General features: G+C 46.5%; 32 protein-coding genes, 1 tRNA gene and 2 pseudogenes. 21 read left to right on the top strand and 14 right to left on the bottom strand.

Features of this window, described 5'->3' with window-relative positions; all coding sequences use genetic code 11:
• Positions 1 to 219: 219 nt before the first annotated feature.
• Together ETF27_RS09120 and ETF27_RS09125 are read right to left on the bottom strand one after the other, a co-directional pair.
• Positions 220 to 1,181, bottom strand: a pseudogene (locus ETF27_RS09120) (phage integrase SAM-like domain-containing protein); the annotation flags it as partial.
• A gap of 313 nt (positions 1,182 to 1,494) precedes the next feature.
• Positions 1,495 to 1,568, bottom strand: a tRNA-Ile gene (locus ETF27_RS09125).
• A gap of 303 nt (positions 1,569 to 1,871) precedes the next feature.
• Here ETF27_RS09125 and ribF point away from each other — a divergent pair.
• From ribF to ETF27_RS09140, 3 genes are all read left to right on the top strand, one after another.
• The gene (gene ribF, locus ETF27_RS09130; protein ID WP_130828335.1) at positions 1,872 to 2,807 is read left to right on the top strand and encodes a riboflavin biosynthesis protein RibF; all 936 of its coding nucleotides are present in this window, start codon (positions 1,872 to 1,874) and stop codon (positions 2,805 to 2,807) included.
• Positions 2,808 to 2,845: 38 nt separating this feature from the next.
• Complete coding sequence (locus ETF27_RS09135) at positions 2,846 to 3,682, top strand: CPBP family intramembrane glutamic endopeptidase (protein WP_130828336.1); 837 nt, start codon at positions 2,846 to 2,848, stop codon at positions 3,680 to 3,682.
• A gap of 110 nt (positions 3,683 to 3,792) precedes the next feature.
• Positions 3,793 to 6,480 (top strand): calcium-translocating P-type ATPase, PMCA-type, encoded by a 2,688-nt coding sequence (locus ETF27_RS09140; protein ID WP_147785733.1) that lies wholly within the window; start codon positions 3,793 to 3,795, stop codon positions 6,478 to 6,480.
• A gap of 620 nt (positions 6,481 to 7,100) precedes the next feature.
• On the opposite strand, the gene ETF27_RS09145 is transcribed toward ETF27_RS09140, so the two are convergent.
• Both ETF27_RS09145 and ETF27_RS09150 read right to left on the bottom strand, forming a co-directional pair.
• Positions 7,101 to 8,555, bottom strand: coding sequence for an aminoacyl-histidine dipeptidase (locus ETF27_RS09145; RefSeq protein WP_130828338.1), 1,455 nt, complete (start codon positions 8,553 to 8,555; stop codon positions 7,101 to 7,103).
• 40 nt (positions 8,556 to 8,595) lie between these two features.
• Positions 8,596 to 9,621 carry a lysylphosphatidylglycerol synthase transmembrane domain-containing protein gene (locus tag ETF27_RS09150; RefSeq protein WP_130828339.1) on the bottom strand — a complete coding sequence of 342 codons (1,026 nt, stop codon included), beginning with the start codon at positions 9,619 to 9,621 and terminating at the stop codon, positions 8,596 to 8,598.
• A 77-nt stretch (positions 9,622 to 9,698) separates the two neighbouring features.
• Between ETF27_RS09150 and rsmA the strand changes: the two genes are divergently transcribed.
• The 4 genes from rsmA (at position 9,699) to rsgA (ending at position 12,651) form a co-directional block, all read left to right on the top strand.
• Positions 9,699 to 10,511, top strand: coding sequence for a 16S rRNA (adenine(1518)-N(6)/adenine(1519)-N(6))-dimethyltransferase RsmA (gene rsmA / locus ETF27_RS09155; RefSeq protein ID WP_130828340.1), 813 nt, complete (start codon positions 9,699 to 9,701; stop codon positions 10,509 to 10,511).
• Entirely contained in the window at positions 10,508 to 10,987 is a 480-nt protein-coding gene (locus ETF27_RS09160) for a GAF domain-containing protein (protein ID WP_130828341.1), read from the top strand. Before rsmA ends, ETF27_RS09160 begins: the two co-directional genes overlap by 4 nt.
• Positions 10,988 to 11,065: 78 nt before the next feature.
• Entirely contained in the window at positions 11,066 to 11,626 is a 561-nt protein-coding gene (frr, locus tag ETF27_RS09165) for a ribosome recycling factor (RefSeq protein WP_130828342.1), read from the top strand.
• An 80-nt stretch (positions 11,627 to 11,706) separates the two neighbouring features.
• Positions 11,707 to 12,651 carry a ribosome small subunit-dependent GTPase A gene (rsgA, locus tag ETF27_RS09170; RefSeq protein WP_130828343.1) on the top strand — a complete coding sequence of 315 codons (945 nt, stop codon included), beginning with the start codon at positions 11,707 to 11,709 and terminating at the stop codon, positions 12,649 to 12,651.
• Positions 12,652 to 13,208: 557 nt separating this feature from the next.
• Here the strand turns inward: rsgA and ETF27_RS09175 are convergent.
• The 3 genes from ETF27_RS09175 to ETF27_RS09185 form a co-directional block, all read right to left on the bottom strand.
• Positions 13,209 to 13,661 (bottom strand): copper resistance protein NlpE N-terminal domain-containing protein, encoded by a 453-nt coding sequence (locus ETF27_RS09175; protein ID WP_130828344.1) that lies wholly within the window; start codon positions 13,659 to 13,661, stop codon positions 13,209 to 13,211.
• Between the two features lie 224 nt (positions 13,662 to 13,885).
• Positions 13,886 to 17,218 (bottom strand): TonB-dependent receptor, encoded by a 3,333-nt coding sequence (locus ETF27_RS09180; protein ID WP_130828345.1) that lies wholly within the window; start codon positions 17,216 to 17,218, stop codon positions 13,886 to 13,888.
• A 443-nt stretch (positions 17,219 to 17,661) separates the two neighbouring features.
• Complete coding sequence (locus tag ETF27_RS09185; protein WP_130828346.1) at positions 17,662 to 18,000, bottom strand: MerR family transcriptional regulator; 339 nt, start codon at positions 17,998 to 18,000, stop codon at positions 17,662 to 17,664.
• 197 nt (positions 18,001 to 18,197) lie between these two features.
• Between ETF27_RS09185 and alaS the strand changes: the two genes are divergently transcribed.
• Both alaS and ETF27_RS09195 read left to right on the top strand, forming a co-directional pair.
• Positions 18,198 to 20,858, top strand: coding sequence for an alanine--tRNA ligase (alaS, locus tag ETF27_RS09190; protein ID WP_130828347.1), 2,661 nt, complete (start codon positions 18,198 to 18,200; stop codon positions 20,856 to 20,858).
• A gap of 12 nt (positions 20,859 to 20,870) precedes the next feature.
• Positions 20,871 to 21,059 carry a hypothetical protein gene (locus ETF27_RS09195; RefSeq protein WP_130828348.1) on the top strand — a complete coding sequence of 63 codons (189 nt, stop codon included), beginning with the start codon at positions 20,871 to 20,873 and terminating at the stop codon, positions 21,057 to 21,059.
• Between the two features lie 417 nt (positions 21,060 to 21,476).
• Here the strand turns inward: ETF27_RS09195 and ETF27_RS09200 are convergent, their stop codons facing one another.
• From ETF27_RS09200 to ETF27_RS09220, 5 genes are all read right to left on the bottom strand, one after another.
• Positions 21,477 to 22,136: a SprT-like domain-containing protein gene (locus ETF27_RS09200; RefSeq protein ID WP_317131325.1), complete on the bottom strand. Its 660-nt coding sequence runs from the start codon at positions 22,134 to 22,136 to the stop codon at positions 21,477 to 21,479.
• Complete coding sequence (locus ETF27_RS09205) at positions 22,133 to 23,566, bottom strand: ATP-dependent DNA helicase (protein ID WP_130828349.1); 1,434 nt, start codon at positions 23,564 to 23,566, stop codon at positions 22,133 to 22,135. Before ETF27_RS09205 ends, ETF27_RS09200 begins: the two co-directional genes overlap by 4 nt.
• A 157-nt stretch (positions 23,567 to 23,723) precedes the next feature.
• Complete coding sequence (locus ETF27_RS09210) at positions 23,724 to 24,695, bottom strand: S41 family peptidase (protein ID WP_376744085.1); 972 nt, start codon at positions 24,693 to 24,695, stop codon at positions 23,724 to 23,726.
• Between the two features lie 50 nt (positions 24,696 to 24,745).
• Positions 24,746 to 25,525, bottom strand: coding sequence for a DUF3316 domain-containing protein (locus tag ETF27_RS09215; protein ID WP_130828417.1), 780 nt, complete (start codon positions 25,523 to 25,525; stop codon positions 24,746 to 24,748).
• 64 nt (positions 25,526 to 25,589) lie between these two features.
• On the bottom strand, positions 25,590 to 28,343 hold the full coding sequence (locus ETF27_RS09220; protein WP_130828351.1) for a DNA gyrase/topoisomerase IV subunit A: 2,754 nt from the start codon (positions 28,341 to 28,343) through the stop codon (positions 25,590 to 25,592).
• 171 nt (positions 28,344 to 28,514) lie between these two features.
• On the opposite strand from ETF27_RS09220, the gene ETF27_RS09225 reads away from it, so the two are divergent.
• From ETF27_RS09225 to ETF27_RS09265, 9 genes are all read left to right on the top strand, one after another.
• Positions 28,515 to 30,059 (top strand): glycine--tRNA ligase, encoded by a 1,545-nt coding sequence (locus ETF27_RS09225; RefSeq protein ID WP_130828352.1) that lies wholly within the window; start codon positions 28,515 to 28,517, stop codon positions 30,057 to 30,059.
• Positions 30,060 to 30,075: 16 nt separating this feature from the next.
• The gene (locus tag ETF27_RS09230) at positions 30,076 to 30,738 is read left to right on the top strand and encodes an FKBP-type peptidyl-prolyl cis-trans isomerase (RefSeq protein WP_130828353.1); all 663 of its coding nucleotides are present in this window, start codon (positions 30,076 to 30,078) and stop codon (positions 30,736 to 30,738) included.
• Positions 30,739 to 30,843: 105 nt separating this feature from the next.
• Positions 30,844 to 32,280, top strand: coding sequence for an MATE family efflux transporter (locus tag ETF27_RS09235; RefSeq protein WP_147785734.1), 1,437 nt, complete (start codon positions 30,844 to 30,846; stop codon positions 32,278 to 32,280).
• Positions 32,281 to 33,237: 957 nt separating this feature from the next.
• A complete protein-coding gene (locus tag ETF27_RS09240; RefSeq protein WP_025875182.1) occupies positions 33,238 to 34,071 on the top strand; it encodes an ABC transporter ATP-binding protein in 834 nt (277 codons plus the stop codon).
• A 51-nt stretch (positions 34,072 to 34,122) separates the two neighbouring features.
• Entirely contained in the window at positions 34,123 to 34,857 is a 735-nt protein-coding gene (locus tag ETF27_RS09245; protein ID WP_147785735.1) for a GIN domain-containing protein, read from the top strand.
• Between the two features lie 87 nt (positions 34,858 to 34,944).
• Positions 34,945 to 35,760 carry a hypothetical protein gene (locus tag ETF27_RS09250; protein WP_147785736.1) on the top strand — a complete coding sequence of 272 codons (816 nt, stop codon included), beginning with the start codon at positions 34,945 to 34,947 and terminating at the stop codon, positions 35,758 to 35,760.
• A 66-nt stretch (positions 35,761 to 35,826) separates the two neighbouring features.
• The gene (locus ETF27_RS09255; RefSeq protein ID WP_060941245.1) at positions 35,827 to 36,198 is read left to right on the top strand and encodes a GntR family transcriptional regulator; all 372 of its coding nucleotides are present in this window, start codon (positions 35,827 to 35,829) and stop codon (positions 36,196 to 36,198) included.
• A gap of 56 nt (positions 36,199 to 36,254) precedes the next feature.
• Positions 36,255 to 38,726 (top strand): outer membrane beta-barrel family protein, encoded by a 2,472-nt coding sequence (locus ETF27_RS09260; RefSeq protein WP_147785737.1) that lies wholly within the window; start codon positions 36,255 to 36,257, stop codon positions 38,724 to 38,726.
• Between the two features lie 337 nt (positions 38,727 to 39,063).
• Entirely contained in the window at positions 39,064 to 41,088 is a 2,025-nt protein-coding gene (locus tag ETF27_RS09265) for a M13 family metallopeptidase (protein ID WP_130828362.1), read from the top strand.
• Here the strand turns inward: ETF27_RS09265 and ETF27_RS09270 are convergent.
• A complete protein-coding gene (locus tag ETF27_RS09270) occupies positions 41,054 to 41,287 on the bottom strand; it encodes a hypothetical protein (protein WP_130828363.1) in 234 nt (77 codons plus the stop codon). The two genes, ETF27_RS09265 and ETF27_RS09270, sit on opposite strands and share 35 nt — an antisense overlap.
• Before the next feature lie 949 nt (positions 41,288 to 42,236).
• Here ETF27_RS09270 and dnaK point away from each other — a divergent pair.
• From dnaK to ETF27_RS09285, 3 genes are all read left to right on the top strand, one after another.
• Complete coding sequence (gene dnaK, locus ETF27_RS09275; RefSeq protein ID WP_130828366.1) at positions 42,237 to 44,138, top strand: molecular chaperone DnaK; 1,902 nt, start codon at positions 42,237 to 42,239, stop codon at positions 44,136 to 44,138.
• 218 nt (positions 44,139 to 44,356) lie between these two features.
• Complete coding sequence (locus tag ETF27_RS09280) at positions 44,357 to 44,782, top strand: hypothetical protein (RefSeq protein WP_147785738.1); 426 nt, start codon at positions 44,357 to 44,359, stop codon at positions 44,780 to 44,782.
• 63 nt (positions 44,783 to 44,845) lie between these two features.
• Positions 44,846 to 45,361, top strand: a complete 516-nt coding sequence (locus ETF27_RS09285) for a DUF6155 family protein (protein WP_147785739.1) — start codon at positions 44,846 to 44,848, stop codon at positions 45,359 to 45,361.
• Between the two features lie 231 nt (positions 45,362 to 45,592).
• Here ETF27_RS09285 and ETF27_RS09290 read toward each other — a convergent pair.
• Positions 45,593 to 45,773: pseudogene (locus ETF27_RS09290) on the bottom strand (IS256 family transposase); the annotation flags it as partial.

The raw sequence follows: 45,773 nt of genomic DNA on the forward strand, positions 1-45,773 counted from the left end.
AGGACTGACTACTATTGTGCGCTTTGTACTGATGGAATACCTCAACATGAATAATTTATTCAACAAGCCGGATGGCGACATGAAACTCATGCTTGAAGCAGCGGCTGAATCGCCACCCGAGGTAACAGAAAATGAATAAGGGGGCTTGTCACTAACATGCTGTCATCCGAACTATTGTGTCTCAATGAGTTGGAATGAGGATTTCTATGTTTAGCGGACAGTAATAATTGGAAATACCTTTCCACCTTTTCTGTTAATGTCATAGTACTTTCTTATGATGGCAAGGGGAAAATATCCAGCAGCATGACATTTTCATCTACGCTTGTCTTATACCTCTTGGTGATAAGCCACTTTCTGTCTTCGACAGTAACAATCTTATCGTAGGTAAGATTATATACGTCAATGTAGGCTAATCCTGTGAAGCAGGAAAAAATAAAAATATTCTTTACTAACTCTAGTCTTTCTATGTCAAAGTGTTTCTTCATAATACGGAGAACCTCTTCTTCTGTGAGATAACCACGATCTACCAACTCGTAGTGTAGTTTGTGGTTTGCAAACGGATCATGCATAATAAGTCCTCTGTTCCTCGCATAGTTCACGACCGTCTTCAAGTTTCTCAATTTCTTGGTGGTAGTATTATGTACCCCGCCTACAACTGAGGTCAGATACAATTCAAAGTCTTGGACAACGGCACTTGTTAGTTCTGACAACCCAATGTCTCTGCGGTGATATTTTGCCTGTAGGAAGCTTTGAAAGTTCTGCCTCACCACCTTGTACTTATAAAACGTTCCCTTTGTCAGCGTCTTGCCAACTTGTTGCGTGATGGAGTCAATATATTTATCAAAGACAGGGAGAAAAGTTGTAAATTCCTTATCTGTTCCAAGAAACACTGACCTGATAAGATCTAAGGACAAGCTTTCAGAGGTTTCATATTTCCTATAGATCTGCATCAAAGTTGTTGTCAGTGCATCTATTGATGCATTGACGGAGAGAGCTTCTGCCGTTCTACCAATCATTCTGCTGGTTTTGTTGCTCCATTTAGATTTATCCACGAAAATTTTAGTGGATCCAAGATTAGCCATTTCGCCTCCGAGATACATTCGGAGCATTACAGGCGATTTTCCTTCTTTGTTCTCGTAGTTGGAACGTAGGTAGTAGGATACCTTGAAAGTCGTTTTCATAACGCATCATTTTTTAGTGTAGCTTTCTTGGCTACAAAGTTCAACATAAATTGTTGAAAACGAGATATTTGTATGCCGTCAATTAGGTAGTCATTTTCCATTCACTGCTACATTTTTTTGAGAGTCTGCTTTTGTGTAGCAGTTTCTGTAGCAGAAAATGACCGAATGATGACTATCAAAAGGTATGGTTTGGCAGTCAAACGGATATGGATAAAAAACAAAAAATCGCTGTAAAACCTTGATTTTACAGCGATTATCCTTGTTTTGAAGGCTAAAATGACGTGTTGTTTGACGTCCTCTTGAAACCTCTTTGTGGACCAGCCTGGGCTTGAACCAGGGACCTCCAGATTATGAGTCTGTTGCTCTAACCAACTGAGCTACAAGTCCGGGAATTTTGATAATTCGGCTGCAAAGATAATCAAAAAAGCTGAAAGAGAGAAATAAGGGATGATATTTTTAGCGTTTTAACACATTTTGGATGGGATGAGAGGGTATTTCACGCCGATTTACCGTATCTTTGCCAAAGTTTAAGGACATGTTCCGCGAAGTCTTGATAAAGATTGGGGCAGTGCATGTTCTGTTTTGATGATGATTAGGCGACGAGATAACCGCAGGTGAGGAAAAAGGATTTGCTCACGTGTATTTCGCATCTTGACGGATTTTCATCACAAAGGTTCAAGCACAGCAATCATGAGAATAATAGATTTAACAACTGCCGACGATATCGAACTCGCGCCTTCGGTTGCCACCATTGGCTTCTTCGATGGGGTGCATCGGGGACATCAGTTCCTTCTTCAAAATGTGGTGAAAGCGGCAGTGGCTTCCGGGATGGAGTCGATGGCGATTACTTTTGATGCGCATCCGCGCGCGGTGCTTCATTCGGATTATCAGCCGAAGATGCTCTCATCGCTCAATGAGAAGCTTTACCATCTGCGCCAAACGCAATTGGATAACACGGTGGTTTTGCATTTTGATGAACAATTGGCACATTTTTCCGCGAAGGAGTTCATGGATATTGTGCTGAGAAAACGACTGAATGTGCGTCGGCTCGTCATGGGTTATGACAACCGGTTTGGGCATCACCACCGCGAAACTTTCGACGATTACGTGCGTTATGGTGCGGAAGTAGGGATTGAGGTGCTGAAGAGTTCCGCTTTTATGATAGAGGGTACGGAGGTGAGTTCTTCGGTCGTGCGTCGGCTCATTGAGACCGGGGACATGCCCTTTGCCAACAAATGTTTGGGCTATCCCTATCAGATGGAAGGTGTGGTGATTCCCGGCTTTCAGAATGGGCGACGGTTGGGTTTTCCGACCGCGAATCTCAGTCCCACTGCAGATAAGTTGATACCCGCTCCGGGTGTATATGCGGTAAGGGTGTATATCGCCGGGGAGGAAAAGGCTCATGGAGGAATGATTAACATTGGCGTTCGCCCCACGTTTCATGGAAGGAAACAATCGGTTGAGGTGAACATTTTCGATTATGAAGGAAACTTATATCGTCAGCGCTTGCGCATCTTGTTTTTCCGGCATATCCGCGAAGAGCGAAAGTTCGATACCGCGGAGCAACTGACCGAACAGTTGCGCAGGGACAAGGCGATGGCAGAGGTCATTCTCGAGGCAAACTAACGCGCTGAGTTTTTCAAGAATACAAAAACATTAGGAACATGAACAAGAAGGAGATAGCAAATTCGTTGCTTTATGTGATGTTATTTGTTGCCGTCTTTTTTCTTTTGCAATTCTCTTTCCAACTGATTTCGGTGGCTATCTTCGCTTTTCTGAATGATGTCGGGTTTCAGATGGTGGAGGAAGGGTTGCGAGAGGGAAAATATAGCGCGGTGATAGTCATTGGCAGCATCTTTAGTTCTCTGACGGCAATCGTCCTGTTTGCCAAACTCGGATGGGCGCCGGTTTCGCGCTCTTATTTGAAAACGAAACCTTGTGGTGTGCTCTTTTGGGCGATGATTTTGGCGATAGGTGCTATTCTTCCATTGGAGTTTGCGTACGAGAAAGTGCAGATTGTCATGTCGAAAAGCACGCAACAGCTTTTTGAAGGTATCATGCGAGAGCCTTGGGGGTATGTGGCAATCGGCATTTTGGCACCGATAGCCGAAGAAATGATCTTTCGGGGCGGTATTCTCCGTAAGCTGCTTTCCGCCTTTGATGGTAAATGTGCGTGGTGTGCCATCGTGCTTTCAGCTCTTATCTTCGCCCTTGTGCATTTGAATCTTGCTCAAGGCGTGCATGCCTTTATCATGGGGCTGCTGTTGGGGTGGATGTATATGCGTACGCGCAGCGTCGTTCCCGGGATAGCGTTCCATTGGGTGAATAATACTGTTGCCTATCTAATGTTTCATCTTATGCCGGAACTCTCGGACGGACAGCTTCTCGATTTATTTCATGGCAATGAGCGGTTGATGCACGGAGGGCTGTTCTTCTCGCTCTGCATCCTTTTACCGGCTATCTTTCAATTGACAAGAAGGATGAAGCGAGCTGACGCGTAAGTGGGACTTATGGGTAAAGCTTCAAAGAGTGCTCGCTCTTTGACTCCACTATGGTAAAAATCATGAATATTGGTGAATAACGACTATCTTTGCACACGATAAGAATCTTTATGGAACATAAGCAACATTACGAAGGGCTTACCGATTTTGAAGTTCAAGCCAGCAGATTGAAATACGGTAGAAACGTTTTGACGCCACCTGTCCAAACATCCTTGTGGAAACGCTTTATCGTAAAATTTCGCGACCCACTGATTATCATTCTTTTGGTTGCCGGCAGTTTGTCGATAGGCATTTCCTTTTATGAATACTTCGGCTTAGGCATTGATGCCACGGTCTTCTTTGAGCCGGTAGGCATCTTCATTGCCATTTTGTTGGCAACCGGTCTGGCATTCCTTTTTGAAGAGAGAGCAAATCGCGCCTTCACCATATTAAATAAGGTGAACGATGAAGAAATGGTCGAGGTGATAAGAAACGGAAATGCCACGAAAGTGCCTAAGTGTGATGTCGTTGTTGGCGATTTGGTGCTGTTGAATACCGGTGCCGACATTCCTGCCGATGGCGAGTTGCTAAATGCCGTTCAGCTCCATATCGACGAATCTTCTCTGACCGGAGAACCCATCTGTCATAAAAGTGTCAATAGAGATGAGTTTGACGAACACGCGACTTATCCCTCAAATCATGTCCTACGCGGGACGAAAGTTATGGAGGGACACGGGCTCTTCCGGGTGGAAAAAGTGGGTGATGCCACTGAAAACGGAAAGGTGTTTGTTTCAGCGCAGATAGACAACAGTGTGAAAACTCCACTCACCGAGCAGTTAGACCGTCTTGGGAAATTGGTTACATGGGGAAGCTATAGTTTCGCCGGACTGATTTTAGCGGGACGTCTCTTCATGTTTTTCATGGAGTATAGTTTCGATTGGGTCTTTTTCTTGCAGTATTTTCTCAATAGCATCATGATTTGCGTAACGCTCATTGTTGTGGCAGTTCCGGAAGGGCTACCCATGGCGGTAACGCTTAGTTTGGCTTACTCCATGCGCCGTATGCTGAAGACTAACAACCTCGTGAGAAAGATGCACGCCTGCGAGACGATGGGAGCCACAACGGTTATATGTACGGATAAGACCGGCACACTGACTCAAAATCAAATGCGCGTCTATGCCATAAGCTTCGATGAGAAAGATACTACCTGCCGGGCACTCATGCGAGAAGGAATTGCCGTTAATTCCACGGCATCGCTCGACCTGACCGACCCGGAACATTCCTTGACATTGGGAAATCCAACGGAAGGCGCGCTCCTGTTGTGGTTACATGAACAGGGAGAAGACTATCGAGAACTGCGCTCCGACGCTGAGATTATAGACGAGTTGCCTTTCTCCACCGAGCGCAAGTTTATGGCGACTGTGGTAAAGTCATCGCTCCTCCCGGGAAAGGTCATTCTCTATATAAAAGGCGCCACCGACATCATTCGCAACTACTGTACCACCATTTCCGGTAATTCCTCGTGGGACGAGATTACGCACCGGCTCGGTATATGGCAAAATCAGGCAATGCGGACGTTGGGCTTCGCTTGTAGGATATTGCCGGAGAAAACCATCAAGGACTTGAAATCCGTATCGATAGAGAGCATCATACGTGAGGAAGCAGCTTTCACGTTCCTTGGCATTGTTGCCATTTCCGATCCGGTGAGAAAGGAAGTTCCGGCAGCGGTGAGGGAATGCATAAACGCGGGAATAGCGATAAAGATTGTAACCGGCGACACCCCGGGGACAGCGAAAGAGATTGGCAGACAAGTAGGGCTGTGGTCGGAAGCAGATGGAGAACGTGCCATTATCACCGGACCGGAGTTCGCCATGCTTACAGATGAAGCATTGCGAGCGCGTGTTGCCGACCTGAAAATCATGGCTCGGGCGCGCCCTATGGACAAAAAACGGCTGGTGGAAACATTGCAAGCGGAGAATCAGGTCGTGGCGGTCACAGGCGATGGAACCAATGATGCCCCCGCATTAAAGGCGGCGCACGTGGGACTGTCCATGGGCGATGGCACAAGTGTGGCAAAAGAGGCATCCGACATAACCATTGTCGATAACTCCTTTCGCTCCATTGGCAAGGCAGTTATGTGGGGACGCAGCCTGTATCAGAACATCCAGCGTTTCATCCTTTTCCAACTTACGGTGAATGTCGTTGCTTGTTTCATCGTTTTGGCAGGTGCTTTCATGGGAACGCAAAGTCCGCTCACCGTTACGCAGATGCTGTGGGTGAACCTCATCATGGACACCTTCGCTGCCATGGCGTTGGCCTCATTGCCACCAACCGAAAAAGTAATGCGCGATAAACCTCGAGATAGAAAGGCTTTCATTATCACGCGTTCCATGGCCATTAACATATTGGCAGTGGGTGGGTTCTTCTTCTTTTTATTGTTGGCGTTCCTTTATATTTTGGAACATGCCACCGTTACGGGAATGGCAGACTTGTTGCGTTTGCAAATCGGAGACCACAAGCACATGAGCCCTTACGAACTGAGTCTGTTCTTCACCGTTTTCGTCATGCTTCAATTTTGGAACATGTTTAACGCCAGAGCTTACGCCACGGGAAGGAGTGCTTTCCACTTCAAAGGCTGTGAGGGATTTGGAACGATTGTGTTCTTTATCTTTATCGGTCAGGTACTCATCATCGAACTCGGAGGTCAGATGTTCAATGTTACGCCACTTTCCCTGCAAGATTGGGTGGTGATAATCGTCTCCACGTCTTTCGTGCTCTGGGTAGGTGAACTTCTGCGCCTGTGGGATAAAAAACGATGAGTGGAGGCGCGAAACAAAAATATCAATAGCATTTCTAAATAATTTTGTAAAACCTCACGCAAAGCTCTATTAAATCATGAGATTTGACGTGTCTTTTCAATGTCGAACAACGCATACTTCCTTATGTCTCCAATTCATGTTCAGGCGACGGTAAACAGATTCTTGATACCGAATATACGCCCTGCCATCGTCTTTGAAATTATATGACAAAATCAAGATCTGAGGAGTGTTTTATAATTTACTGATAATCAGGATAATATAAATTGATATTTAAAAGCTAAGCTTTTGCACTGCAATACATGACCTTTTGCATTGCAAAAGGTAAGCTTTTGGAAAGTGAAAGCTAAGCTTTTTATAGACAGAATGCGAATAATTTTTAAGTATCCGATATTAATCGCCTTTGTGTGCTATAGTCATTTTACTACTTTTGCTCCAAAAACTTTATGTTTGTACTCAACGAAACAAATGTGTTGTAAGCATCCAATATTTGCCCCATTATCTCAGATTTTAACGAACTATTGATAATTAGGAGGGCGTGCCAAAGCCGGCACGCCCTCTTGTTAATTATAATAATGAATGAGATGATTAAGCTTTCTTCATCACGAAGAGAGGCTTTAGAATTACTTCTCGGGAATAGCCTCGAGAGTTTTTATCAGCAAGTCCCAGAATGGCTTGGCTGTTGCAATTTCAAAACGCTCTGTGGCGGTGTGCGGGCTGCGAATGGTCGGACCGAGACTGACAACATCAAGATGAGGATACTTGCCGAGAATGATGGAGCACTCAAGTCCGGCGTGATCTACCTGTACGATAGCTTCCTCGCCATTCAATTCCTTATAAGTCTTCTTTAGTAAATTCAAGATTTCGCTGTCAGGGTTGGGATCCCATCCGCCGTAGCTTGCGCTAAGTTCGGTTTTCATACCTGCCATGTCGAAGCAGCTCTTGAGCTGATTGACCACGTAGTCTTTCATGTCCTCGCGTGAAGAACGTGCCAGAATCTTTATATCAGCCTTGTTGGCGTTGATATTTACGATGGCGAGGTTGGATGAGGTCTCGACAACGTGTGGATAAACGGGAATCATGCGCACAATACCGTTGTGGCATGCGTAGATGGCATTGATGAGATTGTCTTGTATTTCAGCAGGTACAAGTGCGACAGGTTTCTCTACCTCCTCCGTGAAGAATTCCACGTTCTTTTCTATTGTCTTATATTCATTTTCCACGAGAGCGCGTTGTTTCTCAACCATCTCTTTCAGAGCTGCCACCTTGTCTTTTGCTAATGCGAGTACAACTTCCGCCTTGAACGGAATGGCGTTGCGCATATTGCCCCCCTGCCAGTAAGCAAGGCGTGCGCCTAATTCTACCACAGCCTTTCTTACGAGGCGAACCATCTCTTTGTTGGCGTTGGCGCGTCCCTCATTGATTTCAAGTCCGGAGTGTCCTCCCTTCAATCCTTTCAGCGTAACTTTTATGGCGGCTTCTTGGTCGTTAGGCATTTCTTTATACTCAAGAGTGGAAGTAATGTCAATACCACCTGCCGAACCAATAACGAACTTACCCCATGTTTCAGAGTCGATGTTCATAAGGATGTCGCCGTTCAATTCTCCTTTTGGAAGGTCGTTAGCACCGTACATTCCTGTTTCCTCGTCCTTTGTGATGAGACCTTCGATTGGTCCGTGCTTCAATGTCTTATCCTCCATGATACCCATGATGGCCGCAACACCAATTCCATCGTCTGCACCCAGTGTGGTGTTGTTGGCATATACCCATCCATCGGTGATGTGTGTCTCAATGGGGTCAGTCTCGAAGTTATGTTTGCTGTCGGGGCTCTTTTGCGGAACCATGTCCATGTGAGCCTGAAGAATGACTCCCTTGCGGTTCTCGTAGCCGGGACTTGCCGGTTTACGCATGAGAACATTTCCGGCTTCATCAACGCGAGCTTCCACTCCTACCTTCTTAGCAAAGTCGAGCAAGAAAGCCTGAACTTTTTCCATGTGTCCCGATGGACGCGGAACCTTTGTCAATTCGTCAAAATTACGCCAGAGAGCCTCCGGACTTAGATTTCTGATTTCACTCATAGTTTTGTTTATTTTAAGGGTTAGTATTTTGATATATTTCTTATGCTGTGCGGGAAGTGGGCTGACCACCATCGCCAACAGCTTTTTTTCTCGTGAATGCCAACGCTATCCATGCGTAGATGCCCAACAGCACCACTAACAAAGTTTGCACGGTATGAACGATGAGCACAAAATAGAGTGCCTGAACATCAGCGATGCCGTATAAGATGAGCATGGTCTTTACCGCGAAATGCCATGGACCGGCACCATTGGGCGTGGGTACGATGACTGCAATTGAACCAACCACAAAGCAAAGCAGGGCACATGTAACGCCTAAATTGCTCGTTGCTTCAAAACAGAAGAACGTCAGGTAGAAATGAAGAAAGTAACTCGCCCAAATGGCAAAGCTGTAGAACAGAAACAAGGGCACGTTCTTCAGTCCTTTCAGTGAAATGATGCCCTGCCAGATGCCCGACAGTGTTTCCTTTACTTTGTCGTGGATGGTCAATTTCCTGCGGATGACGTAGAGCAACATCATGGCTGCCACTGCACAGACGGTGGTAACAAGCCACCCCATGGCAGAAAAAGAACCTGCAAGGTGATCCATTCGCGTTCCGGTTTTCGAGAAGAAATTACCAAAAACGCTTATCTGCGATAGAAAAGCCAATGCCGTGATGATCACAACAATGATTGTATCGACGGCGCGTTCGGTCACCACGGTTCCCAACGCTTTCGGAAAAGCCACTTTATCGTAACGATGGAGCACACCACAACGAGCAAATTCGCCCACGCGAGGGATGATTAAACTAACGGCGTAGGACAGAAAGATGGAATTAACGCTGACGGAGTTACGCGGTCTCTCACCAAGAGGCTCCAAAGTCTGCCTCCACCTCCAACCTCTAAATGCCTGTGCGAGTACGCCGAAAGGCAGCGAGAGCAGCATCCACGTCCAATTCATCTGCCGAAGCAGCACGTTCTCTATTTTTGCGAAGTCGAAATCGCGATACATCCAATAAAGAATGCTGCCACCTAATATAAGTGGTAGGATAATCTTTATGCTGTCGTAGAGCAACTTCTTCAATCTCATTACAATGAGCAAAGATACTAAAATGCTTTTAATTACAAAATAAAATATCTATCTTTGTAACCGAATAAAGAAAAATTATGAAATCAGTCAGACCCAAGAAACATCTCGGTCAGCACTTCCTCACCGATTTGAATATTGCCAAACGGATAGCCGACACAGTGGACGCATGCCCTGACATTCCCGTGTTGGAGATAGGTCCGGGGATGGGAGTACTCACGCAATATCTCGTGGAAAAGCCGAGAGAAGTGAAAGCCGTGGAGATTGACAAGGAGAGTGTGTCGTTCCTTTATGAGAAGTTTCCCACGTTGAGGGAAAACATCTTGGGCAAGGACTTTCTGCGGATGGATCTCCGTGAAGCATTCGGTGGCAAACCGTTCGTGCTGACCGGCAATTATCCCTACGACATCTCCTCACAGATTTTCTTTAAAATGCTCGATAACAAGGACTTGATACCTTGCTGCACGGGCATGATACAGCGCGAGGTGGCTCAACGTTTGGCAGCCGTCCCCGGGAACAAGAGCTACGGCATTCTTTCCGTACTGATTCAGGCATGGTACGATGTGGAATACTTGTTCACGGTGGATGAAAATGTGTTCAATCCGCCGCCAAAGGTGAAGAGTGCGGTCATTCGCATGACACGCAACAGCATTAGCGATTTGGGATGCGACGAGCGATTGTTCAAGCGATTGGTAAAGGCCGTGTTCAATCAACGGCGGAAGATGTTGCGTGTGAGCCTTCGACAGATTTTCCCAACAAAGCCGAGCGAAGGCTTTTATGAGCGAGAGATTATGACCCAGCGTCCCGAACAGCTTTCCATCGCCCAGTTTGTGGAACTGACCAACGAGGTGGCTGACGAGCTGAATGGTATCGAACAGAACAATAATCAATGAACTATAATAAGAAAGAAACTTATGAATTGCTCCTGAAGCAGATTGTCGCTTTGATAGAAGGCGAGGAAAACAATGAAACCGGTGTGCTGGCAAACGTCTCATCCGCTCTGCACCATGCGTTCGACAGCTTTTTTTGGACCGGATTTTATTTGCTTCACTCCGGTAAGACATTACAATTAGGTCCTTTTCAAGGAACGGTGGCTTGTTTTAACATTCCTATTGGCAAAGGCGTTTGCGGAACGGCAATCGCGGAACGGCGCACATTGGTTGTTCCCGACGTAGAGGAGTTTCCGGGGCACATCGCTTGCAGCTCGGAGTCGCGTTCCGAAATCGTCATTCCGCTCCTTACGACAACCGGCGAGCCTGTAGGCGTGCTCGACATTGACAGCAAAGAGGTCAACGCTTTCGACGAGACAGATGCACATTATTTGGAGAAGATAGCCCGACTGCTGACCGACAAATTGTATTCTGCCTGATGGAAAAACAGAGAAAAGACTTGTAAGTTTGGGAATAAATCCCTATATTTGTGCTAAATTTTTAATACTGTAAAGAATATGATAGACGTTAAAGCAACATTAAACGAAGCTGAAGAACGCATGATAATGGCTGCCACCTATCTTGAAGAGCAGCTGGCACGCATTCGCGCGGGTCGTGCCAACGTTGCCATCCTCGATGGCGTGCGCGTAAGTTCCTACGGCTCCGTGGTGCCTCTCAATCAGGTGGCTTCCGTAACCGTTCCAGACCCTCGCACCATAGCCATCAAGCCTTGGGACAAAAAGGCGATAAAGGATATAGAGAAAGCAATCATGGATTCGGACGTAGGCATCACGCCGGACAACAATGGCGAAGTAATCCGATTGAGCCTGCCACAGCCCACCGAAGAGCGTCGCAAGGAACTCGTGAAGCAGAGCAACAAGATAGGCGAACGCACAAAAGTGGAGGTGCGCAACGCACGTTCGGACATTAAAGACAAATTGAAGAAAGCCATCAAAGACGGACTCTCGGAAGACTTGGAGAAAGATGCCGAGAACGATTTGCAGAAGATTCACGACAAGTACATCAAAAAGATTGAGTCGTTGCTCGAGGAGAAAGAAAAAGAAATCATGACGGTCTGACCGCTCATGTCCGATGTTCCACACACAGTTCCCGCCCCACGCTATCCAAAAAGGAGCGCGGAACTGTTTTTTTTCACAATATGCGTGGCTTAGTAATAAAGAACACAGGCAGCTGGTACACAGTGAAAACCGATGACGGACGAGTGATCGAAAGCAAAATAAAAGGCAATTTCCGTCTGAGAGGTATCCGTTCAACGAATCCCGTGGCAGTGGGTGATTACGTACACTTAATTATCAATAAGGAAGGAACTGCTTTCATCTCCGAGATAGAAGACAGGCGGAACTACATCGTCCGAAAATCGTCCAATCTTTCCAAACAAAGCCACATCCTCGCTGCCAATCTTGACCAAGCACTCCTTGTGATAACGGTCAATTATCCGGAGACTTCTACCATCTTTATCGATAGGTTTCTTGCCGGAGCGGAGGCGTATCGCGTGCCCGTGATACTTGTTTTCAACAAATATGACTTGCTGTCGGAGGACGAACTTCGATACCAAAAGGGACTAATTCACTTGTATGAGACCATAGGCTACAAGTGCGTGGAAGTGCAATCCACCGAGAACGCGCCTTCTGACAAAAGTCTTCACCGACTTCGGCCACTCTTGGATGGAAAGGTAACGCTCCTTGCCGGCAACAGCGGTGTGGGGAAATCGACCATCATCAACGAACTGTTGCCCGAAGCGAACCGACGTACCGCGGAGATTTCAGATGTGCATAATACCGGAATACACACCACTACGTTCAGCGAGATGCTGGAACTGCCTAAAGGTGGCTATCTCATTGACACACCGGGCATTAAAGGTTTTGGCACATTCGATATTGACAAGGAAGAACTGACGAGTTATTTCCGAGAGATATTCAAGTTTTCCGAACAATGCAAATTCTCCAATTGCACCCACACCCACGAACCGGGATGCGCTGTTCTGAAAGCCGTTGAAGATCACTATATTTCTGAAAGCCGCTACAACAGTTATCTATCCATGCTCGAAGATAAAGAAGAGGGGAAATACAGGGCTGCCTTCTGAACCTTATCCGGGCACTCGAAACGATGGAAAAACGGGCAAAAAATGACCTCACCGACAAGGTTTTTAGGGAGGGGAGAGAGTCGTTGATAATCAGCCACTTACGAATTGCTTTTTAAAAGCTTAGCTTTTGCTTTTCAATAGCTTAGCTTTTGAGTCCCAAAAGCTAAGCTTTTACATTGCAAAAGCTAAGCTTTCGCTTTTCAATAGCTTAGCTTTTGAGTCCCAAAAGCTAAGCTTTTACATTGCAAAAGCTAAGCTTTCGCAAAAATGAACCTTTACCGGTCAGAACAGATGCCTAACCGGTGAACAGGATGGAACTCGCTTCCCATCCCTTTTTCGGCGAGCTGCGAAGAAGAAAAGTTTTATGAAAAGTCCGCCATAAACATGAAAAATAGGAGATAAACACTCACAAGCAGTGCTTACCTCCTACTTTTTTTGTTGCCTGTCATCTTCTTGTTCCCGAAGACTTCCCTATTGGAAAGATACAGACAGAACGCTACCGTTCTCCATTCTCTTCGTTTCTAAAAGAAGCCTGGCAATTGCAAGTTGTCAGAATCTTATTTTACAAGTTTCAAATCATAGTTGAGAGAACTTTTTTCAGCTTCTTCCAACTCGTTGTTTACCAATCGCAACGTAGAATCGTTCACGATCTTGAAGAACATAGTCTCAGTCTTACCCAACTGCAGTTTATAAGCCGTTACCTTCTTGCCGTCCTTATCCTTTTCCATTTTTTCGGCTTTACCGGTATAGCGTTCTACCACGTCTTTTCCCTTGTCTGCCTCAAGCATTGTCTCCGTGAGTCGGAAACCGTCCGTACTGTCGGTTGCCATCATCAATTCATACTTGATTCCGGGACCATCGGCTGCCGGAACTTCCCCTTTAAAGCACAAAGAATCAGTAAGTTCTGTCTCCTGACTGGCTGTGGTCGCAGCATCCTGAACAGGTTTTGCGGGTTGTTTGCACGCTACCATCGCAACGGAAGTTAGCAGTACCATAAAAATTTTCTTCATAAATTCATGTTCTTTTTGTTTCGTTGCAAAGATACGCATTTGCATAAAAAAAGTGATAATCAATAGTCTTAAAAACATTTAAGAAACATTTACGCGAAATCCTCGTTTGTAAAGAAAGCTCAAAGCTCCGGCAGCTAAATAAACAGGTGTACCTGCTTATTCATAAAAAAAAGAGGATACGCAGTGTACCCTCTTTTTCTTATGAGTGTGTTTTTTTTCGCAATTTAGTTGAAGAAGTATTTTACACCAATCTGCAACATCCAGCACTGGTTGTAGTTCTTGTCGAACGACCATGTCTTTGTAGGAGCATTGCCCTCCTTGTCTTTTCTCATCGAGAAGTAAGGAACGTTGTTGGCATCTATCTTGTCAACTTTCAGGAACTGACCGCCGAAGCTGCCGTTCATGTTCTTCTCCACTCCCCACTTTGAGTTGAACAAGTTGCCTATGTTCATCACGTTGGCACTCAACTGAAGGTTGTGGCGTGTGTTGCCGATGTTGAAGGTGAAGTCGTGTGCCCAGCGGAAGTCGAAACGATGGACGAATGGCGCGCGTGCGCTGTAAGCCTCCGCATACTCGCCCTTGTGGTTCTTCAGGTAAGAGTCCTGATTCACGTAGTTCCAGAAGAGTTGGCGATCAGACTCGTGTGTGAAATGAATCTGGCTGTCGTCGGCCGGAATGTACATCAAGTCGTTGGCAATCTTGTCGTTGTTGATGTCGCCGTAGTAAAAATAGCTGTAGCCCCTTGGAGAATAGCCGGTGTAGAAGAGTGCGAAATGGTCGTGATGATAAGTGTAGCTCACTGAAGCTATCAGGCGATCGGGAATCACATACTGCGAGTTCTGCAGTGCGTCGCTGTTCGGACCGTTGACGGTGTAGAGTCCTTGCCATGCCGATGATGCGTTGGAGCCGGGCATTCCCGACACCTCCTTCATCACTGTGTGGGTATAGGCTGCCATGATGCTCAGGTTGTCGATTGGCTCTGCGTTTAGTGTGAGGTTGAATGTCCAACCATAGCCTTTGTGCGTGTTCTCCAGCACGCAAGCATCGCTCACCTTATTATATGTGAAGTTGGTCGGATAGAGATAGCGGTTGTCGGCTCCGTTGAGGCGCTCCCATGTGGGCATCTCCGCATCCTTGATGTCCCAGTTAACCAGACGAACGTCGTTGATTTTCTTTGTATAGGTGAACTCTGCTGTTGCGGTGAAGGGGAACGAGGTGGGTATCTGATAATCAACGGCAATCGATGATTTCCATACCTGTGGCATCTTGAAGTCGCTGGCGATGGCGGCGATGGAACTTGGCACCGTGCCTTGCTCCGGTGTGATGCTTTCCGGTGCACCGAGCATGTCTCGCATTTGGTTCACATCGGTAACGATGCCTCCTGTAAACTTGTCGAGTCGTGGGTCTCTCGATGTTACGACGCCGTTGGTGTATCGTGTCACGGCACTCACGAGGTTTTGGACCATACCAGAGTTGGAGGGCATGTTGGTGAAGAACACCAATGGCAGGCGACCGGTGAAGATACCTGAGCCACCACGCACTTTCAGCGTGCGGTCTTTAAACACATCCCATGTGAATCCGAAGCGTGGGGATATCTGAATGTTGCTCTTGGCCCACTTGCCGGTGTCGATGTGGCGACCTCCGAAGTCGAGTTCGTAGATGGCATTGTTACGCATGATGTCGTCATCGTCATAAGAAATGTTGTCGAATCGTATGCCACCTGTCAGTTTCAGGTTGTCGAGCACGTTCCACTCGTCTTGCAGATAAAGCCCATACTGATTGAAACTGACTTCTGCCGCTGGATTGAGGTTGCCTGCATAGCCATAGGTTAGTGCAACAGCCTCAGGCGCAGCGCCTGTGAGGAAATCATTGAGGCTGCGGTAGCGGTAATAGCCTGTTCCGTTTCGCATGTAGGAGTTATTGGCCATCTGATGCTCGAAGCTCAATCCTGCCGTCAGTTTGTGGCTGCCCAGATAATAAGTGAAGTTGTCGGTGATGGTCGTAATCTTATTGTTCACACCATTGTTGTAGGTGAATAGCTCGTAACCGAGGCTCATGTACGGCTCAAGGGTCTGCTTTACGTTGTATCCGCCGAAGTCAACAGCGATGTTTTGTCCCGTTTTAGAATCGATTGTGGGGTAATCGCCCGTTGAGTAGTCGTACATGATGTCGATGAATGGGAATGGCGACGAGTTGCTGCCACGCATATCCTTGATGTTTGTGTAGGTAACGAGCAGTTGGTTGGAGATATTCTTGCCGAAACGACTGTTCAAGTCGGCAGAAATGGAGTTGATTTTATTCTCCATCGAGTACATGGAGTTTGCGAAGGCCATGGAATACTGCGATAAACGGTTGAATCCTCTCAGTCGGAAGCCAGTGTTGCCCGAATTTCCGTTGGTGGGATTCCATGCCTTGTTGGTGGTTGTGTTGTAGCGAAGGGCAAGATGGTGGTTCTGATTGATGTTCCAGTCAAGACGAGCGAGAAACTTTGTGTTGCTCTCATCTGCAGGAAAGGCATCGTATGCCCCTGTATCATAGCCGTATTTGCTTCGCATGAACTCTTGAACTTTCTGCATATCGGCAATGGTGGTTCTTGAAATGTAGTCTGTTTTTCTGGCTACACCATCTGCAGAAGGATGCCAGCGGTTGGCCACTGATGGCACCTTGGAGGTCTCGAAGTTGGCAAAGAAAAAGAGTTTGTCCTTCAGAATCGGACCACCCAGTGTGAATCCGTAAGTGGTGTTGCGGTTGGTGCCGCGTTCTCCGAGGTCGGTGTGGTCAATGCGGTTACCGTGCATGTTTTCATTGTTGTGGTAAATGTAGGCTGCTCCCTTGAAAGTGTTTGTGCCTGATTTGGTCACGGCGTTGATACCTCCGCCAATGAAGTTGGTCTGCCGCACATCGTAAGGAGCGATCACCACCTGTACCTCGTCGATGGCATCCATTGAGATAGGATTGCCTCCTCCGGGGAGTGCCGACGAGAGACCGAAGTTGTTGTTGAAGTTGGCACCGTCGAGGGTGAAGTTGGTCGAACGTCCATCGCCGCCGGCGAAACTCATGCCGTTGGCATAAGGAGATATGCGCGCAATGTCGGATATGCTGCGATTGATGGTAGGCAGCGCTGTCATCTGTGCGTTGCTGATGTTGGTGGTGGCACCGGTCTTTTCGAGTGAGAACTTGCTGGCCTTGCCCGTAACGACAACCTCGCCCAGCTCATTGGCATCCTCTGAAAGCGCCGGCGACAGCTTATAGACCTCGCCGAGCTGAAGCATGATTCCCGTATAGGTCTTCGATTTGTGCCCGACATAAGATACGGTGACGGAGTAGGGACCACCGGTGCGCATACCTTGGATTTCGTAGCGTCCGTCGATGTTTGTGACAGTGGCATAGCTTGTGCCTGAAGGCTCGTGTACAACTTGTACCGAAGCCCCAATCAGAGGCTCGTTGCTGCCTGATAATGTAACCTTGCCTCCGAGGGCGGAGGTGGTGACCTGTGCTGAAAGGGTCGATGCGAACATCACCAACAGTGCAAACAGGAATAGTAATCTTTTCTGCATTGTGGAATGAATTATAAAATTATGGTTTGTTTTTTACTTTTACCTCAATAATTATGGTGCAAAAGTAGTTAAGGAATGTTTCTAACGTGTTACATAAAAATTAAAAACTCGTTGAAACTTCTCTGTTTTTGTGTTTCCCCCATCCATCGAACTGCATAGAGGTATCAAGCAAGTTTTGCTATTTCGCAGTATTACTGACAGATGATTTGGCATCTACCAAATCTCTTCTGTCATGCCTTGCAATATATTTGATATGTTCGCAGCCTCTTCTTTCATAGGCGTAAAAGCATGAAAGCATCTCACGTATGCAAGAAAATTTCCCCTCTTTTCCAAAGGTTTTTAAGGAGTGTGATTTGTTTGAGAGCAAAGATAGAAATAAAGAAAAAGTGTTTTCCTACCCGGAAAGCACTTTATGTCCCTATTCGTGCGAACCGATGAAAAGCTTATACCAACCGATCCAATTGCAGCTTCAGTTCTTTCAGTTCGTCTCTCACGGAGATAAGTGTTTCCAACACCTTGCGACTTTTATCCGCTCCCTCCCTGTTTTCCCGTAACATCTTCCTCGCGGCAGCAATCTTAAACCCACGCACCTTCACCAAATTATAGATGACCTTAATCTGGTCGATATCTTTTTCCGTATATTGGCGCACCCTGTTTCCGGTAGTCTTCGGACGAAGATGCGGAAATTCTGTTTCCCAATATCTGAGCAAACTCTCCGTAACGTTCAGTTGTTGTGCCACTTCCTTGATGGAATAATATAGTTTTCGCGAATTTTCAGCCATAGTTTTTTATATTTTTATTAAACAGAAAGATATCGGCGATAATCGATGGCTCGCATCTTGCCATGCTTATTATTACCTATGCTTTTCAACGACTTGCAAATCCCAATATCAATCAATCAGCATTTCATTTGCAAAAATAGTGAAAAGTCAGTATCTTTGCAACACTTTTGAACGAATTTTATAAAATTAAGAATAAGATGATGACAGCTAACGAAATCCGCAACTCGTTTAAGAAATTCTTTGAAGCAAAGGGACACGTCATCGTACCGTCTGCCCCCATGGTAATAAAGGACGACCCTACACTGATGTTCACCAATGCCGGCATGAACCAATGGAAAGACGTCATACTCGGAACAAAAACACCGGAACCGCGCCGTCGCGCCGATTCGCAAAAGTGCCTGCGCGTAAGTGGTAAGCACAACGACTTGGAAGAGGTGGGACACGACACCTACCACCACACGATGTTCGAAATGCTCGGCAACTGGAGCTTCGGCGATTATTTTAAGCAGGATGCCATCAACTACGCATGGGAATTTCTTGTAGATGTGTTGGGGTTAAACCCCGCCGACCTTTATGTTACCGTCTTTGAGGGAAGTCCGGAAGAAAACATACCACGCGACAACGAAGCTGCAGAATTCTGGGCAAAGCATTTGCCGGAAGACCACATCATCAACGGAAACAAACACGACAACTTTTGGGAAATGGGAGATACCGGTCCTTGCGGTCCCTGCTCGGAAATACACATTGACTCGCGCAACGCTGAAGAAAAAGCCAAGCTACCCGGACGAGAGTTGGTAAACAAAGACAATCCGCAGGTAATAGAAATTTGGAACATTGTCTTCATGCAGTTCAATCGCAAAGCCGATGGATCGCTCGAACCATTGGCTATGAACGTCATTGACACCGGAATGGGGTTCGAGCGTTTGGTGCGCACACTGCAAGGCAAGAGTTCCAACTACGACACTGACGTGTTCCAGCCCATCATCAAGCAGATAGAACTACTAAGCGGGAAAAAATATGGTTTCACCGCTCCAACAGGCAAGAATGGTAAAGCTGCCAACGAACAGGAACGAATCGACATTGCCATGCGTGTGGTGGCAGACCATATGCGCGCTGTGGCGTTTGCCATTGCCGATGGACAGTTGCCGGGAAACGCGAAAGCAGGATATGTCATTCGCCGCATACTGCGTCGCGCCGTTCGCTATGGATACACATTCCTTGCACAGAAAGACGCGTTCATCTTCAAACTGCTCAACATCTTCATTCAGGAAATGGGCGATGCCTATCCCGAGCTTGTTGCCCAACGAGAGCTTATCGCCCGAGTGATAAAAGAGGAAGAGGATTCTTTCCTTCGCACACTCGATAAAGGCATTAATCTGCTCAATACGGCAATGGAAGAGATGGATAAACAGGGCAAAACCGAACTCGATGGAAAGGAAGCTTTCCGTCTGTTCGATACATACGGTTTTCCACTCGACCTCACAGAATTGATTTGCAGAGAGCACGGCTTCACAGTGGACGAGAATCAATTCAACGAGGAGATGGCGCAACAAAAAGCACGTGCCAGAAATGCCGCGGCAGTTGAGAACGGCGACTGGGTTGTCGTCAGAGAAGGTGAACAAGAGTTTGTGGGTTACGACTATACGGAGCACGATTGTCGCATTCTTCGCTATCGCAGAGTTACTCGGAAAAAGAGCAGTTTCTATGAGGTAGTGCTTGATAAAACTCCGTTCTACGGTGAGATGGGTGGACAGGTAGGCGACCAAGGTGTGCTCGTCAGTGAAACCGAAACCATTCATATTATCGACACTAAGCGCGAAAACAACCAAAGCATCCACATCATCAAGGAACTACCCAAGAACATCGAAGCCGATTTCATGGCTTGTGTGGATACCGATAAGCGCAACGCCAGTGCTGCCAACCACACTGCCACTCACTTGCTCGACTATGTCTTAAAACAAGTTTTGGGAGAACATGTGGAACAAAAGGGTTCTTACGTAAGTCCTGACACACTCCGTTTCGACTTCTCGCATTTCCAAAAAGTAAGCGATGAGGAATTAAGACAAGTGGAACGAATGGTGAACGACATGATTCGCCAAGACTTTCCACGCAACGAACATCGCGACACGCCCATTGAGGAGGCAAAGAAAATGGGTGCAGTGGCACTCTTCGGCGAAAAATACGGCGACAAGGTGCGCGTCATCGGCTTCGGACCAAGCTGCGAGTTCTGTGGCGGTATTCACGTGCCTTCTACGGGACGCATCGGACTCTTCAAAATCGTGAGCGAGAGTAGTGTTGCCGCGGGCGTTCGTCGCATAGAAGCCATGACGGGAAAGAACTGCGAAGAGGCGGTATATGTGCTGGAGGACACCTTGCGCGACCTAAAAGCGATGTTCAACAATGCCAAGGACTTGAGGACGGTAGTGCGCAAATACATTGAAGAACACGACACAATGAAGAAAGAGATGGAAAATTTCCGTCAGCAAACTGCCGATCGTGCGGCAAAGAGCCTCGTAGAGAAGGTTCGGAACGTGAATGGTATCAATGTCGTGAAGGCAGTCCTTCCCGTTGAGCCTGCGTCGGCTAAGGATATCGTATTCAAAGTGCGTGAGGCGATTCCCGAAAAGCTCGTCTGTGTGCTCGGCTCTGTTTACGATAACCGACCTCTTCTCTCGGTGATGCTCAGTGACGACATGGTGAAAGACCATGCGATGAATGCCGGAAAAATAATCCGTGAGGCTGCCAAGCTAATCAAAGGCGGTGGTGGTGGTCAGCCACATTATGCCCAAGCAGGTGGTAAGGATGCTGCCAACATCAATGCTGCGGTTGAAAAAGTCATTGAATTGGCGGAGCTGTAATTCATCAATCTCATGGATTCAACCTTCATTTTGGTTCTGATTGCCGTGTCGGTACTTATGGCTTTCCTGTACCGACGCAAGCAAAGAAAGGAGAAACAGATGGAATTGGATTTGGAAACGCTGACTGCCAAGAGCGATTGGGTCGGTGTTTCCAATATCCTTAAACGTCAAGTCTATACATGGGGGCGTTATTTTTGCTGACGATAGGTCTGTTGGTGCCCGGCATTGTTACCCATCACAAGGTGATTGTTGCAGCAATCACAACCGCTTTTATGGCTTAGTTTCATCAAAGCTAAGCTTTTGCTTTTTAAAAGGTAAGCTTTTGCAATGCAAAAGGTCATGAATTGAAGTGCAAAAGCTTACCTTTTAAAATCCAATTAATATCATATTGATTATCAACGAGTTACAAGACGATTCACCAACGCTGTTTTTGTCATGTGATTTCGTGGCGATGACAGGGCGAGTGTTCGGTGTCAAGAACCTGTTTTCCACAACCTGAATACGAATTGCTAACCTAAGAAAGTGTGCACCATATATGGTTAGAGAGAAAGGCATAAAGTTCTATGGTTTATGCGATGTTTCGTGAGATTTCTAAAAAATATTCAAAACACTATTGGATTACATCCGGGGAAATTCCAATGGTTTCATTCTGCCCATCATTTCCTGATAGAACGCTCTCGACACCTTACGTCCCCGAAGCGAACGAACACGGGGCATATTGAGAAAGAACGCATCCTGCGTCGTGAACCATGAATGGGAAGTAACGGAAGATATGCGTGAGATTGTCAGGGCAATCTCATGGGCAGACTTAGGATTTACCGAAGAGAGGTAACACGTGCCGTTATCCATTTCGATTGCCAACACAAGGCAAGTCGTTGGCTGTTTGTCAATGGTCGGTTCCATTCCTTTTGTTTTGGCAGATATGGTCAGATGGCGTCCGTATCGCTGGTTTATCTCTGCCATCATTGAGCGAAATACCTTCCCATGCGCCGAAGTGTCCTTTATTTCGTTGTAAGCGATATAATAATGAATCATCTCATGAATAATGACATCGTCTATTTCCTGCTGCGATTGTTTATAATAGGAGGAAATAGAAATTATGAAATCGTAGGGTTTTCTTTTTAGAAAGCCACGCTTGCACGACATCTGTCCAAGGCGGGTACGTGCCTTGGAGAGCTTTAATGTGGGCAGTGGCAGCCGCCCATCGAATATCAACCTGTTGTACTTCTCAAAAGCCAGCCTGATGTAATCCTGTGTCAATTCCATTGCTTCCATCATTCTTCCATTTGTTGTTTCGGCCAATTCACCAAGTAAAGATGTTCCGTTGCCCTTGTGAAAGCCGTATAAAGCCAATGGATGTAATCGGGATTAAGCATCTCGTCGGTCATATATCCTTGGTCAAGATAAATGTGCGCCCACTGTCCGCCCTGCGCCTTATGACAGGTTACCGCATATCCAAATTTTATCTGCATGGCATTGTAGTAATCATCTTCGCGAAGCCGTTTCATGCGGTCGGTTTTAAGTGGGACATCTGCATAATCTTCCATGACCTTGTTGAACAATCGGTCATTCTGTTCGCGCGTCAATGCCGGTGCCTCTGTAGTGAGCGTGTCCAAAACGACCACCGTGTCGATTTCCACCTGATTGTAATCCGGAAACTCCAATGTTATATCGGCAAAACGAAAACCATACAATTCCCTGAAATTATGTACACGACGCACCGTTCCCCTATCTCCGTTGGCGATAAAACCGCCTTCTATGTCCGACAGTTTGGAAGCGGTTGAAGGTTGCAAATACTTATTCTTCACCACCATGACCAAATCGCCGGTAGTCAGTTCTTCCTCGCGCCCCAAGACAGTGTTTCTTATGCCTTGATTATAAATATTCGCACGCTTGTTGGAACGAGTGATTACCATAGTCTCGTCCATTCCCACTGCCGAATAGCTCGAAGCAAGACTCTCTATAAGTTCATCGCCGGGTACAACGGAAACATCGGCAAAACCCGTGAGACGTATGCGGGGAAGTTGTGTTGCCTCGTCATGGGTAATCATTTCGCGAATGACGGTGGCATTCCAAAGAATACCGGAATCTTCACTTTGCCGCAACACTTCGTCCAAATCGCATTCATGGACGCGCAAACCGTAAGCACTCAACACATCAGCACGCAAAGCCGGACTCTCGTTCTCGCCTACCGGTGGCAGCTGTGCCTTGTCGCCTATCAACATCATTCTACAATTGTTTCCACCGTAAACGTATTGTATCAAATCATCGAGTAAACGCCCACTTCCAAAGAAGTTCGCACCGGTGGATAAACTTACCATCGAAGCCTCATCCACCATAAAGAGCGTGTTGGTGTGGAGATTTTGATTGAGCTGAAACTTACCATCTGCGCCATTGAAAGCTTTTTCGCGATAAATACGACGATGAATGGTGGATGCCGGCAAGCCTGCATTGAGCGAAAACACCTTAGCAGCACGTCCGGTGGGAGCCAACAGCGATACTTTCCATTGTAAAGCGCGAAGCGCGCGAACGATGGCTGCAGCCAAAGAAGTCTTGCCCGTACCGGCACTGCCTCGCAAAATCATGACGGCACGTTCGTCCCTATGGGTCATGAATCCGGCAAACGTCTGCAACGCATTGGATTGATCGGTAGTGGGCGTAAACTTAAACTCTTTTAAAATCCTATAAATCAGTTCGTCGTGTATCATTGATGATTGGAAAACACTGTCGCGAGAAAAAGCGAGTGATTAGGTTCTTTCCATAATAAATGGCAGAATGTAAGGAGGATAACTCTCCCATTGTGCTCTTTTTTTCTTTCCAAAAGTTGAGTTTGATGAGGAAGCAATGGTGCTGAAAATTACCAACCTACCGCATGAGTTTCCGGGCAAACTCTATGATGGTGTCTTTACCTCGGTGAAAATCTTCAGTTGTAAGAGCTACCTTGTAATCCGGTTCGATGCCGAACTCGGTGAGCCGTTTGTCCTTATCAAACATCGGGCAAGCCGAGAACCGCACGCTCCAACCGTTGGGCAATTCGCTCGTGAACGGCAATCCCGCTCCACCGCCTGTGCAATCGCCCACTGTTCGCACGTTCGGACAACACCGCATATATTTCACGAACTCATTGGCTGCCGAGAAGACGCTGCGGTTGGTCAGCACCACGACAGGCTTTTGCCATCGAATGCCTTTTCCCGGCTTCAGAATCTGCTCTTTCAGACCGGAGAAGTCATCGTGTCCTCTTCCCGTCTTGTGTTGTATGTAACCCACGAGCCGACTTTCATTCGTGAATCTTGCAGCCAACTCTTCAGCATTGGTGAGCGCACCTCCACCATTGTCGCGTATATCTATGATTATGCCTTTGCATGGTTGGAAAAACAGGAAGATATAGTCGAGGTTTCCCGCTCCCATGCCGTTCTGAAAACTTGAACAGCGCAGATAACCTATGTTATCGTCCAAAATGGTATAATCCATTCCACTGGCAATAAGATAATCAGTTTTGATGTATTTGCGGATGAGCGAATCGGAATAGTTCCGTGGATAATTCTCATGCCACGACCAATAGCGCGCTGTATTAAAAGAGGTGAAAAGATTCACGTGCCCATCCTTGAGTTCCGAGAGCATATCTGCCATCACCTCGAATTGCTGACTCTCTGTCATTCCGTTGTGAAACTTCCGTGTGTAGCGTTTATGAATCTCATTCCAGTCAATACCTTTTTGACTGAAAAAGCAATAGTGCTCATCAAGAATCTTCCATAGTGCTTCGAAGTTACCTTGCGGATCATCTGGAAAATCATCGTTGGTAACACAGGAAGTAAACGAAATGGTCGTCAATAACATGCATACGACTACCACAGAATAACTCAATAAGAATTTAGGACAGATAAGTTTCATGGCAGATACTTTGTGATTGAAAATTTTCTTACGATACCAATGACAAAAAGATGGCTCCATGTATGATAACGCAATTCATTTACCTTGGCTTGTTGGATGTCGCCGAGATAGCCAAATCGCACGGTTGTGTGGCGTATCGTAAAATCGAAAGTGAGCGATTGACGTAGCGAGGGAGTGGCAAAAAAGGTGGTTGGGACCACATTGTGGTCGTAATCGCCCCTTGAGAATATTTCGTAATAACTCTGTCCGTAGTTCGGTGAAAACATCACGCCCACGAGGGGAACTTGTGCTTCATAGCGAATTTGGAACGGATGGCTTCTGATACGGAACGCATAGGCTGCCGAAAGGCGAGGCGCGAGATTAAGTCCCAAATAGGCTTGTGCCGGATTATTGCCGTTGCGAGTGTTGTAAAGGAAGCCCATACCGGCATCAATGCCACCACCGGCCTTCAGCAGTAGTCGCCCATTGCCCACGCGGATGTTTTCCAGTTCGTAGAGCACACTGTATTGAAAATTATAAAGTCCCCCCAGTTCGTTGCAGTTGTCAGCACGGTTTCGAGTATAGGCAAGACGCGCTTGATGGATAATATCGCGCGAGAGTTTTGTCTTGTTTTCGCGTATGGTATGAGAAATGTAACGCAGCTCAGTTCCGGTATATTCCTCCGGTGAAAGATAAGTATCCAATTGATTGACATATCCAACGCCTATCATTTGCGAATTGGTTATTATCTTATCGGTGTGCAGTGTATCTTGAGCCTGACAGGGTAAGAATGACATTGCCACTAACCAACCGGTAGTGATGATAACGACTCGTTTTATCCATTCTTCGGTTCTTTGATATTTATTCATCGGGGAATAAGTTTAATTGTCCGGTAATCTCGTCTATCACCTGCTGCTTGCTCTTTCGCGCATCCGGATCGAGGTTTTCCTCTTCTGCTTTGAGCGACTCTTCATCCTGTGCACGTTCTTCGCCGTCACTGTCATCGTCTTCCGGTTCCGGAAAGCGCAGTGGCTCCAGTTCTTTTATCTTCGCAATATCATAGGTCGATATGCGCTTTCCTTTCGCCTTAAAACCTTTTACGCCCACAAAGCCCTCGGCGTCTATCTCTTCCACGCCTCTGCCGGCATCCTCACCACCATAGTTTACCTCAATGCGTGGGAACACTTGATCGGACAACAACACGAGTTGGGAGTTGGGGTTATCGCCAACAAAACTTTGATGCCGCTTCGTTGCTTCCATTTGAAAACGCTTCAAATAAGGATAACCTTGATTATCTGCATCATAAACCACCGCTGTCCATACCTTATCGGCATCAAATTTCTCCAAACGCATGATGTTATCTTCGTAATGGTTGGCGGCATCGAAGTCGGTAATGTAGAAATCTCCGTTATCCAAAACAACGAGAATACGGTCGCTATCGTTAAATTCTCCGAGCAATCGCCCTTGTTCCTCATAGTTGATGCGATTCACGTCAGGATCGAACCACACCTTTCTTCCACCGAGCGTGGAATGTCCGCGACTCTTCAGCGATATTCGGTGAATGTTTTCTTTCGTCAATATGTTTCCCCTTGCCGCCTTTCCTTTTATAAGTATTTCAGAGAACTTTCGCTCAAGGAAAATACTCTTTCGCTTGTCGTTAGCCATGGGCGCAAGTGTAATTTTAATTACTTCTGCTTCACCATTGGGATTGGCTGTGAAGTAGAGCACCTTCGACCCGGGTGTTCCCATTGTGAGGTCGTATTCCCTATCTCGGCTGACGGAAGTTACGTTGAAACGCTTGATATAGTTGATTCCATCGGCACCATCGCGATAGACCACGTTGTAAATAGTTCGTTTGTCGTTCTTCTTGAACACGCGGACATGAAGCACCCCTTTGCCTACGAACACCTTGTCGGCAATGTGTATGACTTTGTATTTTCCGTCTTTGTAGAAGATGATGACATCGTCGAGATCTGAACAATTCTGCACGAACTCGGCTTTTTTCAGTCCGGTACCAATAAATCCTCCCTTGCGGTCGATATAGAGTTTTTCGTTCGCTTCCACCACTTTCGCAGCGACAATAGTCTCAAAGTTCTTTATCTCCGTTTTGCGGAGGAAGTCCTTCCCATATTTCCCTTTCAGGTGTTTGAACCACTCTATGGTAACGCGCACCATTTCGCTGAGGTCTTTCTCTATATCGGCTATCTCGGCTTTTATCTTCCGGATGAGTTCATCTGCCTTATCCTTATTGAACTTCAGGATACGTTGCATTTTTATTTCCAATAGTCGCAGGATATCATCACGAGTAATCTCTCGGATGAACGTTTCTTTGTAAGGTTCCAATTTGGAATCTACGAAAGCCACCACGTCATCTATGTTCTTTGCCGTCTCAAACTTCCGTTCCTTGTAAATGCGCTCCTCAATGAAGATGCGTTCCAACGAACTGAAGAAGAGTTGTTCTTCGAGTTCCGCCTTGCGTATTTCCAACTCGCGTTGCAAAAGTGCTTTCGTATGCTCCACCGAATATCGAAGCACGTCCGATATGGTCAGGAACTGTGGCTTGCGATCAGCTATCACGCAACAGTTGGGCGAAAGGTTCACTTCGCAGTCGGTAAAGGCATAGAGCGCGTCCATAGTTTTGTCGCTCGACGTGCCCGGCGTGAGGTGCAACTGTATTTCCACTTCCGATGCCGTCATATCCTCAACCTTACGAATTTTCAGTTTTCCCTTCTCCACCGCTTTCGTAATAGAGTCTTGCAGTGTGCCTGCCGTCTTGGTGAAAGGCACCTCTCGAATGATCAGGGTCTTGTTATCCAACTTCTCTATCTTGGCACGCACCTTGAGCGAACCGCCCCTTTGTCCGTCGTTATATTTGGAGACATCAATGCTTCCGCCAGTGGGGAAGTCTGGATAGAGGTGAAATTCTTTGCCTTTGAGATATTTTATGGCTGCATCGCATATCTCGTTGAGGTTGTGTGGGAGTATTTTCGATGATAATCCCACCGCTATTCCTTCTGCCCCTTGCGCAAGAAGGAGCGGAAATTTTACGGGCAACGTTACCGGTTCTTTGTTTCTTCCATCGTAAGACTGTTGCCATTCGGTAGTCTTGGGGTTAAACACTGTTTCCAAGGCGAATTTCGACAGTCTTGATTCAATGTAGCGAGAGGCCGCCGCACGATCGCCGGTAAAGATGTTTCCCCAGTTTCCCTGTGTATCGATGAGCAGATTTTTCTGTCCCATCTGCACGAGAGCATCGGCAATGGAAGCATCACCGTGAGGATGAAACTGCATGGTATGTCCTACGATGTTTGCCACTTTGTTATAGCGTCCGTCATCCATACGCTTCATTGAGTGAAGGATGCGTCGCTGCACGGGTTTCAGTCCATCTTCGATGTGTGGCACGGCACGTTCGAGAATAACGTAACTGGCATAGTCCAAGAACCAGTTTTTGTACATTCCCGATAGGTGTCTCACGGCGGAAGCATCAAACCTATCCACCGGCTTATAATCGGAATGTTTCTCTTCGCCTGTTTCCGGTTCTTCGGTATCAAGGTTTTCTTGTTCCGTTGTCAATTCTTCTTCCTCTTGGTTGTCTTTTATTCTATCGTCGTCCATAAACTATGGGGTGTCATTTTTAAGGTTCAAAGGTACGAAAAAAAACGCAAACAAAAGATAAGTAAGCTCAAAAGGTTGAAACTTTCACTGCTTTTCGTTCATTTATTCCGCTAAAAAGCAGTATCTTTGCGACAACTTTTCCAATAAGATACAATAAGAAATAATAGAAATATGGCACAAGAAGATGTTTTCAAAAAGATAGTAAGTCATTGCAAGGAATATGGCTTTGTCTTTCCAAGCAGTGATATTTACGATGGTCTCGCGGCGGTTTACGACTACGGACAGAATGGCGTAGAACTGAAAAACAACATTAAACGGTATTGGTGGCAATCCATGGTGTTGCTGCACAACAATGTCGTGGGTATCGACTCGTCCATCTTCATGCACCCTACCGTTTGGAAAGCCAGTGGACACGTCGATGCATTCAACGACCCGTTGATTGACAACCGTGACTCAAAGAAACGCTATCGTGCCGATGTGCTGATAGAAGACCAGCTCGGAAAATATGAGGAAAAGATCGAAAAGGAAGTTGCTAAGGCTGCCAAGAAATTCGGCGACGCCTTCGATGAAGCGAAATTCCGCGCCACCAATCCTCGCATTTTGGAGAATCAGCGCAAGCACGATGACCTTCACGCTCGCTTTGCGGCAGCGATGGAGGCCACTGACCTTGAAGGTCTGAAACAGATTATTCTCGACGAGGGCATCGTTGATCCCATTAGCGGAACAAAGAACTGGACCGACGTGCGCCAATTCAACCTCATGTTCTCCACCGAAATTGGCGCATCTTCCGATTCTGCAAGTAAGATTTATCTCCGTCCGGAGACGGCACAGGGCATATTCGTTAACTTCCTCAACGTTCAAAAGACCGGACGCATGAAGCTACCGTTTGGTATCGCACAGATAGGAAAGGCTTTCCGCAACGAGATTGTAGCCCGCCAGTTCGTGTTCCGTATGCGTGAGTTCGAGCAAATGGAGATGCAGTTCTTCTGTCAGCCAGGAACGGAGATGGAATGGTTCAATTATTGGAAACAGCACCGCCTTGCTTGGCATCAGGCACTCGGCATGGGCAACGAGAACTATCGCTACCACGACCACGAAAAGTTAGCGCACTATGCCAATGCGGCAACCGACATAGAGTTCCACATGCCGTTCGGCTTCAAGGAAGTGGAGGGAATCCACTCCCGTACCGACTTCGACTTGTCGCAACACGAGAAATTCTCCGGTCGTCAGGTGAAGTATTTCGATCCCGAACGCAACGAGAATTACACCCCTTACGTAGTGGAGACCTCCATAGGCGTAGATAGAATGTTCCTTTCGGTGATGTGCCACAGCTACGAAGAAGAGCAATTGGAAAATGGGTCTTCACGCGTTGTGCTCAAATTGCCTGAACCTCTCGCTCCAATCAAGTGTGCCGTGTTGCCGTTGGTGAACAAAGACGGGCTGCCTGAGAAGGCACAGGAAATCGTGAACGACCTGAAGTTTCATTTCAACACCACGATTGAGGCCAAGGACTCCATCGGCAAGCGTTATCGCCGTCAGGATGCCATTGGCACACCTTTCTGTGTGACCGTCGATGGCGACTCGCTGACCGACAACAGCGTAACCTTGCGCTATCGCGATTCTATGAAACAGGAACGCGTGCCTGTGGCAAAGCTCCGCGAAATCATAGAGGACAGAGTTTCGCTCACCTCCCTGTTAAAGAAACTGGATGTATAATTTCTATCTATCAAATATGTATTCACTCAATCAAATAAAAGCCAGCTTACGGCATTCGTTGCTCACAGGCTTTGTCATGCTTGGACTGATGCTTTCGGCAGGGCTGCTGACGTCATGTACCGAGGACAACAACGAAGTAGAGGAGTTTGCCGACTGGAAAGCCGTCAATGACAAGTATTGGACCAATCTTTACATCGAGACGAAGCAGAAGATAGCCAATGGCGATACGTCGTGGAAGATAATCCTCAACTATTCCTATCAGAACCAAGTTCACAATGCCGACGGAATGCAAACTTACGCTCCCGAAAAGCATATCATTGTCCATGAATTGGAAAAGGGCAAAGGTGCCGGAGTGCCATTGTTCACCGACTCTGTTCATGTCCATTATCAAGGGAGGTTGCTGCCTTCCACAACTTATACTTCAGGATTGATCTTTGATAGCTCTTGGGGATTTACAGATTTCAATGCGAAGACAGCGCGTCCGGCGCAGATGCGTGTCAGCAAGGTTGTTGATGGCTTTGCCACTGCACTTCAAAACATGCATATTGGCGACCACTGGGTGGTTTACGTTCCTTACCAACTTGGTTATGGCAATCGTGAAGTCAAAGGGATTCCGATTTATTCTAACCTGATTTTCGATTTGCGGTTGCATTCGTACTACAGAGCAAACAACAAATAATCGTTCTCACCCCTTTTTTCGTCTTTATTCTCCTTATGGCAATCTGGCTATTTGGGGAATAAAGGTGAGAAAAGGGGTGAACATTTTTAGCGCCCTACTTTCCTGATGATATTCAGCAAGACAGTTACCGATTCTCTGTTGGCTAAGATAAGGAGTGGCGAGGCTATGACAACGGGTGAGAAACTGAATCTCATCGTCCAGCTGAGCATTCCTTCCATCCTTGCTCAGGTTACGACCGTGCTGATGTTCTATATCGATGCCTCGATGGTGGGTTCGCTTGGGGCAGAGGCATCGGCATCGATCGGCCTTGTCGAACCAGCCACGTGGCTCTTCGGTTCGTTGGTGGCAGCCGGAGGTATGGGCTTTTCCGTACAGGCAGCCCACTTCATCGGTGCCAACGACTTTGAGAAGGCTCGTGCCGTGATGCGCCACGGCTACATCTTCGGTCTGGCTTTCAGTCTGATTCTGATGTCTGTAGCAGCCCTGATTTCAGGTTTCTTGCCCCGTTGGTTGGGCGGTGGCGTTGATATTCAGCACGATGCCTCGATGTATTTTCTCATTTTCTCCTTCGCAGTTCCCATTCATTTGGTGGAATACCTTTCCGCCGCCATGCTGAAGGTCTCCGGCGATATGCGTCACCCCAGTTTCATTGCTGTGTTGATGTGTGTTTTCGATGTCATTTTCAACTTTATCTTAATTTTTCCGACCCGTGTTCTCCATGTCTTTGGTGTTGAATTCGAGATGTTCGGTTTTGGTCTGGGCGTTGAGGGCGCAGCCCTTGGCACGCTGTTGGCCTTTGTTGCAGCAGCGATACCTTTGGTCTATTTCGCCATTTTCCGTAGTCCCATCCTCGCTTGGAAGTTAGATACCCATCGGTTTGTTTGGGTGTGGGATTATATTCGGAATGCCATTGCGATTGGTGCGCCCATGGCGTTGCAATATTTGCTGATGAATGGTGCGCAGGTGATATCCACTATGATTGTGGCACCTCTTGGTAACTTTGCCATTGCTGCCAATTCGTTTGCCGTCACTGCCGAAAGTCTTTGCTATATGCCGGGTTACGGTATCGGCGAGGCTGCCACGACGTTGGTCGGACAGAGTGTCGGCGCACGGCGCAGGGAGCTTTGCAAAAGCTTTGCCCACATGACGGTGTTCCTTGGCATGGGAGTCATGGCTGTTATGGGCGCGGTGATGTATGTCTTCGCACCTGAAATGATTGGCATGCTTTCGCCTGTTCAGGAAATTCGCGAGCTGGGAGTTGCAGTTCTTCGCATTGAGGCTTTCGCTGAGCCATTCTTTGCTGCTGCCATCGTCTCATACAGCGTTTGCATTGGAGCAGGCGACACGTTCAAGCCCTCGCTCATCAATCTCGGTTCGATGTGGCTGGTGCGTCTCACCTTGGCCTATGCCCTCGCCTCCTCCTACGGACTTCGTGGAGTTTGGTTCGCCATGGCGGTTGAGCTAACCTTCCGTGGCAGCATGTTCCTTGTCCGCATCTTCCGTGGCAGCTGGCTGAACAAAATCGCAGAACCGACAATGTAGGGTGGCTCACTGGTCGCCGACAATCCTTTTGCTCATTCGTTGATGGCGATGCGACGGAGGAAATTCCCATCTGAAGTTTGAAATCGTAATGACTTTTCTGTCAAAATTTTTTATCAAAAACAAGCTCCCGAGAATCCTTGTTTTAGAAAATTTCAAACCAGAAATAAGCTTGGTTTGGTTGTTTTTATCCTTAAATATCCACTTGGCTGGCAATTCAGCCTTCAATGGCTAACCTTTCGCATGCTATTGGCTTATCTTTCTTCGTGTCGTTTTTAACCTCTCGCATAGTAAAAGGTGAGCTTTCGCACGAAAAATGGCGCACCGTTTTGTGGTTTTTGCCCCGCTGTTTTCGTTTGTTTTTGCAACGGTCTGAAAATCAAATAATTGTATTGTTATCCAAAATTTGCGTATTTGCGAGCAAACTCACTGTCGTTTTCTTTTGAGCCAGTTATGCCAATGCATTTGTAAGGATATTTCCCAATTTGGGAAGCACCGACACGACTGTATGATTCAGCTGGATATTCATTTTGATGGCTCGGCGAGTATTATCTGTCGCATGCACGTTGCATCTGGTTTTCTCATCTCTTGCAGTTAAATACAATTCGGTGAAGTGTCCAATTTGGGATTAACGCTTTTCTTTCCTGCCGTCCTTCCACTGCAGCACTTGCCATGTATTTGAAGAAACGACAGACGTCTGACCGACATAGAACACCATCCGCAAAGGATCTAATCGCCGAATTGGGTTGAATGGGGAAGAGTGGAATTGCGAAACCTGTCTATATATAATAAGGTGAATGAGGTGCGACATGCGGTTATTCAGCTATGAAAGTAAAATTTTCCAAAAAAAATTGCTCAAAAGTTTGGAAGTTATGTTTTAATGATATATCTTTGCAGTGTTCTATTAAAGTAGAACACTATAACAAGTAAGCAAACAACAAAACATAAATATACAAAGCTATGATTGAGATTAAGAATTTATCGTTCAACTATCCGGGCAGCAAGCACAAGGTGTTTGACGGCTTGAATCTAACGCTGAACCAAAAGCGCATCTACGGTCTGTTGGGCAAGAACGGAACGGGAAAGAGTACATTGCTTTATCTGATTTCCGGTCTGCTCCGTCCGAAGAAGGGATCCGTTAATATCGATGGTATGGAAACCAAGAAACGCCATCCTGAGATGCTGCGCGAACTGTATGTAGTGCCAGAAGAGTATAATCTTCCGAACCTTACGCTGAAGCAGTATGTGAAAATTCATCAGAATTTTTATCCTCGCTTCAGCGTGGAGGTTCTTAACAAGTGCCTGACGGACTTCGAAATGCCATTAGATGCAAACTTCAAGGAGCTGTCGATGGGACAGAAAAAGAAGATTTACATGAGCGTTGCCATGGCTTCCTGCTGCCAGTTGCTGTTGATGGACGAGCCAACCAACGGTCTCGACATTCCGTCGAAAGCCTTGTTTCGCAAGGTGGTGGCCGGCAATTTGCCCGAAGACTCCTCGCTCATCATCTCCACGCATCAGGTACACGACGTCGAGCAGCTCCTCGACCATGTGCTCATTCTGAACAATTCGGAACTGTTGCTTAACTCAGCGACCGAGGAAATCGCCGAGAAATATGAGTTCTCTTACCGCAATGCCGACCAAATGGACGACAGCGTGCTTTATGCCGAGCCTTCATTGCAAGGCAATGCCGTCATGGCACGTCGCAAGAGCGGCAGTCCGGAGACACCCATCAACCTTGAATTGCTGTTCAATGCTGCGATATTGGGCAAGTTGGATAGGGCAGAGGTGTGAAAAACAGTGATTGAAAAATAAATTATCGGACACTTAAATAAAGTAAAAACAATGAAACAGATATATTCTTTTACAACAAAATTGTTGCTCGTGGCTGCTGTCTGCGCTACTGTTCTCACCTCGTGCAGTATCCGTAAGAAGGAGGAAAAGGGCAAGATGGTGAAGAGAGAAGTGAAGGTCGCACCGTTCAAAGACCTCCTTGTGGATGGCAACGCTACGGTAAACATCATCCCCGGCGATAGTTTCGCTGTCAGAATTGAAGGACGTGAGAAAATCATCTCACTTGCCAAGATAGAAGTTGAAGATGGTGTTCTCCACATTAGCCGAGGCAATAAGCAAAGCTCCGATGTCCATGAAATCACTTTCGGCATTCTGAATGGTACAGATTATTATCCCCGAGTGTACATTACGATGCCCTCACTTCGCAAGATAACATTGGAGGGTAATGCTGATATTACTATCGATAAGCCAATGCGTGGCGACAGTGTCAGAGTCTTGGTAGCATCAAATGCGGATATTGACGTGGCCGGCTTACAGGCAAAATTCTTCGATGTGAGGATAGAGGGCAATGCTTCTTCCTCGTTGCAAAACCTGAACGTTGAGAAAACAAATATCGTTATTGATGGTAATGCCGACCTCAATGCCGTCTTCAAGGATGCCGGCGAAGCTGAAGCAACAATCAACGGCAACGCATCGATAAACCTCTCCGGAACTATTCGCGTCGAACCGCACATCAATATCAATGGCAATGCATCGGTAAACAACAATACAACACGAGGAAAATAACAGGCAACGTGGGCAAGAGGAGCTGACACAGTGCAACTCCCTCAACCTGAACCCACTAATTTGCAAACTCATAAACTTATAAAAACAATGGAAAATTTCAATATAAAACGCTTCGGACAGGTATTTTGCCGTCTGCTGTTAGTGAGAAAAAAAACATACTTCAATCTGTTTCTTACAGCTGTTTTGTTCTTTGCCTTGGCGGTAATTGCCAGCTTCAATCCTTTCCACCGGGATAAACTGAGCGTCGAGGAAATGACAGACTTTCTCATTTGGTCATCTTCGTTCTGTTATAGTGCCATTGTGATAGTAGCTATGCTCTGCGGTTCAGCCATTATCAGCGATTTGAGAAACAAACAAGACAAAATCAGTGAACTGACTTTGCCGGCCTCCAATCTTGAGAAGTTTGTGGCACGATTCATCGGAGCGACATTCGTCGTGATGCTGGTTGTGGCAGCTGCATTCGTTGTTGGCGACCTGTTGCAACAAGGTGTCAATATGCTTATCCACAAAGGCTCTCATGCGTCGATGCTGATGCTGCTATTCAAAAATATGGATCAGGCGATACAAAGGTTCAACGAAGCTGACAATTCACTCCCATTACGGTTGCTCAGCTTTATAGCTGCCAATTCCATATTCGTGGTCGGAGGAATGTTCTTCCGCAAGGTGGCATGGTTGAAGACAGGACTGACTTTCATTGCCATCACCTTTACACTGATGGGCATCTTCGTAGGTTTCTGTTATCTGGTCTATACCTATACGGATTATGTGGTAGTGGTTCCCAACGAGTTTCCCAAATGGGCGCAAGCACTATTCTGTGTCGCAATCACTGCGTCGAGTTACTATTTCGCCTATCGCATCTATTGTCGCCTGCAGGCAATCAACAACAAATGGATTAACATCTAAGCCTTTTTCAACCTTCTCCCTCCACGTAAGCGGAGGGGAAGGAAAGGCACAATACTCCTAATGCTTATGAATTTCAATAATAATAAAGCAATCTACGAACAGATGGCAGACCGCCTCTGCGACGAGATAATAGCTGGACTATACAAGGCCGACGACCGAATACCATCGGTCAGAGAGTATGCCGTTACGCTGGAGGTGAACACTAATACCGCAGTGAAGGCTTACGAGCTGTTGGCACGCGAGGAGATAATCTACAATAAGCGTGGACTGGGCTATTTCGTTTCGCCAGATGCGCAAAAGCAGATTCTCACCCAACGCAAGAAAGAGTTTATGAACGAGATGCTTCCCGAACTGTTTCGGCAGATGGAACTTCTGGAAATCAGTGTCGAGGAAGTGGATAAACAATGGAATAAATACAGAAACGCAGCACTCTCTTAAAGATGTCATCTACTGACCGGAAAGAGAAGTTGTGGTCATAAATACAGAAACAAAAAATGAAATTAATCAAGTCATTACTGACAGTGGTGCTTTCGGCCGTCGCAATCGGTCTCAATGCACAGACAACAACCATTACAGGCGAGCTCATCGACTCGCTCACACATGAAGGAGAACCTTATGCCACAGTGAGAATCTTCAAGAAAGGAAACACCGAAAAGCCGGTGGTAATGTTCGTTACCGACGACAATGGAAAGTTCTCGCAGAAGGTTAAGGGACAAGGTCATTACCTGATCACATTCAATGCCATGGGTCGCAAGGAACTGATACGCAGGATTGAACTTGGAAAGGACGGGGAAACCCTCCACCTTGATTCACTGTTCATTCAGGACGATGTCAAACAACTGAAGGGCGTCGAGGTGGTAGCGCAGAAGCCTTTGGTAAAAATGGAGACCGACAAGATGACCTACGACGTGCAGGGCGATGTCGATTCGAAGGCCAATACCGTGCTCGATATGCTGCGGAAAGTACCGATGGTGACGGTAGATGGGCAGGACAACATCACCGTGAATGGTCAGGGATCATTCAAAGTCTATGTAGATGGAAAGCCAAACGTAATGTTCTCTGCCAATCCGTCGCAGATTTTCAAGGCCATGCCTGCCTCTTCGGTGAAATCCATTGAGGTTGTGACCAACCCCGGAGCAAAGTACGATGCCGAAGGAGTAGGAGGCGTGCTGAATATCGTGATGAACCGCGAGGCGGGACAGCAGCAAAAGAATATGAACGGTTACAATGGGAATATCAGTCTGACAGGAACGAATTACGGATGGAGAGGTTCCACGTTCCTTAGCGGACAACAGGGAAAGCTGACCTACAGCGCCAACCTGATGTACGACCGCAAACAGACGAAAGATATTGAAACAACGATAGAACGGACGTCTGCCGATGGATCGAAGATGACCAACTCTACCAAGGGCAAGACTGCCATTCCGTTCATGATGGGTAATATAAGTCTTGGTTACGAGCTTGACTCGATGAGCAACATCGGGGCATCTTTGGGCATGACCGGTTTCAGTATGGACAACAGCGGGCACACAACCAACACATTCAGCGGAGGTCTTTACGGCTCAGGCTTCTCCTACGGAAACGATATGGTGATGAACAACGGCAACAAGTCGTTCAATGGAAGTGTTGACTACCAGCGTTTCCTCAACAAGGCACGCACCAGTAACGTTACATTAAGTTATCTCTTCAACACATCGCCGGGAACAAACGAGAATCGAAGGGTTTACGACGCCTTGCCGTCGGGCATTCCTTTCCCACTGAAGGATCTCTACTCTGAGGCCAACACACGAGGAACAGAGCACACGCTCCAAGCCGACTACACCACGCCGGTGGCAAAGGACCAGACGCTCAATGCCGGTATGAAGTATATTAACCGCCGAAACACATCTGATTCAAAATTCTACGACCTTGTTGGCGACGAGCAAATCTACAACAAAAAGAACAGTGTGGAGTACAAAAACACACAAAGCATTCTTGCTGCCTACATCGAATATTCGCTCAAGTATGGCAAATTCGGAACCAAGATGGGCGCACGATACGAATATACATGGGAGAAAGTTAATTTTATCGTAGGTCCCGGCAGCGATTTCAAGAAGCAATATGGTAATCTTGTCCCATCTGCGAGCTTCACTTACAACATTACGCCGACCATCAACATAGGTATCAACTATGCCATGCGCATCTCGCGTCCGGGCATCACTTATCTGAACCCCTACATTGACCGTTCCAACGCCACGATGTTGACCTACGGTAATCCTGACTTGAGTGTGGAGACGAGTCATAACGTCAGTCTTGTGTTCAATGCCTTTACTCCGAAGTTCATGGTGAACCTCACCATCGGTGAGAACTTTGCCGACAATCAGATTGAGCAATTCTCATTTATGGACAATGGAATCCTCAACACCACTTACGGAAACATCGTCCGCAACCGCTGGACCAATGTCAGTTCCTTCATGAACTATGCGGTAACGCCTAAGACAAGGCTTATTTTCAACGGAGGCTTCGACTATGGCGACATGCGCGCCTCTATGCTTGGAGAAAAGCATTATGGGTGGCAGGCAATGGGCTTTCTCGGCTTGCAGCAGACGCTTCCTCTCGATATCAAGTGGAGTGTCTTCACGGGCGGAATGACAAAGCGCCTCAATCTGCAGGGCTATGGTAATAGTTTCAGCATGTTCACCACAACGGTTTCCAAGAGTTTCCTGAAGGATAAGCTCGACGTGTCTGTCATGTTCTTCACTCCTCTACGCGACAAGATGCGCTTCCACCATTACAGTCATTCCAAAGACTTTGAGCAATTCACGCGCATTGCTTTCCCACTCCGACAGGTTGGATTGACGGTAACATGGAAATTTGGTAACACCAAGAAACAGTTCCGTCAGCACCAGAGCAACATCACCAACGACTTCCAAGAAAAGAAGGACGACAACCAGATGGGTGGTGTAGGAGTTGGTGTAGGAATGTAACCCCACTTTAGTCTCCACGGACGAGCGATGAAAGTCGATTCGCCCGTGGGGATTCTCGTTTGAATAAGCCAAGGCACGATCAGCCGCTGTCAATTCAACTCCTACGCTGTTCGACCATGCTTTCAACAAATAATTGTCGATAAAACTTGCATAGTACAAAAAAACTTCTTAAAATTGCACTTGCTAAGAAAATCAACACGGACAACACCCGAATACGACTGACATGACAGGGCATTTTGCAAGCACCAACACTCAAATTGCTTCCTCAACATTCAGCTGACCGTCCGTTTCCTCGATATTACATAATCTAACAGATACAAATATTAATAAAACACAAATGAAAAAGAAAACATTACTTGCAGCGATGATGCTGGCAACACTTTCGGCAGGCGCGCAGAACCTTTCCTCAGGCATAGACAAAGCCAACATGGACCTCAGTGTGAAGCCAGGAACCGACTTCTACCACTATGCAGCAGGCGGATGGTTGAAGAAGAATCCCTTAGATGCAGAACACACAAGCAATGGAGCTTTCACCGACTTGTACGAACAGAATCAAGTGCGCATTCAGAACCTGATTCTCGATTTTGCCAACAAGCCCCAAAAAAAAGGGTCGCTGGAACAAAAGCTCGGCAGTCTTTACAACCTGATGATGGACAGCGCAAGGCTGAACAAGGAAGGTTACGAACCCATCAAACCAACGCTCGAAAAGGTTGCCGCCATCAGAAACGTTAGAGAATATCAAACCGTAACATCGCAAATCGACCGCATGGGCGGAACAACCATGATGTTCGGTATCGGAGTGGGGGCAGACCTGCGCAATGCCGATATGAACATCGTTTCCATCGAACAAGGAGGGCTTGGATTGGGAACTCGGGATTACTACCTGAAAAACGATGAGCAAACCGTGAAAGTGAGGGAAGCGTACAAGACCTACTTGAAGAATCTATTGAAAATGGTCGGTAACGATGATGCCACGGCGGAGCGAAAGATGCAGGCTGTATTGGCAATCGAGACGCGAATTGCCAAAGCAAGCTACGACAAAGTGAAACTAAGAGACATCAACGCCAACTATCACAAAATGTCTTACACGCAGCTCATCACTGATTTCCCGGGCATTGACTGGGGAAACGTGTTCCTGCAAAACGGATTCCCAATGTTTGCCGAAGTGGATCTTGGACAGCCGGAGCCCATCCGCGAGGTGGAGAAAATATTGGCAGAAACACCGTTGGACGACCTCAAAGCCTACGCCGAGGTGAACGTCATCACCAACGCGTCAAGTCAGCTGAGCGATGCTTTCCGCGCCGAGGCATTCAAGTTCAGCAGCGTGCTGAATGGAGTGCAACAAGACCGCCCACGCTGGAAACGTGCCGTCAGTATGGTTAGCAACGTCTTCGGTGAAGCCGTGGGCAAGCTCTATGTGGAGAAGTTTTTCCCGGAAAGTAGCAAACAACGCATGGTGGAATTGGTAAGAAACTTGCAAGAGGCTCTCGGACAGCGCATCAATGAACTAACATGGATGAGTGCCGAGACAAAAACGCAGGCACAGGACAAACTCAACAATTTCATCGTGAAGATAGGCTATCCCGACAAGTGGAAGGATTATAGCGGTCTTCAAATCGACGACAACCTCTCGCTCTATGAGAACCTGCAGAACGTAAGCGAGTTTATGACGATGGACTACATCAACCGCAAGGTGAACAAACCGGTGGATAAAACAGAGTGGGGCATGACACCACAGACCATCAACGCTTACTACAATCCTACGACAAACGAGATTTGCTTCCCAGCTGCCATCCTGCAACCGCCGTTCTTCGACCCGAATGCGGACGACGCAGTGAACTATGGTGGCATAGGGGCTGTGATAGGACATGAGATGAGCCACGGCTTCGACGATCAGGGATCACAGTTCGACAAGACCGGAAACCAACGCAACTGGTGGACAGATGCCGACAAGAAGAACTACGAAGCTCGCACAAAGGTATTGGAGGATTATTTCAGTAAAGTGGAAATCCTTCCGGGGAAGTTCGTGAACGGTAAACTCACGTTGGGCGAGAACATCGGCGACAATGGCGGACTGAACATCGCTTTCAGAGCTTTCCAAAACAGCATGAAGAAAAAACCGCTGAAGACCATGGACGGATTTACGCCCGAACAACGTTTCTTCCTTTCGTGGGCTCGCGTTTGGGCAGGCAATGCACGTCCGGAATATACGGAATATCTATTGAACGTCGATCCACACTCTCCGCATGAGGCCCGCGTCAATGCGGCATTGCCCCACATCGATGGTTGGTACGCAGCATTCAACATCAAGAAAGGCGACAACCTCTTCATTCCGAAGAAGCGGCGCGCACAGATTTGGTAATCGTGTGGTCAGAGGGAACGATTGCCGATGCCGTGAAAGAAAAAAGAAGCAGACAATCAGCTTTCTTGCTCTTGGTGTTGTAATCGTGTGATAAATGATATATCACGTTAATAAAAAGGTCAGCTTTCGCAGGATGAAGGCTGACCTTTTGCGTTGTGGCAGCCGACTTCTTGCCACCTGAAAGCTCACCGTTCGGCAATCGGTTGCGAAGTTTTACGCCATCCCCAACACATAGCGAGCCTCATCTTTTGATGTAAAACCAAATTGGTCATTAGGATTTTCAGTATTGTATGGCAGTGAGAACTTCTTTTATCTTTTCCCAACAGTGTCTTGAATGATTTTGTGGAAACCTCACGCAAGGTTGCATCAGGTCATGATACTTTGCGTATTTTGTTCCAATACCGAATAGTACCAACTTCCGCTTGATGCCAATTCGTATTCGGTTGATGGCAAACAAACGCTTGATAGTGCACATTTGACCCAATCATTAACACGAAATTATGTTACAAAAATCATAGTAGGGAAACGTTTTGTATTCTATTGATAATCAGAACAATATTAATCGCGATTTAAAAGCTTAGCTTTTGCACTCCAATACATGACCTTTTGCATTGCAAAAGCTTACCTTTTGGAAAACAAAAGCTAAGCTTTGGATGGATGAATAAAGAAAATTTAGGACACTGTTGAACTTTTCCCATATCGCCGGGAAGGATTTTTGCATCTTCAACGCCCCGAGTAAATAAAGAATCTGCTTGTCTTTTGTCTTGCCCCGACAGACAGGCGTTGCCATGGATCATAACGTATGGTTTTTAGTTAGTAAACTACTGAATAACAAACCTATATAATTGAGTATTTCTAATGACGGGCATAAAAAAAAGAACCAAAATGGTTTTTAACAACCGTTTTGAGATTAAGCGTTCAATCCAACTTTAACTCCGAACACTCATTGACCGCATGGAGCTTATGGATTGATTATCATAGAGGGATACCGTACTGCCATGATGTGACAACTTGTCATAATTATATTGTTTGCGAAGCCTCGGCACAGCGTTTGTTATTAGAAGAGCAGGTCGAAAGACCCGTGATGAGTTAATAAAGCGGCTCATCACCTAAACATTGACAACAACAAAATAAAAATTTATACGATTATGGGAAAGATTATTGGTATCGACTTAGGAACTACAAACTCATGTGTTTCAGTATTTGAAGGCAATGAGCCAGTAGTAATTGCTAACAGCGAAGGAAAACGCACCACACCGTCCATCATTGGTTTCGTGGAAGGTGGCGAGCGTAAAATTGGTGATCCTGCAAAGCGTCAGGCCATTACCAATCCACAAAAGACGGTTTATTCTATCAAACGCTTCATGGGTGAAACCTACGAACAGTGCTCAAAAGAGGCAGAACGCGTTCCTTTCAAGGTGGTAAACGAGGGTGGCTACCCACGCGTGCAGATTGACGACCGTAAATATACTCCGCAGGAAATCTCTGCAATGGTGCTTCAGAAGATGAAGAAAACAGCAGAGGATTATCTCGGACAAGAAGTTACAGATGCAGTCATCACCGTGCCTGCTTACTTCTCCGACTCACAGCGTCAGGCTACCAAAGAGGCTGGACAGATTGCAGGTCTCAATGTACAGCGTATTGTGAACGAGCCTACGGCCGCAGCGTTGGCTTACGGTGTGGATAAGGCAAACAAGGACATGAAGATTGCCGTATTCGACCTCGGTGGCGGTACGTTCGATATCTCCATCCTCGAATTTGGCGGTGGTGTGTTCGAAGTACTCTCTACCAATGGTGATACGCACTTAGGCGGCGACGACTTTGATCAAGTTATCATCGACTGGCTTGCTGACGGATTTAAGGCCGACGAAGGTATCGACCTCCGCAAAGACCCGATGGCAATGCAGCGTCTGAAGGAAGCTGCAGAGAAAGCAAAGATAGAGCTTTCAAGCACCACAACAACCGAAATCAATCTGCCTTATATCACCGCCGAAGGCGGAGTGCCAAAGCACTTGGTGAAGAGTTTGACACGTGCACAGTTCGAACAGTTGGCACACAGCCTTATTCAGGCTTGTCTTGTGCCTTGTCAGAACGCTATCCGCGATGCAAAGCTCTCTACATCGGATATCGACGAAGTGATCCTCGTAGGTGGTTCAAGCCGTATTCCGGCCGTACAGACATTGGTGAAGAACTATTTTGGCAAGGAACCTTCAAAGGGAGTGAACCCAGACGAGGTAGTAGCCGTAGGTGCTGCTATTCAAGGTGCTATCCTTAATAAGGAGAGCGGCGTGGGCGACATCGTATTACTCGACGTTACTCCGCTAACACTCGGTATTGAGACAATGGGTGGTGTGATGACAAAGCTCATCGATGCCAACTCCACCATTCCTTGCAAGAAGAGCGAAGTGTTCTCAACAGCAGCCGACAACCAGACTGAAGTAACCATCCATGTACTTCAGGGAGAACGCCCGATGGCAGCACAGAACAAGTCAATTGGTCAGTTCAACCTCACAGGTATCGCCCCGGCTCGTCGTGGTGTGCCACAGATTGAAGTAACATTCGACATCGATGCCAACGGTATTCTCAACGTATCTGCCAAAGACAAGGCAACAGGCAAAGAGCAGAGCATCCGCATCGAAGCATCCAGCGGTTTGAGTGAAGAGGAAATCAACCGTATGAAGGCAGAGGCAGAACAGAACGCAGCAGCCGACAAGGCAGAGCGCGAGAAGATTGACAAGCTCAATCAAGCCGACTCCATGATTTTCACCACGGAGAACTTTCTTAAGGATAATGGCGACAAGATTCCGGCAGACCAGAAGTCGGGCGTCGAGAGCGCATTGCAGCAGCTCAAGGATGCTCACAAGGCAGCCGACGTAGCAGCTATCGACACCGCCATCAACAACCTCAACACCGTCATGCAGGCAGCTTCTCAGCAGATGTACAGCCAAGCTGGTCCACAGCCGGGTGCGGACGCTGGTCAGCAGGCTCAACAAGAGCAGCCAAAGCAGGACGACACTATCCAAGATGCAGACTTTGAGGAAGTGAAGTAAAATTTAGGCGGTAGGGCTTATCCTACTATTGAACGGAGAGCTCGATAAACTCAAGCCGTCCCCCTTGGTCGGTTTGATTTTGACAACCTTTACCCAATTATTTGCATATAAAGAAATGAGGACATGTCAATTGACATGTCCTCATTTCTTTATATTCTTTTCTTGCCTGCTTTAGCAAAAATCATTATATTTGCAAGGTTTATATCAAACTCAAGGTTATGAATAAAACATTATGGACCTATTATAAAAAATCAGAAGATGGACAAAAAGCTATAGATTTATTCAATCCAGAGCCAAATGATGTCTATCAAGAAATTGAAGATATAGCAGAATTTCTGAAAATATGGGATGGACACTTGAATCCTCAACAATTGATTAACAGTGTATTTATCTATGAAATAAACTTTTCTGAAAGAAATCTATTTAAAGAGGAAGTCTTCAGCCGATCTACTTTTGAGGAGTTGATTAAGAGTTACAACTTACAAGAATTTGACTTGAAAGATAATCAAGTAATCTGGATTGATGAAAAATATTTTATCCAATCAGATAAGTTTCGCCAGAAAGCAGCATCAATAGATGCTTTCTCAATATACCTGTATTTTCTTGATTCATATTTTCCAATGAAATTATCGGACCAAAGCTGAATCAGCTAATTGGGGCTGAAGTGATAAAAGGATATTTATAGGAGAAATAAATGCATTCAAATTATGTCAAAAGCAAAGTTAAGAAAGAAGTTGGAAACATTACCAAAGGAGAATGTCATTAATCTGATAATGAGCCTTTACGATGCAAGCAAGGAAGCAAAGACCTACTTGGAGTTTTATCTTACGCCCGACAGTTATGCCGAGGTGGAGAAATACAAGAAGATAATACAAAATGAGTTTTTCCCTGCGCGTGGCTTTTCTGAAAAGCCATCGTTCGCTACATGTCGCAAGGCTATCTCTGAATTTAAGAAACTGAAACCTGCACCAGAATGCTTAGCCGACTTGATGCTCTTTTACATAGAGCAAGGCTGCGAATATACAATGACTTTTGGTGATATGTGGGAACAGTATTATGTTACTTTGGAGAACAACTTTGAAAAAGCGATGGAGTTCATTTCCCTTCACGGACTACTGCCCAACTACAACGAACGGATAGAACGCATGCTCAATGCCACGGACTGTGGATGGGGATTTTCGGATACGTTGTGGGCTATATATAGCCAATACCGGTCTTCGTAATCCTAATAAAATAGCTGAGAATCTATAGAGAATAGAGCTGGTACAGAAAAATCTGTAACACAAGAAAGGCAAATAAAATTGCAGATATAAGACTTTTGAAGGAGGAGAAAATATCTCCTCTTTTTTTAGTTCTTCATTCAATAATATTTACTATATTTGCAAACAATCATATAATATTTATGGAAAGTCCAACCAACAGAATAAAAGGTAGTGTCCTTAAAAGTGTGTAATTCATCTTTCCTTTCTCTGTACTTCCACTGTTATTTTATTCTTTTCTTTCCAGTTTTTGAATTGATATATTCTCCTTTCATATGTTGTCTTTGTTTCCTCCATCGCCACGGCTGCCAGGAGGAAGATGACGGACTTTTCTGATGGCATGGATGTTCTCATTTGGATGGTTCTCCTGTACTTC

This window comes from Prevotella brunnea (assembly GCF_008016795.1).
Classification (GTDB): domain Bacteria; phylum Bacteroidota; class Bacteroidia; order Bacteroidales; family Bacteroidaceae; genus Prevotella; species Prevotella brunnea.

Coding starts and splice junctions, on each gene's coding strand:
- ETF27_RS09185 (WP_130828346.1), bottom strand. CDS start 18,000: ATGGCTGAAAATTCGCGAAAACTATATTATTCCATCAAGGAAGTGGCA.
- ETF27_RS09220 (WP_130828351.1), bottom strand. CDS start 28,343: ATGGACGACGATAGAATAAAAGACAACCAAGAGGAAGAAGAATTGACA.
- ETF27_RS09145 (WP_130828338.1), bottom strand. CDS start 8,555: ATGAGTGAAATCAGAAATCTAAGTCCGGAGGCTCTCTGGCGTAATTTT.
- ETF27_RS09260 (WP_147785737.1), top strand. CDS start 36,255: ATGAAATTAATCAAGTCATTACTGACAGTGGTGCTTTCGGCCGTCGCA.
- ETF27_RS09135 (WP_130828336.1), top strand. CDS start 2,846: ATGAACAAGAAGGAGATAGCAAATTCGTTGCTTTATGTGATGTTATTT.
- frr (WP_130828342.1), top strand. CDS start 11,066: ATGATAGACGTTAAAGCAACATTAAACGAAGCTGAAGAACGCATGATA.
- ETF27_RS09240 (WP_025875182.1), top strand. CDS start 33,238: ATGATTGAGATTAAGAATTTATCGTTCAACTATCCGGGCAGCAAGCAC.
- alaS (WP_130828347.1), top strand. CDS start 18,198: ATGATGACAGCTAACGAAATCCGCAACTCGTTTAAGAAATTCTTTGAA.
- ETF27_RS09180 (WP_130828345.1), bottom strand. CDS start 17,218: ATGCAGAAAAGATTACTATTCCTGTTTGCACTGTTGGTGATGTTCGCA.
- ETF27_RS09285 (WP_147785739.1), top strand. CDS start 44,846: ATGTCAAAAGCAAAGTTAAGAAAGAAGTTGGAAACATTACCAAAGGAG.
- rsmA (WP_130828340.1), top strand. CDS start 9,699: ATGAAATCAGTCAGACCCAAGAAACATCTCGGTCAGCACTTCCTCACC.
- ETF27_RS09250 (WP_147785736.1), top strand. CDS start 34,945: ATGGAAAATTTCAATATAAAACGCTTCGGACAGGTATTTTGCCGTCTG.
- ETF27_RS09200 (WP_317131325.1), bottom strand. CDS start 22,136: ATGATGGAAGCAATGGAATTGACACAGGATTACATCAGGCTGGCTTTT.
- ribF (WP_130828335.1), top strand. CDS start 1,872: ATGAGAATAATAGATTTAACAACTGCCGACGATATCGAACTCGCGCCT.
- ETF27_RS09255 (WP_060941245.1), top strand. CDS start 35,827: ATGAATTTCAATAATAATAAAGCAATCTACGAACAGATGGCAGACCGC.
- ETF27_RS09175 (WP_130828344.1), bottom strand. CDS start 13,661: ATGAAGAAAATTTTTATGGTACTGCTAACTTCCGTTGCGATGGTAGCG.
- ETF27_RS09150 (WP_130828339.1), bottom strand. CDS start 9,621: ATGAGATTGAAGAAGTTGCTCTACGACAGCATAAAGATTATCCTACCA.
- ETF27_RS09230 (WP_130828353.1), top strand. CDS start 30,076: ATGTATTCACTCAATCAAATAAAAGCCAGCTTACGGCATTCGTTGCTC.
- ETF27_RS09205 (WP_130828349.1), bottom strand. CDS start 23,566: ATGATACACGACGAACTGATTTATAGGATTTTAAAAGAGTTTAAGTTT.
- ETF27_RS09210 (WP_376744085.1), bottom strand. CDS start 24,695: ATGTTATTGACGACCATTTCGTTTACTTCCTGTGTTACCAACGATGAT.
- ETF27_RS09235 (WP_147785734.1), top strand. CDS start 30,844: ATGATATTCAGCAAGACAGTTACCGATTCTCTGTTGGCTAAGATAAGG.
- ETF27_RS09225 (WP_130828352.1), top strand. CDS start 28,515: ATGGCACAAGAAGATGTTTTCAAAAAGATAGTAAGTCATTGCAAGGAA.
- ETF27_RS09245 (WP_147785735.1), top strand. CDS start 34,123: ATGAAACAGATATATTCTTTTACAACAAAATTGTTGCTCGTGGCTGCT.
- ETF27_RS09140 (WP_147785733.1), top strand. CDS start 3,793: ATGGAACATAAGCAACATTACGAAGGGCTTACCGATTTTGAAGTTCAA.
- ETF27_RS09280 (WP_147785738.1), top strand. CDS start 44,357: ATGAATAAAACATTATGGACCTATTATAAAAAATCAGAAGATGGACAA.
- ETF27_RS09160 (WP_130828341.1), top strand. CDS start 10,508: ATGAACTATAATAAGAAAGAAACTTATGAATTGCTCCTGAAGCAGATT.
- ETF27_RS09265 (WP_130828362.1), top strand. CDS start 39,064: ATGAAAAAGAAAACATTACTTGCAGCGATGATGCTGGCAACACTTTCG.
- ETF27_RS09195 (WP_130828348.1), top strand. CDS start 20,871: ATGGATTCAACCTTCATTTTGGTTCTGATTGCCGTGTCGGTACTTATG.
- dnaK (WP_130828366.1), top strand. CDS start 42,237: ATGGGAAAGATTATTGGTATCGACTTAGGAACTACAAACTCATGTGTT.
- rsgA (WP_130828343.1), top strand. CDS start 11,707: ATGCGTGGCTTAGTAATAAAGAACACAGGCAGCTGGTACACAGTGAAA.
- ETF27_RS09215 (WP_130828417.1), bottom strand. CDS start 25,525: ATGTCATTCTTACCCTGTCAGGCTCAAGATACACTGCACACCGATAAG.